Origin of the sequence: Bradyrhizobium sp. I1.14.4, from assembly GCF_050435825.1 — a bacterium.
In the GTDB taxonomy this organism is placed as follows: domain Bacteria; phylum Pseudomonadota; class Alphaproteobacteria; order Rhizobiales; family Xanthobacteraceae; genus Bradyrhizobium.
The window spans coordinates 1-57671 of the sequence record NZ_JBNDLA010000007.1; the positions used below are offsets into that span (position 1 = coordinate 1).

At 64.3% G+C, this 57671-nt stretch carries 50 protein-coding genes (1 of these 50 running past the window's edge); 12 read left to right on the top strand and 38 right to left on the bottom strand.

Annotation, left to right across the window (positions count from 1 at the left end):
- Positions 1-245 precede the first annotated feature (245 nt).
- From ABIB78_RS16190 to ABIB78_RS16245, 12 genes are all read right to left on the bottom strand, one after another.
- Entirely contained in the window at positions 246-1079 is an 834-nt protein-coding gene (locus ABIB78_RS16190) for an inositol monophosphatase family protein (protein WP_429026171.1), read from the bottom strand.
- 58 nt (positions 1080-1137) lie between these two features.
- Complete coding sequence (mmsB, locus tag ABIB78_RS16195) at positions 1138-2328, bottom strand: multiple monosaccharide ABC transporter permease (RefSeq protein WP_429026173.1); 1191 nt, start codon at positions 2326-2328, stop codon at positions 1138-1140.
- Complete coding sequence (gene mmsA, locus ABIB78_RS16200; protein WP_429026176.1) at positions 2325-3899, bottom strand: multiple monosaccharide ABC transporter ATP-binding protein; 1575 nt, start codon at positions 3897-3899, stop codon at positions 2325-2327. The genes mmsB and mmsA overlap by 4 nt, the downstream gene beginning before the upstream one ends.
- A gap of 66 nt (positions 3900-3965) precedes the next feature.
- Complete coding sequence (gene chvE, locus ABIB78_RS16205; RefSeq protein ID WP_429026178.1) at positions 3966-5033, bottom strand: multiple monosaccharide ABC transporter substrate-binding protein; 1068 nt, start codon at positions 5031-5033, stop codon at positions 3966-3968.
- Between the two features lie 606 nt (positions 5034-5639).
- Positions 5640-6356, bottom strand: a complete 717-nt coding sequence (locus ABIB78_RS16210; protein WP_429026180.1) for an HAD family hydrolase — start codon at positions 6354-6356, stop codon at positions 5640-5642.
- The gene (gene cbbX, locus ABIB78_RS16215) at positions 6353-7282 is read right to left on the bottom strand and encodes a CbbX protein (protein WP_429026183.1); all 930 of its coding nucleotides are present in this window, start codon (positions 7280-7282) and stop codon (positions 6353-6355) included. The genes ABIB78_RS16210 and cbbX overlap by 4 nt, the downstream gene beginning before the upstream one ends.
- A gap of 108 nt (positions 7283-7390) precedes the next feature.
- A complete protein-coding gene (locus tag ABIB78_RS16220) occupies positions 7391-7816 on the bottom strand; it encodes a ribulose bisphosphate carboxylase small subunit (protein ID WP_429026184.1) in 426 nt (141 codons plus the stop codon).
- A 12-nt stretch (positions 7817-7828) separates the two neighbouring features.
- Positions 7829-9292 carry a form I ribulose bisphosphate carboxylase large subunit gene (locus ABIB78_RS16225; RefSeq protein ID WP_429026187.1) on the bottom strand — a complete coding sequence of 488 codons (1464 nt, stop codon included), beginning with the start codon at positions 9290-9292 and terminating at the stop codon, positions 7829-7831.
- A gap of 30 nt (positions 9293-9322) precedes the next feature.
- The gene (fba, locus tag ABIB78_RS16230; RefSeq protein ID WP_429026188.1) at positions 9323-10405 is read right to left on the bottom strand and encodes a class II fructose-bisphosphate aldolase; all 1083 of its coding nucleotides are present in this window, start codon (positions 10403-10405) and stop codon (positions 9323-9325) included.
- Between the two features lie 15 nt (positions 10406-10420).
- A complete protein-coding gene (tkt, locus tag ABIB78_RS16235; RefSeq protein ID WP_429026190.1) occupies positions 10421-12442 on the bottom strand; it encodes a transketolase in 2022 nt (673 codons plus the stop codon).
- Positions 12439-13314, bottom strand: a complete 876-nt coding sequence (locus ABIB78_RS16240) for a phosphoribulokinase (protein ID WP_429026192.1) — start codon at positions 13312-13314, stop codon at positions 12439-12441. Before ABIB78_RS16240 ends, tkt begins: the two co-directional genes overlap by 4 nt.
- 10 nt (positions 13315-13324) lie before the next feature.
- A complete protein-coding gene (locus ABIB78_RS16245; protein WP_429026772.1) occupies positions 13325-14356 on the bottom strand; it encodes a class 1 fructose-bisphosphatase in 1032 nt (343 codons plus the stop codon).
- Between the two features lie 155 nt (positions 14357-14511).
- Between ABIB78_RS16245 and ABIB78_RS16250 the strand changes: the two genes are divergently transcribed.
- Both ABIB78_RS16250 and ABIB78_RS16255 read left to right on the top strand, forming a co-directional pair.
- The gene (locus ABIB78_RS16250) at positions 14512-15438 is read left to right on the top strand and encodes a LysR family transcriptional regulator (RefSeq protein ID WP_429026194.1); all 927 of its coding nucleotides are present in this window, start codon (positions 14512-14514) and stop codon (positions 15436-15438) included.
- A gap of 145 nt (positions 15439-15583) precedes the next feature.
- A complete protein-coding gene (locus ABIB78_RS16255) occupies positions 15584-17278 on the top strand; it encodes an ATP-binding protein (RefSeq protein WP_429026197.1) in 1695 nt (564 codons plus the stop codon).
- Positions 17279-17288: 10 nt separating this feature from the next.
- On the opposite strand, the gene ABIB78_RS16260 is transcribed toward ABIB78_RS16255, so the two are convergent.
- Both ABIB78_RS16260 and ABIB78_RS16265 read right to left on the bottom strand, forming a co-directional pair.
- Complete coding sequence (locus ABIB78_RS16260) at positions 17289-17714, bottom strand: hypothetical protein (RefSeq protein ID WP_429026200.1); 426 nt, start codon at positions 17712-17714, stop codon at positions 17289-17291.
- Positions 17714-18418: a TetR/AcrR family transcriptional regulator gene (locus ABIB78_RS16265; protein ID WP_429026202.1), complete on the bottom strand. Its 705-nt coding sequence runs from the start codon at positions 18416-18418 to the stop codon at positions 17714-17716. The genes ABIB78_RS16260 and ABIB78_RS16265 overlap by 1 nt, the downstream gene beginning before the upstream one ends.
- A 162-nt stretch (positions 18419-18580) precedes the next feature.
- On the opposite strand from ABIB78_RS16265, the gene ABIB78_RS16270 reads away from it, so the two are divergent.
- Both ABIB78_RS16270 and ABIB78_RS16275 read left to right on the top strand, forming a co-directional pair.
- Entirely contained in the window at positions 18581-19765 is a 1185-nt protein-coding gene (locus ABIB78_RS16270) for an HlyD family secretion protein (protein WP_429026205.1), read from the top strand.
- Positions 19766-19773: 8 nt separating this feature from the next.
- Entirely contained in the window at positions 19774-21387 is a 1614-nt protein-coding gene (locus ABIB78_RS16275; RefSeq protein WP_429026207.1) for a DHA2 family efflux MFS transporter permease subunit, read from the top strand.
- 45 nt (positions 21388-21432) lie between these two features.
- Here ABIB78_RS16275 and ABIB78_RS16280 read toward each other — a convergent pair whose 3' ends face one another.
- The 3 genes from ABIB78_RS16280 to ABIB78_RS16290 all read right to left on the bottom strand — a co-directional run bounded on the left by ABIB78_RS16280 (position 21433) and on the right by ABIB78_RS16290 (position 24556).
- Complete coding sequence (locus ABIB78_RS16280; protein ID WP_429026209.1) at positions 21433-23076, bottom strand: AMP-binding protein; 1644 nt, start codon at positions 23074-23076, stop codon at positions 21433-21435.
- Between the two features lie 165 nt (positions 23077-23241).
- Complete coding sequence (locus ABIB78_RS16285; protein ID WP_429026212.1) at positions 23242-24057, bottom strand: alpha/beta hydrolase; 816 nt, start codon at positions 24055-24057, stop codon at positions 23242-23244.
- 4 nt (positions 24058-24061) lie between these two features.
- Positions 24062-24556, bottom strand: a complete 495-nt coding sequence (locus ABIB78_RS16290) for a MarR family winged helix-turn-helix transcriptional regulator (protein ID WP_429026214.1) — start codon at positions 24554-24556, stop codon at positions 24062-24064.
- A 321-nt stretch (positions 24557-24877) separates the two neighbouring features.
- Here ABIB78_RS16290 and ABIB78_RS16295 point away from each other — a divergent pair, with 321 nt between their 5' ends.
- Both ABIB78_RS16295 and ABIB78_RS16300 read left to right on the top strand, forming a co-directional pair.
- Positions 24878-26044 (top strand): ABC transporter substrate-binding protein, encoded by a 1167-nt coding sequence (locus ABIB78_RS16295; RefSeq protein WP_429026216.1) that lies wholly within the window; start codon positions 24878-24880, stop codon positions 26042-26044.
- Between the two features lie 20 nt (positions 26045-26064).
- On the top strand, positions 26065-26517 hold the full coding sequence (locus tag ABIB78_RS16300) for a cupin domain-containing protein (RefSeq protein WP_342722921.1): 453 nt from the start codon (positions 26065-26067) through the stop codon (positions 26515-26517).
- A 17-nt stretch (positions 26518-26534) separates the two neighbouring features.
- Here the strand turns inward: ABIB78_RS16300 and ABIB78_RS16305 are convergent, their stop codons facing one another.
- The 10 genes from ABIB78_RS16305 to ABIB78_RS16350 all read right to left on the bottom strand — a co-directional run bounded on the left by ABIB78_RS16305 (position 26535) and on the right by ABIB78_RS16350 (position 39774).
- Positions 26535-27776 (bottom strand): flavin-dependent oxidoreductase, encoded by a 1242-nt coding sequence (locus ABIB78_RS16305; protein WP_429026219.1) that lies wholly within the window; start codon positions 27774-27776, stop codon positions 26535-26537.
- A gap of 147 nt (positions 27777-27923) precedes the next feature.
- On the bottom strand, positions 27924-28319 hold the full coding sequence (locus tag ABIB78_RS16310; RefSeq protein ID WP_429026223.1) for a RidA family protein: 396 nt from the start codon (positions 28317-28319) through the stop codon (positions 27924-27926).
- A 1-nt stretch (position 28320) separates the two neighbouring features.
- The gene (locus tag ABIB78_RS16315; RefSeq protein WP_429026225.1) at positions 28321-29160 is read right to left on the bottom strand and encodes an enoyl-CoA hydratase family protein; all 840 of its coding nucleotides are present in this window, start codon (positions 29158-29160) and stop codon (positions 28321-28323) included.
- A gap of 11 nt (positions 29161-29171) precedes the next feature.
- Entirely contained in the window at positions 29172-29951 is a 780-nt protein-coding gene (locus ABIB78_RS16320; RefSeq protein ID WP_429026226.1) for an SDR family NAD(P)-dependent oxidoreductase, read from the bottom strand.
- Positions 29948-32263 (bottom strand): bifunctional salicylyl-CoA 5-hydroxylase/oxidoreductase, encoded by a 2316-nt coding sequence (locus ABIB78_RS16325; RefSeq protein WP_429026774.1) that lies wholly within the window; start codon positions 32261-32263, stop codon positions 29948-29950. The genes ABIB78_RS16320 and ABIB78_RS16325 overlap by 4 nt, the downstream gene beginning before the upstream one ends.
- A 444-nt stretch (positions 32264-32707) precedes the next feature.
- Positions 32708-34243, bottom strand: a complete 1536-nt coding sequence (locus ABIB78_RS16330; RefSeq protein ID WP_429026776.1) for a sugar ABC transporter ATP-binding protein — start codon at positions 34241-34243, stop codon at positions 32708-32710.
- 11 nt (positions 34244-34254) lie between these two features.
- Positions 34255-35391 carry an SMP-30/gluconolactonase/LRE family protein gene (locus ABIB78_RS16335; protein ID WP_429026229.1) on the bottom strand — a complete coding sequence of 379 codons (1137 nt, stop codon included), beginning with the start codon at positions 35389-35391 and terminating at the stop codon, positions 34255-34257.
- The gene (locus ABIB78_RS16340) at positions 35391-37529 is read right to left on the bottom strand and encodes an ABC transporter permease (protein WP_429026232.1); all 2139 of its coding nucleotides are present in this window, start codon (positions 37527-37529) and stop codon (positions 35391-35393) included. Before ABIB78_RS16340 ends, ABIB78_RS16335 begins: the two co-directional genes overlap by 1 nt.
- 160 nt (positions 37530-37689) lie before the next feature.
- Entirely contained in the window at positions 37690-38715 is a 1026-nt protein-coding gene (locus tag ABIB78_RS16345) for a sugar ABC transporter substrate-binding protein (protein WP_429026234.1), read from the bottom strand.
- A 96-nt stretch (positions 38716-38811) separates the two neighbouring features.
- Positions 38812-39774, bottom strand: coding sequence for an ABC transporter permease (locus ABIB78_RS16350; protein WP_429026236.1), 963 nt, complete (start codon positions 39772-39774; stop codon positions 38812-38814).
- A 142-nt stretch (positions 39775-39916) separates the two neighbouring features.
- On the opposite strand from ABIB78_RS16350, the gene ABIB78_RS16355 reads away from it, so the two are divergent.
- Entirely contained in the window at positions 39917-40924 is a 1008-nt protein-coding gene (locus ABIB78_RS16355) for a LysR family transcriptional regulator (RefSeq protein WP_429026237.1), read from the top strand.
- A 17-nt stretch (positions 40925-40941) separates the two neighbouring features.
- On the opposite strand, the gene ABIB78_RS16360 is transcribed toward ABIB78_RS16355, so the two are convergent.
- Together ABIB78_RS16360 and ABIB78_RS16365 are read right to left on the bottom strand one after the other, a co-directional pair.
- Entirely contained in the window at positions 40942-41793 is an 852-nt protein-coding gene (locus ABIB78_RS16360) for an SDR family NAD(P)-dependent oxidoreductase (RefSeq protein ID WP_429026240.1), read from the bottom strand.
- A gap of 4 nt (positions 41794-41797) precedes the next feature.
- Positions 41798-42355 (bottom strand): carboxymuconolactone decarboxylase family protein, encoded by a 558-nt coding sequence (locus ABIB78_RS16365; RefSeq protein ID WP_429026242.1) that lies wholly within the window; start codon positions 42353-42355, stop codon positions 41798-41800.
- Positions 42356-42567: 212 nt separating this feature from the next.
- On the opposite strand from ABIB78_RS16365, the gene ilvD reads away from it, so the two are divergent.
- Positions 42568-44412 carry a dihydroxy-acid dehydratase gene (gene ilvD, locus ABIB78_RS16370; protein WP_429026244.1) on the top strand — a complete coding sequence of 615 codons (1845 nt, stop codon included), beginning with the start codon at positions 42568-42570 and terminating at the stop codon, positions 44410-44412.
- Between the two features lie 19 nt (positions 44413-44431).
- Here the strand turns inward: ilvD and ABIB78_RS16375 are convergent, their stop codons facing one another.
- The 4 genes from ABIB78_RS16375 to ABIB78_RS16390 all read right to left on the bottom strand — a co-directional run bounded on the left by ABIB78_RS16375 (position 44432) and on the right by ABIB78_RS16390 (position 48284).
- Positions 44432-44647 (bottom strand): hypothetical protein, encoded by a 216-nt coding sequence (locus ABIB78_RS16375; RefSeq protein ID WP_429026246.1) that lies wholly within the window; start codon positions 44645-44647, stop codon positions 44432-44434.
- A gap of 705 nt (positions 44648-45352) precedes the next feature.
- Positions 45353-46402: a hydroxyacid dehydrogenase gene (locus ABIB78_RS16380; protein ID WP_429026247.1), complete on the bottom strand. Its 1050-nt coding sequence runs from the start codon at positions 46400-46402 to the stop codon at positions 45353-45355.
- Positions 46403-46417: 15 nt separating this feature from the next.
- Positions 46418-47314 carry an amidohydrolase family protein gene (locus ABIB78_RS16385; RefSeq protein WP_429026249.1) on the bottom strand — a complete coding sequence of 299 codons (897 nt, stop codon included), beginning with the start codon at positions 47312-47314 and terminating at the stop codon, positions 46418-46420.
- Positions 47315-47318: 4 nt separating this feature from the next.
- Positions 47319-48284 (bottom strand): Bug family tripartite tricarboxylate transporter substrate binding protein, encoded by a 966-nt coding sequence (locus ABIB78_RS16390; protein ID WP_429026250.1) that lies wholly within the window; start codon positions 48282-48284, stop codon positions 47319-47321.
- Between the two features lie 186 nt (positions 48285-48470).
- Here ABIB78_RS16390 and ABIB78_RS16395 point away from each other — a divergent pair, with 186 nt between their 5' ends.
- Both ABIB78_RS16395 and ABIB78_RS16400 read left to right on the top strand, forming a co-directional pair.
- Entirely contained in the window at positions 48471-49022 is a 552-nt protein-coding gene (locus ABIB78_RS16395; protein ID WP_429026252.1) for a thiamine pyrophosphate-binding protein, read from the top strand.
- Between the two features lie 8 nt (positions 49023-49030).
- Complete coding sequence (locus ABIB78_RS16400; protein ID WP_429026254.1) at positions 49031-49633, top strand: thiamine pyrophosphate-dependent enzyme; 603 nt, start codon at positions 49031-49033, stop codon at positions 49631-49633.
- A gap of 30 nt (positions 49634-49663) precedes the next feature.
- Here the strand turns inward: ABIB78_RS16400 and ABIB78_RS16405 are convergent, their stop codons facing one another.
- The 5 genes from ABIB78_RS16405 to ABIB78_RS16425 form a co-directional block, all read right to left on the bottom strand.
- The gene (locus ABIB78_RS16405; protein WP_429026257.1) at positions 49664-50725 is read right to left on the bottom strand and encodes a ketopantoate reductase family protein; all 1062 of its coding nucleotides are present in this window, start codon (positions 50723-50725) and stop codon (positions 49664-49666) included.
- Between the two features lie 200 nt (positions 50726-50925).
- The gene (locus ABIB78_RS16410) at positions 50926-51315 is read right to left on the bottom strand and encodes a DUF1236 domain-containing protein (RefSeq protein ID WP_429026260.1); all 390 of its coding nucleotides are present in this window, start codon (positions 51313-51315) and stop codon (positions 50926-50928) included.
- Positions 51316-51532: 217 nt separating this feature from the next.
- Positions 51533-52315: an NYN domain-containing protein gene (locus ABIB78_RS16415; RefSeq protein ID WP_429026261.1), complete on the bottom strand. Its 783-nt coding sequence runs from the start codon at positions 52313-52315 to the stop codon at positions 51533-51535.
- Between the two features lie 154 nt (positions 52316-52469).
- Entirely contained in the window at positions 52470-52877 is a 408-nt protein-coding gene (locus ABIB78_RS16420; RefSeq protein ID WP_429026262.1) for a hypothetical protein, read from the bottom strand.
- Positions 52878-53079: 202 nt separating this feature from the next.
- A complete protein-coding gene (locus tag ABIB78_RS16425; RefSeq protein WP_429026264.1) occupies positions 53080-55209 on the bottom strand; it encodes an acetate--CoA ligase family protein in 2130 nt (709 codons plus the stop codon).
- 217 nt (positions 55210-55426) lie between these two features.
- Between ABIB78_RS16425 and ABIB78_RS16430 the strand changes: the two genes are divergently transcribed.
- The gene (locus ABIB78_RS16430) at positions 55427-56122 is read left to right on the top strand and encodes a GntR family transcriptional regulator (protein WP_163160266.1); all 696 of its coding nucleotides are present in this window, start codon (positions 55427-55429) and stop codon (positions 56120-56122) included.
- Between the two features lie 73 nt (positions 56123-56195).
- A protein-coding gene (gene oxc / locus ABIB78_RS16435) for an oxalyl-CoA decarboxylase (protein ID WP_429026265.1) crosses the window boundary here: on the top strand, positions 56196-57671 show its 5' portion. The gene runs 270 nt beyond the window's last position; only the first 1476 of its 1746 coding nucleotides appear in the window; the start codon lies at positions 56196-56198; its stop codon lies off the right edge, out of view.

The following is a 57671-nucleotide window of genomic DNA, read 5'->3' on the forward strand; positions in this document are numbered from 1 at the left end:
AATCTCTCTCACGGACGGCTCCCTTGTCTGAGATTTGCAACAACCTCATTCTGGCACAACTGATGCCGTAGGGGGCCGTCCACCCCATCAACCACAAATGTCCAATGTTGTGCAGCGCTGGAACGACGAGCCCCAATCACAACAGCCGCCGCGGAGTATGGGTCCCTGCTTTCGCAGGGACGACATCGAGCGTGTTGCTTGACAGTTGAGCTCGAAACTCTATTCCGAACGCACATCACCCCACCCTACCCGGCCGGTGTCAGGATCGCCTGCTGTGCCGCGTGCCAGCTCTCTTCGTCCGGCGCGCAGAGCAGGCCGCCGGTCAGATTGACCGGCCTGTAGGATGAGCCGTCGAAATGCGCGCTGTAGCCGCCGGCCTCGCGATGCAGCAGCCAGCCAGCGGCATGATCCCACGGCATCAGCTTGTTGTAGAACAGCAGATGGCAATGTCCGGACGCCGCCATGCGATATTCATGCGCGGCGCATCGGAGCCAGGCGCTGGCACCGAGCTTGGACAGATTGCCGGCAACAATTGCGCGCAGCGGCTCAGGCAGGAAATTGACGCCGACGACCGCGTCCATCTGCTCGACCGGCACGGCCGGCGCCACTCTCAAGTCATGCCGCCTGCCGTCGGGCATCTCGAGCCACGCGCCCTCGCCGCGCAGCGCGAATGCGGTGTCGTTGCCAACGGGATCATGGATCGCGCCGAACACGATTTCGCCGCGCATCGTGGCGGCCACCATGGTGCCGAACAGCGGCAGGCTCGAGGTGAAGTTCCGCGTGCCGTCGATCGGGTCGATGATGAAGGCGAGCTCCGCGATTCCGACTTGATCGAGCGCGGCCGGATCACGCGCCGTGCCTTCCTCGCCGATCACGGCGGCATTCGGGAACGCGCGGCGCAACGCCGTCGATATCGCCTGTTCGGCGAGTTCATCGGCTTCGGTGACGACATCGAACGCCGACGTCTTGGTACGGACCTCGATCTCCCGCACGCGGCGGAAGCGCGGCATGATCTCGCTGCGGCCGACTTCGGCGAGGATGTTTCCGATGTTCAGCGCATCGGCATGAGAGAGTTTCACGCGGGTATTCTCCTGCCTTGCATCGGCATTCTATCGCCGAATTGTGACCGCGCGGCGGTCACCGGCGCTGGTTGTAAACATCGATGCAGACGGCGCCAAGCAGGACGAGGCCCTTGATCACTTGCTGATAATCAATGCCGATACCAAGGATCGACATGCCATTGTTCATCACGCCCATGATCATGGCACCGACCACCGCGCCGCCGACCCGGCCGACGCCGCCATAGGCGGACGCGCCGCCGATGAAGCAGGCGGCGATCACGTCGAGTTCGAAGCCGAGGCCGGCCTTCGGCGTCGCGGTGTTGAGCCGCGCGGCGAACACCAGACCGGCGAGCGCCGCGAGCACGCCCATATTGACGAAGGTGAGAAATGTGAGCCGCTCGGTCTTGACGCCCGACAGCTTCGCCGCCTTGGCGTTGCCGCCCACCGCATAGATCTGCCGGCCGATCACCGTCCGCCTCGTGACAAATCCGTAGAGCGCGATCAGAACCGTCATGATCACCAGTACGTTCGGCAGGCCGCGATGCGAGGCGATCAGATAGGTGAAGTAGAGCACCGCACTCGCCAGCGCGATGCTCTTGACGATGAAGAACGCGTAGGGCTCGACCTCGATGCCGTGCGCCTGCTCGCGCGACCGGCTCTTGGCGCTCGCCAGCACCAGCACGAACGCCAGCGCGACGCCGATCAGGAGCGACGTCGGGTACAAGGTTCCGGCGCTGGGGAACAACTCGGGGATGAAGCCCGACGACAGCTTCTGGAAGGTCGGTGGAAACGGCCCGACCGACCGGCCCTGCAGGACCGCGAGCGCGAGGCCCTTGAACACCAGCATGCCCGCCAGCGTCACGATGAAGGACGGAATCTTGAAATACGCGACCCAGTAGCCCTGCGCCGCGCCGATCGCGGCACCGATCAGGAGACAGGCAATGAAGGCGATCGGGTAGTCGACATGGTAGCTCACCATCAGCACCGCCGCGACCGCGCCGACAAACCCCGCGACCGAGCCGACCGAAAGGTCGATATGCCCGGTGACGATCACGAGCAACATGCCGAGCGCCATGATCACGATGTAGCTGTTCTGCAGCACGAGATTGGTGAGATTGACCGGCTGCAACAGCGTACCGTCGGTCACGATCTCGAAGAACAGCATGATCGCGAGCAGCGACAGCAGCATGCCGTAATTGCGGAGATTGTTCTTGATGAAGCCGGAATGCCTGGGGGACTCGGGAAGTGATATCGTCTTGTCGGTCATGGCGCCCCTCCTCCGGCCCGTGCTGCACCGTCATCGGCGCCGGACATCCTGACATTGCGCATGATGGCGCGCATGATCTTCTCCTGGGTCGCATCGTCCTTCGTGAACTCGCCGACGAAGGCGCCGTCATTCATCACGCAGATCCGATCGCAGATGCCGAGCAGCTCAGGCATCTCCGACGAGATCACCACGACAGCCTTGCCGGCCTCGGCGAGCTCGTTGATGATACAGTAGATCTCGTACTTTGCCCCGACGTCGATGCCGCGGGTTGGCTCGTCCAGCAGCAGCACCTGCGGATCGGTCATCAGCCATTTCGACAGCACCACCTTCTGCTGGTTGCCGCCCGAGAGCTGCCCGGCCTCCTGATAGACGTCAGAACAGCGGATCCGCATCCGGTTGCGGTAATCGCTCGCGGCCTTCAGCTCGACGACATCGTCGATCACGCCACGATCCGACACCTGGCGAAGGCTCGCCAGCGTGACGTTCTTGCGGACGTCGTCGGCAAGAATCAACCCGAGCTGCTTGCGGTCCTCGGTGACATAGGCAAGGCCGGCATGGATCGCAGCCGGCACGCTGGCAAGGTTCGCCTCTCGTCCGTCCAGGCTGATCTTGCCGGAAATATTGTAGCCCCAGGCTCTGCCGAACAGGCTCATGGCGAACTCGGTGCGGCCGGCGCCCATCAGGCCGGCGATGCCGACCACCTCACCACGGTGCACCCTAAAATCGACGTTCTTGATCACCTGCCGGGCGGTGTGCAGCGGATGATGCACCGACCAATTCTCCACCGTCATCACCGGATCGCCGATCTCGATCTTTCGCTCGGGGAAGCGATGCGCGAGATCGCGGTTGACCATGCTGCGGATGATCCGGTCCTCGTCGATCTGCTCCATCCTGCAATCGAGGCCGTCGACGGTGCGGCCGTCGCGCAGCACCGTGATCCGGTCGGCGACCCGTGCGACTTCGTTCAGCTTGTGCGAGATCAGGATCGAGGCGATGCCCTGCTCGCGGAATGCCAGCAACCGGTCCAGCAGCGCGGCACTGTCGGCCTCGTTGAGGCTCGCGGTCGGCTCGTCCAGGATCAGGAGGCGCACCTTCTTCGACAACGCCTTTGCGATCTCGACCAGCTGCTGCTTGCCGACGCCGAGATCGGTGACCAGGGTATCCGGCGATTCCCGCAGGCCGACCTGTGCCAGCAGTTCCGCCGTCCGCCGGTACGCCGCATTGCGGTCGACCACCCCGAACCGCGACGGCGCGCGCGACAAAAAGATGTTCTCGGCGATCGACATCAGCGGGATCAGCGCCAACTCCTGGTGGATGATGATGATCCCCAGCGCCTCGGAGTCGTTGATATCGCGGAACCGGCGCTCCTCGCCGTCGAACAAGATCGACCCTTCATAGCTGCCGGCGGGATAGACGCCGCTCAGCACCTTCATCAGGGTCGACTTGCCGGCACCGTTCTCGCCGACCAGCGCATGGATCTGCCCGGCCTCCGCGGTGAAGTTGACGTCGCGCAACGCCTGCACGCCGGCAAAGCTCTTGCTGACGTCACGCATCTCAAGCATCGCCGTCATCAGATCACGTCCCACGGGGCCGATCGCGCTCGGCACTATCAGCCACGGCCCACCCGCCTGTCCGCCTCAGTCGAATTGCGAGCGCTTGTAGTAGCCGCTGTCAATCAGGACTTTCTCCCAATTGGTCTTGTCCACCACGACCGGCTTGAGCAGATAGGACGGAACCACCTTGACCCCGTTGTTGTAGGTCTTGGTGTCGTTGACACTGACCTCCTTCTTGCTCAGCACGGCATCGACCATGTCGGCGGTGACCTTGGCGAGATCGCGGGTGTCCTTGAAGATGGTCGAGTATTGCTCGCCGCGCAGCATCGCCTTGATCGAGGGCACCTCGGCGTCCTGGCCGCTGACGAACGGCATCGGCTGGTCCTTGCTGCCGTAGCCGACGCCCTTCAGGGAAGAGATGATGCCGATCGACAGGCCGTCATAGGGCGACAGCACCGCATCGACGCGCTTCTTGCCGTAGAAGGCGCTGAGCAGATTGTCCATCCGTGCCTGCGCGGTCGCACCGTCCCAGCGCAGGGTTGCGACCTTGCCCATGCCCATCTGGCCGCTGCCGACCACGAGCTTGCCGCTGTCGATATACGGTTTCAACACCGACATCGCGCCATCGTAGAAGAAATATGCATTGTTATCGTCGGGCGAACCGCCGAACAACTCGATGTTGAAGGGCCCCTTGCCCTCCTTCAGCCCAAGCGCCTGCTCGATCGATTGAGCCTGCAACACGCCGACCTTGAAATTGTCGAAGGTTGCGTAATAGTCGACATTGGGGGTGTCGCGGATCAGCCGGTCATAGGCGATCACCGTGATGCCCTGGGCCTTGGCCTGCTTCAGCGCGTCGGACAGCGTAGTGCCGTCGATCGCCGCGATGACCAGCACCTTGGCACCCTTGGTGACCATGTTCTCGACCTGGGAGAGCTGGTTCGGGATGTCGTCGTCGGCATATTGCAGATCGGTGCCGTAGCCGCGCTCCTTCAACACCTTGACCATGTTGTTGCCGTCGTCGATCCAGCGTGCCGAGGACTTGGTCGGCATCGCGATGCCGATGGTCGACTTGCTCTGGGCGAGCGCATCCGATGCGGCCCCCGTGAGACATGCCAACGCCAGCGCGAACAACGAGACCTTCAATTTGAACATGCGTCACTCCCTTGGCTTTTTTGAGTTGGGGTACCGTTGCCTTGGACAGCGTCAATCGACGCCTGTCATTCGTTGGCTGGCCGCAGATTTACGGCGATTTCGGATCGGCGCCGGGGCCGTCACGAACCGAAAATCGCGGAATGTCGATTGAACCCGTCAATAGCGCCATGCTCACTCCACGCGATCAGCGATCCTGCAATGCCGGGGTCGTCACCCGCGAGTCATGTCTCGGGACGAACGAGGCGTAGGAATGACGTGGAGGGACCATGAGGCGCTGTCTCCTGGAATTGTTGGCAAGCACCGGCGCCCCCAGAACCTCTGGTGGTTTGCTACTGCTTCTGGCAACTTTTGGTGGATGGTGCCCTCACTGTGCTATGGATGCAAGCACGATTTATTCAATCGTCCGAAGAAATTAATCGGAAACAGGAGGATCATGAGGCGCTATCTCCCGGAATTGTTGGCACGTTCCACCGCCTGCCGGAATTTCTGGTGGTTTGGCGCTGTTTCTGGCCGAAGATGCCCCTACTGTGCCATGGATGCAAGCGCCATTTATTTAACTTCCAGAAGAAATTAATCGGAACAGCCGCCCGGCGGCGGCAGCGGCCTTTAGTCGTCGATCTCGGAGAGATCGTCGACGACCAGAAGCGCCTCGGCGAAGTCATCATCGCCGAAATACGCGCTGCGGGTGATGACCACGGGAACTCCCGCACACGACGCCGCGACGAGACCGTTGCCGGAATCCTCGACCGCGATGCAGTCCGCCGGTGGGAGCCCGAGCCGCTTGAGAACCTCGACATAGACGTCGGGCGCGGGTTTCTTGCGCGGGACATCGTCGCCAGCCACGATCGTCTCGAACAGATCGGCCCAGTCCAGGCCGAGCGAGACCGCAAGCAACGCACCGATGTTGCCATGCGACGTCGTCGTCGCGATCGCCAGCCGCTGGCCGCGGCGACGGGCACTGTCGAGAAACGCGCGCACTCCCGGCCGCAACGGGCAGCCGCCCGCCGCGATCAACGCGGCGTAGCGCGCGGTCTTGATCCGATGCAATTCGGCAATGTCAGCAAAACTCAGCAATGGAACCGCATTGCGTTGGTCAAAGGCACGAATGCGCTCCTTGCCTCCGGCAACCCGGAGCAGCCGCCCATAGGTGACCTGATCCCAGAACCAATCGAGACCGGCTTCGGCAAACGCCTCATTGAAGGCGCGGCGATGCACTTCCTCGGTCTCGGCGAGCGTGCCGTCGACATCGAAGATCAGGGCACGCGCGCTCGCAATGACGTCGCGCATCCCGGCGCTCCTGATGAGGGCGAGCGCCTGGTTCATCGTCCCTCATCCGCCACGCCGATCCCTTTGGTGAACACGCGGCTGGCAAGCACGTCGCCCGCCTCGATCGACATCACGTCGTCGGCCGTGAGCGTGCGGTCGAGCTTCGCCACGATCCGGTTGGCCTGGCGCAGCCGGATGCGATCGAGCGCGTTGCGGATCGAGCGTGCATTCGAGAACAGCGGCTGTTCCTTGCGCGCGGCGATGTAACGGATGAAGGCCTCGCATGCTTCAGGGGAGAACCGATAATTCTGCTGCTGCAACATCAGCTCGGCGATCCAGAGCAGTTCGCCGTCCGAATAGTCCGGGAAGTCGATGTGATGCGCGATGCGGGACCGGAAACCGGGATTGCTCTGGAAGAATTTCTCCATGCGGTCGCCGTAGCCGGCCAGGATCACCACCAGATCCTCGCGCTGCTGTTCCATGACCTGCAGCAGGATCTCGATCGCCTCCTGCCCGTAGTCGCGCTCGTTTTCGGGACGATAGAGGTAATAGGCCTCATCGATGAACAGCACGCCACCCATCGCCTTCTTCAATATTTCTTTCGTCTTCGGCGCGGTGTGGCCGATATATTGCCCGACCAGATCGTCGCGCGTGACGCTGATGACGTGGCCGCGGCGCACGAAGCCGAGCTTGTGCAGGATGCCGGCCATCCGCAGCGCAACCGTGGTCTTGCCGGTGCCGGGATTGCCGGTGAACGACATGTGCAGGGTCGGAAATGTCGTCGCCAGCGCCATCTTCTGCCTGATGCGTTCGACCAGCAGGAGCGATGCGATCTCACGGATGCGCGTCTTCACCGGCTTGAGGCCGATCAATTCGGAATCGAGCTGGTCGAGCACATCGCCGATGCCGAGGTCGGCGAATTCATGCCGGAGATCGACGGTTTCGGGCGGCACCTCGCGGATTTGGTCTTGCGGTTGCGTCATTATCCTCTCGCTTCGAAAAGCTCCGTCGCCGCGCGGCGGCGACGGAGAAGTGCATCCGGACCAGGACGGTCGAGGGAGCAATCCGCCTGGCTTGCAAGCCGGACGCGGTCACTGATCTGCGTAGCGTTCGCCCTCGGGGCGCGTCGCCGCATAGGCATGGGTCGAGTAACGCTGGTTGCGTCCGGCGGCTTCCTGGCGGTCGAGCCGGAAGCCGGGCTCTTCGCGCGGCCGGTTGACGATGAAGGAGATACGAACGGATTCCCAGCCGGGGCTGGAATCGAAACCGGAGATCCGGATATAGCGGTTACCATAGACCCGCCGGCAATCGGCGAGCTCCTTCATGATGCCGGCCGCGTCGCGCAGGTCGAACATCGGCAGGCCCCACATATCCCAGTAGGTGTTGCGGGGGTGCGGATCGTCGGTGAACTCGATGTTCACCGCCCAGCCCTTGTCGAGGCAGTATTGCACCTGCGCGGCGATCTGCTCATCGGTGAGATCGGGCAGGAACGAGAAGCAGCCTTGGGTAACGCGCATGAGAAACTCCTGTCAGACCGCCATGCTCGGCGTGGGAACGAAATCGGGGGCGTCCGTCGATTCGTAGTTGAAGGTGACGTCCTTCCAGACGTCGAGCGCCTCGCGCAGCGGCGTGCAGGTCTGCGCCGCCTTGGCCAGGATCTCCGGGCCCTCATGGACGTAGTCGCGCCCCTCGTTGCGGGCGAGGATCATGGCTTCCAGCGCGACGCGGTTGGCGGTGGCGCCGGCCTGGATACCGCGGGGATGGCCGATCGTGCCCCCGCCGAACTGCAGCACGACGTCCTCGCCGAGAAGATCGAGCAACTGGTGCATCTGGCCGGCATGAATGCCGCCGGAGGCCACCGGCATCAGCTTGTTGAGGCTTGCCCAGTTCTGGTCGAAGAACACACCGTGTTCGAGCTGCATCGGATTGAAGTCCTCGCGGCAGATGTCGTAGTAGCCCCGCGTCGTGTTCGGGTCGCCCTCGAGCTTGCCGACCACCGTGCCGGCATGGATGTGATCGACGCCGGCCAGCCGCATCCATTTCGCGATCACGCGAAACGAAACGCCATGACTGCGCTGCCTGGTGTAGGTCGAGTGGCCCGCCCGATGCAGATGCAGGATCATGTTGTTCCTGCGTGCCCACTTCGCCATCGACTGGATCGCGGTGTAGCCGATCACGAGGTCGATCATGACGATGTTGGAGCCGAGCTCATGGGCAAATTCGGCACGCTCGTACATATCCTCCATGGTCGCCGCGGTGACATTAAGGTAAGTGCCCTTGATCTCTCCGGTCGCGGCCTGCGCGCGGTTGACCGCTTCCATGCAGTACAGGAAGCGCTCACGCCAGTGCATGAAGGGCTGCGAGTTGATGTTCTCGTCGTCCTTGGTGAAGTCGAGCCCGCCTTTCAAGGCTTCATAAACAACACGGCCGTAGTTGCGGCCGGACAGGCCGAGCTTCGGCTTCACGGTGGCGCCGAGCAAGGGACGGCCGAACTTGTCGAGCCGCTCGCGCTCCACCACGATGCCGGTCGCCGGCCCCTGGAACGTCTTCACATAGGCGATCGGAAGCCGCATGTCCTCGAGCCGCAATGCCTTCAGCGGCTTGAAGCCGAACACGTTGCCGATGATCGAGGCGGTCAGGTTCGAGATCGAGCCCGCCTCGAACAGGTCGAGATCATAGGCGATATAGGCGAAATAGCTGCCGGGCGAGTTCGGCACCGGATCGACGCGATAGCATTTCGCCCGGTATTTCTCCGCGGCCGTCAGCCGATCGGTCCACACCACGGTCCAGGTCGCTGTCGAGGATTCGCCCGCCACCGCCGCGCAGGCTTCGGTCGGATCGACGCCGTCCTGCGGTGTGACCCGGAACAGTGCGATGACATCGGTATCCTTGGGCTCGTAGTTCGGCTCCCAATAGCCCATCCGCTTGTATTCCATCACGCCGGACTTGTAGCGATCCTTGCCGCGCACGGTGATCGACGGCTGAATATTCATCAAAATCTCCTGTTGTTCGCCGCCATTTGCTCAGGCGGCCTGGGTCATCTTTCCAATCTGCGGATCAAATGCGCCGGCGCGATAGCGTCTGGCCATCTCCGGCAGCGCAACCACCTTGATCCTGGCGGCATTGCCGGCTGTGCCGAACTGCTCGAAGCGGTCACGGCAAAGTTCGCGCAGCGCATCCATCGCAGGCTTCAGGAATTTGCGCGGATCGAACTCGCTCCTCGACTGCACGGCGACCTTGCGGAAGGCCGCCGCCATCGCCAGGCGGCAATCGGTGTCGATATTGACCTTGCGCACGCCGTGCTTGATGCCACGGACGATCTCCTCGACCGGCACGCCCCAGGTCTGCGGCATCTCGCCGCCGAACTGGTTGAACATGTCCTGAAGCGGCTGCGGCACCGAGGAGGAGCCGTGCATCACCAGATGCGTGCTCGGCAGGCGCGTGTGGATTTCCTCGACCACGCGCATCGCCAGGATTTCGCCGTCAGGCCGCCGCGTGAACTTGTAGGCGCCGTGCGAGGTGCCCATCGCGATCGCGAGCGCATCGACCTTGGTGGCGCGGACGAAATCGACCGCCTGGTCCGGATCGGTGAGCAGCTGATCATGGCTCAGCTTGCCCTCGACGCCGTGACCGTCCTCCTGCTCGCCGCCGCCATGCTCGAGCGAGCCGAGCACGCCGAGTTCGCCCTCGACCGACGCGCCGACCCAGTGTGCCATCTCGACGACCCGGCGGGTGATATCGACATTGTAGTCGTAGTCGGCCGCGGTCTTGGCGTCGGCCTTGAGCGAGCCGTCCATCATCACCGAGGTGAAGCCGTAGCGGATTGCGGTCGCGCAGGTCGCCTCTTCGTTGCCGTGATCGAGATGCAGGCAGAGCGGGATCTGCGGATACATCTCCTCCAGCGCATCGATCATCTTCGCCAGCATGATGTCGTTGGCGTAGGACCGCGCGCCGCGCGAAGCCTGGATGATGACCGGCGCGTCGCAAGCCGCCGCCGCCTCCATGATGGCGAGGCCCTGCTCCATGTTGTTGATGTTGAAGGCCGGCACGCCGTAGCCGCGTTCGGCGGCATGGTCCAGCAACTGCCTCAGTGTTATCCGCGCCATGATGGCATCCTCCTTTCAATTCGCTCGTTGCATGAGCTGTTTTGCCGTCGCGGCGATCGCCGCAGGCGTGATGCCGAATTCGCGGTAGAGCACATCGGCCGGCGCCGACGCGCCGAAGCCGGTCATGCCGACGAACGCGCCGTTGTCGCCGAGCCAGCGTGCCCAGTCGCCCTCGACAGCGGCTTCCACGCCGACGCGCGGGGCGCTACCCAGCACCTGGGTGCGATAGTCGCGCGGCTGCTGGCGGAACAGGTCGAAGCACGGAGCCGAGACGACCGCGGCCTGTACCCCTTCTGCCGCCAGCAGCTTTGCGGCTTCGAGCGCGATCGCCACCTCCGAACCCGTTGCAATCAGGGTGACGTCACGCCCGAAGGACGGCTCGACGAGAACGTAGGCGCCGAGCGCGACCTGGTTGTCCTTGCTGCCGTCGCGGACCGTCGGCAGCGCCTGCCGCGACAGGCAGAGGATCGACGGCGAGGTCTCTGCCTTCAGCGCGCAGTCCCAGGCTTCCGCCGTCTCGACCGCATCGGCCGGGCGGAACACCAGCACGTTCGGGATCGCCCGCAGCGCCGCCAGATGCTCGACCGGCTGATGCGTCGGTCCATCCTCGCCAAGCCCGATCGAATCGTGGGTCATCACATGGATGACGCGGATGCCCATCAGCGCCGCAAGGCGGATCGCCGGCCGGCTGTAATCGGCGAAGCTGAGGAAGGTGCCGCCATAGGGAATGAACCCGCCATGCAGTGCGATGCCGTTCATCGCAGCCGCCATGCCATGCTCCCGGATGCCGTAGTGGATATAGCTGCCGTCGAGCGTTTCCGGCCGCACCGAAACCTGCGACTTCGCCAGCGTGAGATTGGAGTGCGTGAGGTCGGCCGAGCCACCCAGGAGATTGGGCAACGCTTCGGCGATCACGTCGATGACCTGCTGCGAGGCCTGCCGCGTGGCGATTTTCGGCCGCTCGGTTGCGAACCGCCCGACGAGCATCGCCATCGCTTTGGTGTAGGCGCAGGGCAGTTTCCGGTTCAGCGCGTCGTGGAACGGAGACCGCTCGCCCTTGTCGGCCTTGCAGGCGCCGCGCGAGCGCTCGATCCAGGCCCGCCGCGCGTCGCGGCCGCGGCCGCCGAGTTCGCGCCACTCGGCCAGCACGGCATCGGGGACTTCGAATGCCGGATACGGCCAGCGCAGTGCGGCCCGGGTCTTCGCCACCTCATCGGTGCCGAGCGGCGCGCCATGCACCTTCTCGCTGCCTTGCCGGTTCGGCGCACCGAATCCGATCACCGTCCGGCAGGCGACCAGCGACGGACGATCGCTCGATCTTGCCTGCCTGATCGCCGCAGTGATGGCCTGCGGATCGTGACCGTCGATGCGGCAGACGTTCCAACCGCTCGCCCCGAACCGCGCCGTCTGGTCGTCCGAACAGGACAACGAGGTCGCACCATCGATCGAGATGTGGTTGTCGTCGAACAGCACGATCAGCCGGTTCAGCCGCAAATGTCCGGCGAGCGAGATCGCCTCATGGCTGATGCCTTCCATCAGGCAGCCATCGCCGGCAATCACGTAGGTGTAGTGGTCGACAAGATCGTCGCCGAAGCGTGCGTTCATCAATCGTTCGGCGAGCGCCATGCCGACCGCGGTCGCGATCCCCTGCCCGAGCGGCCCGGTTGTCGTCTCGACACCGGGAGTATGCCCGTATTCAGGATGTCCGGGGGTTTGGGATCCCCACTGCCTGAACGTCTTGAGTTGATCGAGCGTCATGCTCTCGTAGCCCGTCAGATAGAGCAGCGCATAGAGCAGCATCGAGCCGTGACCTGCCGACAGCACGAAGCGGTCGCGGTCGGGCCAGGCCGGATCGGCCGGGTCGAACTTCAGGAAGTCCGTGAACAGCACGGTGGCAACATCGGCCATGCCCATCGGCATGCCGGGATGACCGGATTTCGACTGCTCCACCGCGTCGATGGCGAGGAAGCGGACGGCGTTGGCCATCTCGTCGTGGCTGATTTCGGGTCGGCTGGCAACGGACGCAAGTGCGGTCATATCGTTCGCCTCTTTCGTTCGATCAGTTGCAGGATCAGCGGGGTCAGGATGAGTTGCATCGCGAGGTCGAGCTTGGCGCCATGAATCACGATCGAATTGGCGCGCGACATGAAGCTGTTCGGGATCATCGAGAGCAGGTAGGGAAAATCGATGCCGCGCGGGTTCTTCAGCCGGATCACGACCATCGATTCATCCGGCGTCGGGATCCAGCGCGCGATGAACGGGTTCGACGTATCGACTGTCGGCACGCGCTGGAAGTTGATGTCGGTCTCGCTGAATTGCGGGCAGATGTAGTTCACGTAGTCCGGCATGCGGCGCAGGATGGTGTCGGTCACCGCCTCGGTGGAGTAGCCGCGATGGCTGCGATCGCGATGCAGTTTCTGGATCCATTCGAGGTTGATGACCGGCACGACGCCGATCTTCAGGTCGGCGTGCTGCGCGACATTCACCGTGTCGGTGACGACGGCGCCGTGCAGGCCCTCGTAGAACAGCAGGTCGGAATTCTCCGGCAGCGGCTCCCACGCGGTGAAGGTGCCGGGCTCGGCGCCGTAGAGCCGGGCCTCCTCCTCATCATGCACGTAGTGTCGCGTCGTTCCGGTGCCGGTCTCGGCATAATCCCGGAACAACTTCTCCAGCTCGTCGAACAAATTGGTCTCGGGGCTGAAATGGCTGAAATTCTTGTTGCCGCCTTCGGCCTTCTCCAGCATCCGGCTGCGCATCTCGGCGCGGTCGTAGCGGTGGAATGCATCGCCCTCGATGTAGGCTGCGACCACGTTCTCGCGGCGGAAGATGTTCTCGAACGTCTTCTTCACCGAGGTGGTGCCGGCGCCGGACGAGCCGGTGATCGAGATGATGGGATGTCGACGAGACATGCGCTTCCCCTCAAAGGAACAGGCCGCGCCGCGCGAACAGCGGGGCATCGCTGCTCTCGAACAACGGCTCGACGGTCAGGTGGATCGCATCGACGTCGCGCACGGCGCGCGCCGATCCCATGATCAGCGGCACGCGCTGATGCGGCGTGCGTGCAGATAGTTCGAGTATCCGCGACCGGCCGTTCGACGCGGCGCCGCCCGCCCATTCCATGATCAGTGCGATGGGATGCGCCTCATACAACAGGCGCAACCGGCCCTCGCGGTAGCCCTGGCGCGCGTCTGCCGGATACAGGAACACGCCGCCGCGCATCAGGATGCGGTAGGCTTCCGCCACCAGCGAACCGATCCAGCGCATATTGAAGTCCTGCCCGCGCTCGCCGTTCACGCCAGCAAGGCAGTCGTCGATGTAGTTGCGCACCGGGCCGCTCCAGTGCCGTCGGTTCGAGGCATTGATGGCGAATTCCGACGCTTCCGGCGGCACCCGCAGGTCACGCGCAGTCAGGACGAACTCGCCGGTTCGCGGGTCCAGCGTGAAACAGTCGACACACTGGTCGAGCGCCAGCACCAGCACGGTCTGCGGACCGTAGATAAAGCAGCCTGCGGCACGCTGCGCCGTGCCTGGCTCGAAGAAGGTCGAGATGATGTCGTTTCCCTTCGGCCGGATCGAGAAGATCGTGCCGATCGAGATATTGTTTTCGAGATTGGCGGATCCGTCGAGCGGATCGATCGCGACACAGAGCGGCGCGTCCGGATCGAGCGTCTCCGGCAGCTCGACCTCTTCTGACAACACCGCGGCGACCGGCGCGGCGTGCAGCGCGTCTCGCATCAGGCGGTCGGCGACGATGTCGATGGTCTTCTGGCGATCGCCGTCCGGATTGACCCCGCCGCTCTCGCCGCCGATGCCGGCGAGCGGTCCGGCGGCAATGATGCGCGAGAGCTCGATCGCGGCGCCGGCAAGCGCTTCGATCACCGCAACGGTCGCGGCACGCAACGGGTTATGCTGCGTCGGCCACTCCAGATGGGCATGCAATGCAGGACGAATCTCCACCGGCCTCTCCCTATGATCGCGCCCTCTGTCCCGAGGCTTCGAGAGGCGACCTCAGGGGAGTCGCCTTCGCCGTATCAACGCGCGAATTGCCCAATTAGGGAAATTTTATTATCTTTGGTCTTGGCAAAGTATTTCTTATGGAGCTTGTCATGGCCGGGAACTTCTCGCGGGACCTCACCATCCGCCAGCTGCGCGCGCTGTCCACCGTGCACGAGGCGGGCTCGATCACGTCGGCGGCCAATCGGTTGAACCTGACGCAGCCGGCGGTGACGCTGCAGCTCCGCAACCTGCAGGCGCTGGCGGGATTGCCGTTGATCCAGCGTACCGGCGACGGCATGGCGGTGACGGATGCCGGCGCGCATGTGCTGACGCTGGTCGAGCGGATCGAGGCGGCGCTGAAGGACTGCGAACAATCGCTCGACATGATCGCGGGCCGCAGCGGCGGACGTGTCGCGATGGGTGCGGTCTCGACCGCGAAATACTTCGTGCCGTTTGCGATCGCGGCGTTCTCGCGCCGCTTTCCCAAGATCGAAGTCACGCTCAGGATCGGCAACCGCGAGGAGATCCGCGACGCGCTGCGCGGCTACGATCTCGATATCGCGGTGATGGGCCGGCCGCCGGCCGATGTCGAGGTCGAGATGAAGCCGCTCGGCCGGCATCCGCACTTCATCATCGCTGCGCCCGATCATCGGCTGGCGCGCCGGCGTCACGTCTCCCCGCCGGAGCTCGCCAACGAAACCTTCATTACCCGCGAGCAAGGATCGGGCACGCGGATGCTGATGCAGCAATATTTCGAGCGGGTCGGACTGGAGCCGAAGCTCGGGATGGCCATGGACAGCAACGAGACCATCAAGCAGGCGGTGATGGCCGGGCTCGGCATCGCCTTCATATCCCAGCATACGGTGTTTCATGAGCTGGAAGACGGCCGGCTGGTGGTGCTCAAGGTAAAGGGCCTGCCGATCGTCAGGCAGTGGCACGCGATCAGGCGAACCGACAAGATCCTGTTGCCGCCCGCGCAGGCCATGCTGGATTTCCTCGGCAAGGAGGGCTGGCGCTATCTGCCGAACTCGCGCTAGCCGCAGATCGCGCGACGGGAAAAATCGAGCCGGTACCGTATGTTAAGCATTGCAGTTCCGACAAGCGCGTGGCACATCTTGATCGCGGTCACCTGCGGACCGCATCCCTGCGAGGGAGGATGAACTGCAGAACCCGTCCCCGCCGATGCCTGACTTCAAGGCGTTATTCGAGGCGGCGCCCGGCCTCTATCTGGTGCTGACTCAGCCCGACTTCCGCATCGTGGCAGTGAGCGACGCCTATCTGCGTGCCACCAAGACCGAGCGCGCCGCGATCCTTGGGCGCGGGCTGTTCGACGTGTTTCCCGATAATCCGGACGATCCGGCCGCCGACGGGGTGCGGAACCTGCGCGCCTCGCTCGAGCGCGTGGTCCAGTTCCGCCGCCCCGACACCATGTCAGTGCAGAAATACGATATCCGCAAGCCGGAGTCTGAGGGCGGCGGATTCGAGGAACGTTACTGGAGCCCGCGCAATACGCCGGTGCTCGGGCCGAGCGGACAGTTCACCTACATCATCCATCGAGTCGAAGACGTCACCAGCTTCATTCAGCTGAAGCAGCGCGGCGCCGAGCAGGACAAGCTGACAGACCGGCTGCGCGAGCGCACCGAGCAGATGGAAGCTGAAATCTTCATGCGCGCCCGCGAGGTCGAGGCTGCCCGCGAGCAGCTCGAAGCCGAGCAGAAGCTGCGCCAGGTGCAGAAGATGGAAGCGGTCGGGCACCTCACCGGCGGCATTGCCCACGACTTCAACAATATCCTGACCGTTATCACCGGCCTGATCGACATCCTCGCCGAGGCTGTCGAGCACGATGCCGCGTTGTCGTCCGTCACCAAGATGATCAGCGACGCAGCCTTTCGCGGTGCCGAGGTGACCAAGCATCTGCTGGCCTTCTCGCGGCAGCAGCCGCTGCAACCGCGTGAAGCGAATCTCAACACGCTGGTGCAGGACACCGCGCGGCTGCTGCGCCCGTCGCTCGGCGAGCAGTTCGAAATCGAGACCGCGCTCGAGTCTGACGCCTGGCCGGCCTTCATCGATCCCAGCCACATGTCGACCGCGCTGCTCAATCTCGCCGTCAATGCCCGCGATGCGATGCCCGATGGCGGCAAGCTGATGCTGGAGACCAGCAACGTCATCCTCGACGAGGTTTATGCCGCCGCCAATCCCGATGTGCGGGCGGGTGAATATGTGATGGTCGCGGTCAGCGACACCGGCGGCGGAATCCCGGCGGCAATCCGCGACAAGGTGTTCGAGCCGTTCTTCACCACCAAGGACACCGGCAAGGGCACCGGCCTCGGGCTGAGCATGGTCTACGGCTTCATCAAGCAGTCCGACGGGCACCTCAAGATCTATTCCGAAGAGGGCCACGGCACGTCGATCAAGCTCTATCTGCCGCGCAGCAGCGGCGACATGGTCGACGTCGAGCCGCCTGCTCCGGCCGACACGCGCGGCGGCAATGAATCCATTCTGGTCGTCGAGGACGATCCGCTGGTCCGCAATTACGTCAGCGCCCAGCTCGAGCAGCTTGGCTACCATACGATGGTCACCGCCAACGGCCCCGAGGCATTGGCTGCGGTCGACAAGGGGTTCGTCTGTGATGTGCTGTTCACCGACGTCATCATGTCCGGCGGCATGAACGGCCGGCAGGTCGCCGATGCCGTGATCGCCAGGCTGCCCTCGGTGCGCGTGCTCTTTACGTCGGGCTACACCGAGGATGCGATCATCCATCACGGCCGTCTCGACCCCGATGTGACGCTGCTGCCGAAGCCCTACCGCAAAGCCGATCTTGCGCGGATGATCCGGCAGGTGCTGACCCAGCCGGCCGCGTCGGCGCCAGCCAAGTAAGCCCGGCTGCTTAGGGTCCGAAGCTCGAGCGGCTCTGGATCTTCCAGGCACCGTCGAGCAGGCTGAGCACATAAAGGGAATCGTAGACCCCGATGATCGATCCGTCCTCGCGGTAGCGCGTGTAGCGGAGGGCGTAGTGCGCCTTCGCCGGCGAGGACTGGACGAGCTTGGTCTCATTCCAGGCGCTGTGATGCCAGCCGTCCTGTTTGCGCAGCCGCTCGAACAGGTCCATCGGATTGTTGCCGGGTTGCTGATAGACGGTGACCATGCCGCCGGCGATCCGTACATGCGGAAAGTGCATCAGCGTGTCCATGACCGAGGCGTCATAGCGATTGAGCGCCGCCATCCAGCGCGTCAGCACATCCCGGCATTTGGCCTCATCGTCGCGCGAAATCTGCGCCTCGACGGTATAGGTCGCGGCCCGCTCCGCCGGCATCATGCGCCTCCACTCTGCCTATCGATCTGGTCGGTCGGCGCGGCGCATCCGGACAGGAAGAGTGCCGCGCAGGCCTTGGCGCGAGCTTCCATCTCGCTGTGCAGTGGAGCGGGCTTGTGCCCGAACATGACGTCGCGCTGCGGTTTGAAAACAAGCATGCCGAGCAGCATGCCTGCAGCGACCTCGGCATCATCGAGCACGATCCGCGCACGCCGCTGCTGCACGCCGAGCCAGTCCGCCAACGCGGCGATGGTTCGCTGCATGGCCTTTTCATAGAACGTCTCGGCAATGTCGGGGAATTTGTCGCTTTCGGCAAGGATGATCCGTTGCAGCGCGATGACCTCGGCATCGAGAATAAGCTCGGCGCAGGTCAGCAGCGCGGCCTCCAGCGCGGCCGCGACATTGCGACCATCACATGCGCCGAGATTCACGATGGACACGAACCGGTCCACCCGATCCGTCACCATGCCTTCGAACAGCGCCAACTTGGTCGGGATCAAACGATAGAGTGTCTTGGTGGAGACGCCGGCGCGGCAGGCGACGTCGGCGATGTTGGCCGCAGCAAACCCACGCTCCGAGAACTCGCGCCGTGCCGCCTCATAGATCAGCGCACGCGTCTCGTCGTCGGAACGAAGCTGCGGCCGCCCGCGGCCGCGCCGTTCCGGCGCATCCTGTTCTGCCTGACCTTTGCCTTTCCCGCTCATCGTTAGATCCGAGCCATGCTTTTAGATGATGCCTGTCATTCTATTGACAGTCCCAATATGGGCTCTATTTTGGAAAACATCAAGTTTCCTAATTAATCCAACGGGCCTAACCAGAAATTTGCAATATTTTCCAAAGGGATAGAATGGATCAGGAGCGCCGCCATGAGCCAGCATGAGACATCATTCAAGGCCGAGAGCCAGGTTCCGGCCGAAACCGCCAAGCAATTGATCGCTGACCCGGAAGCGGCCAAGCCGCCTGCAGCCAAGGGCAAGCTTCGCCGCCTGCTGCTGGCCGGCGCAGCGCTCGCCCTCCTCGCGGGCGGAGCCTGGTACGGCTGGGACTACTGGACCGTCGGCCGCTTTCAGGTCTCGACCGACGACGCCTATGTCAAGGCCGACAACACGGCGATCGCGCCAAAGGTCTCCGGCTATCTCAGCGCGGTGCTGGTAGGCGACAATGAACATGTGCGCGCCGGCCAGATGCTGGCACGGATCGATGATCGCGACTTCAGGGTCGCGCTGGATCAGGCCAAGGCCGATGTCGCCGCTGCCGAAGCCGCGATCGCGAGCAAGCGTGCGCAGCTCGATGTACAGCAGTCCGTGATCGAAGCGGCACGCGCGACGCTCGCCGTGGACACCGCAACGCAGACCTTTGCCGAACAGGAGAACAAGCGTTACACCGACCTCGCCGGCACCGGCTTCGGCAGCGTGCAGAATGCGCAGCAGGCGCAGTCCCGCTACGCCAGCGCGCAGGCCGCCATCGCCCGCGATACCGCGAACCTCGCCTCCGCGCTGCGTCAGGTGGAGCTGCTCAAGGCCGACATTGCCCAAGCGGTCGCGGCGCAGGCACGGGCGACTGCGCTCCAGCATCAGGCCGAGTTGAATCTCGGCTACACCACCATCACCGCCCCGATCGACGGCGTGGTCGGCAACCGCACCCTGCGCACCGGCCAGTTCGTCCAGGCTGGCACGCAGCTGATGTCGCTGGTGCCAGCCACCGGCGCCTATGTGATCGCGAACTACAAGGAGACGCAGCTCACCAATGTGCGCAAGGGTCAGCTGGTCGAGATCGCCGTCGACATGTTCCCGGGGCACGTCGTGCGCGGCCATGTCGACAGCCTCGCGCCGGCCAGCGGCCAGGAATTCGCGCTGCTGCCGCCGGACAACGCCACCGGCAACTTCACCAAGGTGGTGCAGCGCATCCCCGTGAAGATCGCGCTCGAGGCGACGCCCGTTGAACTGCGGCCCGGGATGTCGGTGATCCCGACCATCGCAACCTCGTCGCAACCAGCCGAGGCGCCGCGCTCCAGTGCCTCTCCCAAGCTCGCTGTCGCCTCGTACAAATAGGTGATGCCATGTCCGACCTTGCGCTCTCCTCCCCAGCCGCTGCACCCCGCGCGGCAGCGGTAGCGGTCGATCCCAACCGCGCCAGCATGGCGGTCTGGATTTCCATCGTCGCCGCGATGATCGGCGCCTTCATGGCGATCCTCAACATCCAGATCACCAACGCCTCGCTGCTCAACATCGAGGGCGGCATCGGAACCGGCGTCGACAACGGCTCCTGGATCTCGACATCCTATCTGATCGGCGAGATCGTGGTGATCCCGCTGACCGACTATCTCAGCCGGGTGTTCTCGTTCCGCAAGATCATCCTTGGCTTCGCCACGCTGTTCGCGATCTTCTCGGTGGCCTGCGCCTTCACCCACGACCTATCGTCTATGATCGCGATGCGCGGCCTGCAGGGCTTCTTCGGCGGCGTGCTGATCCCGATGGCCTTCACGCTGGTGTTCACCAAGCTGCCGAAGCCCCAGCAGCCGGTCGGCCTCGCGATGTTCGCGCTCGCCGTGACGTTTGCTCCGGCGATCGGCCCGACCATCGGCGGTTACCTCACCGAGAATTACGGCTGGCAGACCATCTTCTTCGTCAACGTGATTCCGACCGCGGTCATGGTCATCACGCTCTATTTCACGCTGGAACGCCAGCCGATGCAGCTGCATCTGCTGCGCGAGGGCGACTGGCTCGGCATCGCCACGATGGCGATCGGCCTCTCCTCGCTGCAGGCCGTGCTCGAGGAAGGCAACAAGGACGACTGGTTCGGCTCGCCCTTCATCGTCAGGCTCGCGGTGATCGCAGCCGTCAGTCTGACCCTGTTCGTGTGGATCGAGCTCGTCGTGGAGAAGCCGCTGATCCGACTGCGCCTCTTGACCCAGCGGAGCTTCGGTTTCGGCACCATCTCGGCGGTGTTCGTCGGCTTCGCGCTGTTCGGCTCGGTCTACCTGCTGCCGGCCTATCTCGGCCAGGTGCAGCGTTACAATGCCGAGCAGATCGGTCAGGTGCTCGCATGGACCGGCCTGCCGCAACTGATCCTGATCCCGCTGGTGCCGAAGCTGATGCAGCGCTTCGACCCGCGCTTCATCGCCTTCACCGGCATGATCCTGTTCGCGATCTCGTCCTTCATGAACATCTCGATGTCGCTCGATTACTCCGGCGACCAGTTCTTCGTCCCGAACATCGTCCGCGCGATCGGCCAGGCGATCATGCTGGCGCCGTTGTCGGCCGTCAGCCTCGGCAGCGTCGCGCCGCAGGATGCCGCGGCCGCCTCCGGCATCTCCAACATGATGCGCAACCTCGGCGGCGCGATCGGCACGGCGCTGCTCGCCACCATCGTCACCAAGCGCGAGCAGTTCCACTCCAACATCATCGGCCAGTCGGTCGACCTCGGCCGTGAGGAAGTACGCACGCGGATCGCCGAAGTCACCAACTACTTCCTGAGCCACGGTATCTCCGATCCGGCGACCGCGCACAACCAGGCGATCGTGACGCTCGGCAACATCGTGAAGCGCCAGGCCCTGGTGCTCGGCTTCAGCGACACCTTTGCCGTGATCGGCATCGTACTGGTGTTTGCCGCGATCGCGATCCTCTTGACCGGCAAGCCGAAGAATACGGCCGGCGGCGGCGCGGCGCATTGATCCCGCATTGAATCTTCGGACGGCGGCCACAGGCCGTCGTCCCCGCTAGCTTGCTTCGCGCAGCTTGAAGCGCTGGATCTTTCCGGTCTGGGTCTTCGGCAGCGCCTCGACGAAAGCGATCGCGCGGGGATATTTATACGGCGCGATCGTCGCCTTGACGTGATCCTGCAACAGCTTGACCTCGACCTCGTCGTTACGCGCGCCCTGCTTCAGCACGATGAAGGCAGAGACGATCTGCCCGCGCTCCTCGTCGGGTGCGCCGACTACGGCACACTCCGCGACGTCGGGATGCCCGAGCAGCGCCGCCTCGACCTCGGGACCGGCGATGTTGTAGCCCGCCGAAATGATCATGTCGTCGGCGCGCGCCACGAATGACAGCCGGCCGTTTTCGTCGCTGACAAAGGCATCGCCGGTGATGTTCCAGCCATCGCGGACATACTTGCTCTGCCTGGAGTCCGCGAGATAGCGGCAGCCGGTCGGGCCGCGAACCGCCAACTTGCCGACTTGGCCCGGCGGCAGCTCGTTCATGTCCTCATCGACGATCTTGGCCTCGTAACCGGCAACTGGCGTGCCCGTGGTGCCGCCGACGGCGCTGCCGGTACGGTTGGTGATGAAGATGTGCAGCAGCTCGGTGCTGCCGATGCCGTCGAGGATCGGCTTGCCGGTCTTCTTGGTCCAGCTCTCGAACACCGGCGCCGGCAGTGTCTCACCGGCCGAGACGGCGAGACGCAGCGACGACAGATCGGCGCCATTGTCCATCGCGGCCATCATGGCCCGATAGGCGGTCGGCGCGGTGAAGCAGATCGTCGCGTTGTAGGTCTCGATGATCCGGATCATCTCGCTCGGCGCCGCATTCTCCAGCAGCGTCGCAGTAGCGCCGAAGCGCAGCGGGAAGATCGCAAGCCCGCCGAGACCAAACGTAAACGCAAGCGGCGGCGAGCCGACGAACACATCGTCCGGCGTCACCTTGAGGACCTCCCGGGCATAGCCGTCCGCGACGATGAGGAGATCACGGTGGAAATGCATCGTCGCCTTGGGTTCGCCCGTGGTGCCCGATGTGAATCCGAGCAGCGCGACGTCGTCGCGGCCGGTCTTCACCGCATCGAACTTGACCGGCTTGTTCAGCGCGATCCGGTCGAGCTCGGCATCGTGGTTTTGCGTGCCGTCGAAATTGACGACCAGCTTGAGGAATTTGCTGGTCTTGGCGCAGGCCACCAGTTCGTCCGCGATGCGGCTGTCGGTGAGTGCGATCGAAATCTCGGCCTTGTCGACGATTTTCGTCAGCTCGCCGGCGCGCAGCATCGGCATGGTGTTGACGACAACAGCACCGGCCTTGGTCGCCGCAAGCCAGGCCGCGACCAGCGCCGGGTTGTTGCCCGAGCGGATCAGGACGCGATTGCCCGGCTTGACACCATAGTTCTCCACCAGCGCATGCGCCAGGCGGTTCGACCAGTCGGTCAACTCCTTGTAGGTGCGCTGGCGGCCGTTGCCGATCAGCGCGACGCGATCGCCCATCCCCTGCTCGACGATGCGGTCGGTCAGCTCGACCGCAGCGTTGAGATAGTCGGGATACTGGAATTCGGGCCGGTCAAGCAGCAGCCGCGGCCATTGCTGAATCGGCGGCAGGTTGCGCCGTGCGAAATCGTCCACGTGCCCGGACGGGCCGAGCGCGGGAAATTCACCTGACATTCGATTGCCCCTCGCTTTCCATCCAGAAAGGCCAAGATGTTGTCGGCCAAGACCAAATATCGAGAAGACCAATATCGAGGACGCCCGGCGGCGTTCCAATCGCCAATCATTTTATACTTAAAACAATTCGGCGCAAGGGTGGAAATGGCAGCGCTGCTCAGAACCTCAGATCTGCGTGAGCTGCTTCAACCGGGCGACCATCGCCGACTCCGGGTCGGCGAGCGGCGCGATAGCGGTGAAATGATTGGCATCAGGCACAACGCCGAACCGCGTTGCCACGCCCGCTCTGCCCCAGACATCGACGATGGTCCGGCTCTGCCGGTGATATTCGGCGCTCTCGGTGCCCCCGACGACGGCATCGAGCGTTGCGCCGGCGGGCGCTTGCCAGAACAGCGGGCTAACCGCCCTTGCTGCGTCGTGGTCAAGACCAAGCGCCTTGTTGATGGAGGTGCCGACCAGCGGCTCGAGCTCGAACAGGCCCGAGATCGCGTAAGCAGCCCTGACCAGGTTCTTCGGCATCGACGCATCATAGGACGTCCAATCGGTCGCGAGCATGCATGCGGCAAGATGTCCGCCGGCGGAGTGTCCCGACACGACCAGCGGCCGTCCGAGCTTCGCCAGCTCACGGCAAGCCGCGCGCATCTCGCGGATGATGTCGCCGACCGTGACACTGGGGCAGAGATCGTAGCTCGGCACCGCGACGCTGATGCTGTGGCCATTGAGACCCCGCGCACAGTGGCTTGAGGACGAACCATCGAGCGCCTGCCAATAGCCGCCGTGGATAAAGACGACGAGTGGCCCGTCACCATCGCCCTCGAACAGGTCGATTATGTTGCGGCTGCCGGCACCATAGGTCAGTCGCCGCGGCGGATGCTGCTCGCGATAGGCTGCCGAGTCCGTCGCCCAGCCGGCCATCAGCGCCGGGTTTTCCGGCACCCGCGCCCGGTTGCTGTATTCGGCCTCGTAATCGATCACGCTCACGGCGCTACGCTGTCCTCGACTTGGTGGAGCGTTGCGCCGAACCCTTGGCCTTGGCGAGCAGCCGCATCAGTTCGCGGATATCCTTCGGCGAAAGGTCGCCGAAAATATCGGCGATCCATTTCTCATGCTCGGCCGCCATCTTGCGGAATTCGGCGCGGCCGAGCTTGGTCAGCCGGATGAACTGCACGCGGCGGTCCGTCTCCGAGGTGCGGCGGTCGAGATGGCCGGACTCGACCAGGCGCTCGACCAGCCCGGTAACATTACCGTTGGACACCATCATCCGCTTCGAGAGGTCCGACAGCGTCATGCCGTCGGACACCTTGTCGAGCTGGGCCATCAGGTCGAAGCGCGGCAGCGTGACGTCGAACTTCTCGCGCAGCCGGCTGCGTACTTCGCCTTCGATCAGTGTGGTGCAGGTCAGCAGGCGCAGCCACAGCCGCAGCTCGGTGCCGTGATCGTCGGGCAGTTCGACGGCTTTGGTTTCGGAATCGAGGATCATGCGCCGATCTTGCCTCCGCGGCGGGTTCCGGTCGGACCAATTACTTTGAGCTTCAAGCAATTCGCGGTGCCCTGCAAGGACAATTGCGAATCGTGCGTGATACGCCGGCGCAATCCTGTAATTTCTTTAAACTTCAAGCAATTGGCGCGCCGCTTGCATGTGCAGCGCCTGCATGATGCACGACGGTCGCCTGACGCAATGCCACATCGCTTGCAGCGGTCGCGCGCGTCAGACTAAGCTGAGGCCAAATAAATTGAGGCGAATTGAACTGAGGCCAATTGAACTGCGGCAGAGGCATCAAGCCAGTGGTTGGGGAGTGACATGAAGCAACTGACGAAGCTCGTGGGATTGGCCGCGCTGCTGGGTATCGCGGCGACCCCGGCGGCCGCGCAGGAGAAGATCAAGATCGGCGTTATCGTGACGACCTCCGGTCCGGCCGCAGCGCTTGGCCAGCAGGTCCGCGACGGCTTTGCGCTCGCGATCAAGGACCTCGGCGGCAAGATGGCCGGCCGCGATGTCGAGATCGTCAACGCCGACGACGAGCTCAAGCCCGACGGAGCCGTGGTCAAGGTGCGCGGTCTGCTCGAGCGCGACAAGGTCGACTTCGTGGTCGGGCCGATCTTCTCCAACATCCTGCAGGCGATCCACCGTCCGGTCACCGACAACAAGACCTTCCTGATCAGCCCGAATGCCGGCCCGTCCAGCTATGCCGGCAAGGAGTGCAACCCGTTCTTCTATGTGACGTCCTACCAGAACGACCAGGTGCACGAGATCCTCGGCAAGGTGGCGCAGGACCGCGGCTACAAGCGCGTCTATATGCTGGTGCCGAACTATCAGGCCGGCCGCGACTCCGTCGCCGGCTTCAAGCTCGACTACAAGGGCGAGATCGTCGAGGAATCCTACACGCCGCTGAACACGCTGGATTTTCAGCCCGAGCTCTCCAAGATCGCCTCGCTGAAGCCGGATGCGCTGTTCACCTTCATGCCCGGCGGCATGGGCGTCAATCTCGTGAAGCAGTACAAGCAGGCCGGCGCCACCGTGCCGGTACTCTCCGCCTTCACCGTCGACGAATCCACCCTGCCCGCGCAGCAGGACGCCGCGGTCGGCATGTTCGGCGGGGCGAACTGGGCGCCCAACCTCGACAATCCCCAGAGCAAGACGTTCGTCGCGGCCTATGAGGCGGCCTACAATGGCGTGCCCGGCACCTACGCCATGCAGGCCTATGACGCAGCGCTCTTGATCGACAGTGCGGTCAAGGCCGTGAAGGGCAATCTCTCCAACAAGGACGCGGTCGCGGCCGCGCTGAGGAAGGCCGACTTCACCTCGCTGCGCGGTAACTTCAAGTTCAGCAACAACGGCTATCCGATCCAGGATTTCTACCTCACCAAGGTCGCGAAGCGGCCGGACGGCAAATTCCAGACCGAGATCGTCGACAAGGTGTTCTCGAACTATGGCGACCGCTACGCCAAGGACTGCGCCACCAAGTAAGATACAGGAGGATACAAGTCATGAAAGACGAGATCGCCGGCATCACCCGCGCCAATGAGGGCATCCAGGGCATTTCCTGGAGCATCCTCGGCCAGACCTATGTGCCGAAGAGCCGCACCGAGCATTCGTTCTCCTGGCACGCCACCTTCCCGCCGGGCACTTTCGTTCCGCCGCATATCCATCCCGACCAGGACGAGTACCTTTACATTCTCGAGGGCAAGCTCGACTTCATGCTCGACGGCGCCGATGAAGCAGCCACGCCAGGCGATCTGGTGCGCCTGCCGGCGGGCAAGCCGCACGGCATCTTCAACAAGTCGCAGCAGCCGGCCAAAACGCTGTTCTGGGTGTCGCCGACGAGGAGGCTCTACGACCTGTTCTGGGCGATCCACAACATGAAGGAGCAGAACCCGGATGACGTGGTGCGGCTCGCCGCCGAGCACAACATCCACTTCCTGCCGCCGCCTCCGGCGTAACCCACTCGCCTCTGGCGCTATTGCCGCGCCACCACACGCGCGGCAAAGCCGGCCTTCGCGGCATAGCCGCGCACGATCGCTTCGCGCGCCTCGTAATTGAGAATGGTGTCGACGTCGGTAAAGCCCTGCGGCGCGAGCTGCTCGACGGCATCGATCACGCCCTCCGGCCCGCCGCGGCGGTTGGAGGCGACGATATCGGCGGTCATCGGCAGCCGCTGCCGCTCATAGGCGGCCAGCGCCTGGCGTGGATGCTCCGCCCGCGCCAGCATATCCGCCAGGCATCGTGCATCGAGGATGGCCTGCGATGCGCCATTCGAGCCGACCGGATACATCGGATGCGCGGCGTCACCGAGCAGCGTGACGCGGCCGCTCGACCAGTACGGCAGGGGATCGCGGTCGCAGCACGGGTACTCCCAGAACTCCGGCGTCGCGTTGATCAAGCCGGCGAAGTCGACCTGCGGGATCGTGAAGCTCGTGACGTAGGGCATCATCTCTTCGCGACGGCCGAGATTGGACCAGCCTTCGCGGCGGGGCGGCGGGGAGGTGCCGTCGCCGATCCGCACCAGCACCGCCCAATTGGTGAGACGGCTCGCCGGGCTTGAACCCGGCGCGATCGGATAGATCACGGCCTTGGCGTTCAACCCGCCGGCGATGATCATCGAGCGTCCGGTCAGGAAGGCCGGCCAATCGGTCGCGCCGCGCCACAGCATCAGTCCGTTCCAGCACGGCCCGCCCTCATCCGGAAACAGCATCTCGCGTACCTTGGAGTGGATGCCGTCGGCGCCGATCAGGATGTCGCCGTGCGCGGTGTGCACATGGGCTCCGCTGCGATCGAAGAAATAGGCCGAGACGCCGCCCTCGTCCTGCGTGAAGGAGCCGAGCCGGCAGCCGGTGCGGATCGCATCCGCGCCGAGCCGGTCGATCACGGCCTGATGGATCACGCTTTGCAGGCGGCCGCGATGAACAGAGAATTGCGGCACGTCGTGGCCGGCATCGAGCCCGCGCTTCTCGTGCCAGACCTGCTGGCCATGCCGCGTCAGGTAAAACAGCTCATGGGTGCGGATCGCGACCTCGTCGAGCTTGTCGAGCAAGCCAAGCCCCGCGAGCTCGCGGATCGCATGCGGCAATGTGTTGATGCCGACGCCGAGCTCGCGGATGGTCTCGGACTGTTCGTACAGTTCGCAACTGATGCCGCGCGAGCGCAGCATCAACGCAGTGGTGAGGCCTCCGATTCCGCCTCCGACGATAATCGCCTTCATCGTCCTCACCTCCACTCACAACAGGACGTCTTACGCTTGCGCTAGGGTCGCACGCCCCCTCGCCCGGCCGCAAGCCGCTTTGTCGCCGCCACTTCCTACGCTGCGGCCAACTGTACCCAAGGGTTAACGTTTCGGCTGCCAGAACAGTTAATCCGGCACCACCGCTAACGCCTGGATTTCCACCTTGGCGCGATCCTCGATGAGGCCGGCAACCTGGATCGCCGTCATCGCCGGAAAGCGCCTGCCGATGATGTCGCGATAAACAGTGCCGATCTCCTTCAGCCGCGCGGAATATTCCTTGCGGTCGACGAGGTACCAGGTCATCGACACGATGTGCTCGGGCCCGGCGCCGCCGGCGGCGGCGACCGCGACGATGTTACGCAGGGTCTGGCCGATCTGCGCCACGAGGTCATCGCTCTCGAACACGCACTGCCCGTTCCAGCCGATCTGGCCCGCGATGAATATCTGTTTGCCGCGCGCCGCCATGCCGTTGGCGTAGCCGATCGGCTTGGCCCATCCTTCCGGTTGCAGGATCTCTATCATCTCAATTGCCCTCGAAGGCCGGTTTCTGCTTGGCGGCAAAGGCCTCGAAGGCACGGCGGAAATCGCCCGTCACCATGCAGATCGCTTGCGCCTGTGCTTCCGACTCGATCATCTCGTCGACGCCCATCGCCCATTCCTGGTTGAACATGGTTTTCGTCACGCCATGCGCGAACCACGGTCCATCCGCGAGCGAGCGCGCCAGCTCATGCGCGGCGGCGGCAAGCCCCGCCGGCGGCACAAGACGGTTGTGAAAGCCCCATGCAAAACCTTCGTCGGCGCTCATCGCGCGACCCGTGTAAAGCAGATCGGCGGCGTGGCCCTGCCCGATCACGCGCGGCAGCAGCCCGCACGCGCCCATATCGGCGCCGGCAAGGCCGACGCGGGTGAACAGGAATGCTGTCTTGGCTTGCGGCGTCGCCAGCCGCAGATCGGACGCCAGCGCCAACATCGCACCGGCCCCGGCGCAGATGCCGTCGATCGCGGCGACGATGATCTGCGGGCATTTGCGCATCGCGCGCACCACCTCGCCGGTCATCCGGGTGAAGGCGAGCAGGTCCGGCATCGCCATCCGCGTCAAGGGCTCGATGATCTCGAACACGTCGCCACCGGAGCAGAAATTGCCGTCGGCACCGGTCAGCACGATGGCGCGGACGTCGGAGGCATATTTGAGATTGCTGAAGAGATCGCGCAGCTCCTCGTAGGACTCGAAGGTCAGCGGGTTCTTCTTGTCCGGCCGGTTCAGCGTGATCGTCGCGACGCGGCCGCTCGCGTCGGTCGACCAGCGGAAGTGCCTTGCAGGATAGTCCCTGAACGGCCGGAGCTTTGCTTTCATCTCGGACATGATGTGATCCTTCACCCGGTAAAGACTTCGCCGCCGGCAATCGCCACGGCTTGTCCGTTGATCGACGATGCGGCTTCGGACGCAAGCCAGAGGATGGCGTCGGCGACCTCCTCCGGAGTGACCAGCCGCTGCATCGGATTGACTTTTGCAAGTGCGGCGCGTGCTTCCTGCTCACTGCGGCCGGTCTTGGCGACGATGTTCGCGGCGGCATCCGCCACCAGCGGAGTATCGGTGTAGCCGGGGCAGACCGCGTTCACGGTGACGCCGCGCCGCGCATATTCCAGCGCCAGCGAACGCGTCAGACCAATGACTCCGTGCTTGGCCGCGACATAGGCCGAGACATAGGCATAGCCGGTAAGGCCGGCGGTCGAGGCGACATTGATCACCCGTCCGCGGCCGCGCTGCGCCATCCCGGGCAACACTGCCTGCGTCACCAGGAACACGCTGGAGAGGTTGCTCGCCAGCATGTCGGCCCATAGCGCGCCGCCGGTCTTGTCGAATGGCGCGCTCGCGGCCTTGCCGGCATTGTTGACGAGGATGTCGATCGGACCTGCTTCGGCCTCGATCTGCGCGACACCTTCGGTCACCGCAGCTTCATCGGTCACGTCGATCGAAACAGCGACGCCCGCGCGCTCGCCGAGCAACGCCGCCGTCGCCTTCAGCACGTCGATCCGGCGCCCGGCGACGCTGACGCGTACGCCGGCTCTTGCGAGTGCGATCGCCGTCGCGGCGCCAATGCCGGAACCGGCGCCGGTGACCAGCGCATGCGCATTAGGCCAGAAGCGTGTCATGCCTTCACTCCCGCGGCTGCGCGTTCGAGATTGGCCTCGTATTGCGACTTGCCCGACACATACTGCTTTGGCCAGGCGACCTGCTTGACGCCGATCTTCGCGGCTTCATGCAGTGTCCAGGCCGGATCGGCGAGATGCGGCCGCGCGATGGCGCAGAGATCGGCGCGGCCGGCGGCGATGATCGAGTTGGCGTGGTCCGCCTCCGAGATCGCCCCGACCGCAATGGTGGCGATGCCGACCTCGTTGCGGATCTTGTCGGCGAACGGCGTCTGGTAGAGCCGGCCATAGACCGGATGATCGTCGGCCCAGACCTGGCCCGAGGAGCAGTCGATCAGGTCGGCACCAGCGTCCTTGAACAGTTTTGCGAAGGCCAGCGCATCCTCGGGCATGTTGCCGCCCTCGGCCCAGTCGTGACAGGACAGGCGGACCGACATCGGCTTGTCCTCCGGCCACACCGCGCGGACGGCGCGGAACAGCTCCAGCGGATAACGCGCGCGGTTCTCGATCGATCCGCCATAGTCGTCGGTGCGGCGGTTGGTCAACGGCGAGAGGAAGCTCGACAGCAGATAGCCGTGGGCGCAGTGCAGCTCCAGAATATCGAAGCTGGCGCGAGCGGCGCGCCTTGCGGCGGCCACGAACTGGTCGCGCACCTCGTCCATCTCGGCGCGGCTCATCGGCTCCGGAATCTGGCCGTCGGGCAGATAAGGCACTGATGAGGCCGACACCAGCGGCCAATTGCCGTCGGGAAGTTGCTCGTCCATGCCCTCCCAGGCGACGCGCGTCGAACCCTTGCGGCCGGCATGGCCGAGCTGGATGCCGATCCTGGCCTGCGAATTGCGATGCACGAAGTCGACGATGCGCTTGTAGGCCGCAGCCTGCTCGTCGTTCCAGAGGCCGCAGCAGCCCGGCGTGATCCGCGCCTCCGGCGAGACGCAGGTCATCTCGGTGAACAGCAGCCCGGCGCCGCCGAGCGCACGTGATCCGAAATGCACGAGGTGGAAATCGTTCGGCACGCCTTCCTCCGCCGAATACATCGCCATTGGCGAGACGATGATGCGGTTATGAAGCGACAGACCGCGAATCTGGAACGGCGTCAGCATCGGTGGCGTGACCCGGTCGTTGGTGGCGGGCACGCCGCTGCGCTCCGCGAACCAGCGCTCATAGCCTTCGAGCCATGTTTTGTCGCGCAGCCGCAGATTCTCGTGGCTGATGCGCTGCGAGCGGGTCAGCAGCGAATACATGAACTGTTCCGGCTCAAGCGTATCGGCATAGCGCGAGCCGACCACCTCGAACCATTCCATCGCGTTGCGCGCGGCATTCTGGATCCGCGCCACGTCGACCCGGCGCAATTCCTCGTAAGCCGCCAGCACCGTGGGAATGCTGTCCTTGGTCGCACCGTGCGTCTTGAACTGGTTGGTGAGTTCGATCGCGTCCTCCAGCGCAAGCTTGGTTCCGGAGCCGATCGCGAAATGCGCGGTGTGGGCGGCATCGCCCATCAGCACGACATGGCTGTTGCCGTTGAACGCGGTCCATTTGCCGCAGATCAGCCGCGGAAACGACAGCCAGGCCGAGCCGCGCAGATGCCGCGCGTTGGAGACCAGATGATGCCCCTCGAGGATCTCGGCGAACACCTTCTCGCAGAAGGCGATGGATTCGGCCTGATCCATCTTGTCGAGGCCATGGGCGAGATATGCCTCCTCGGTGGTCTCGACGATGAAGGTCGCGGCGCCCTCCTCGAACTTATAGATATGCGACTGGAACCAGCCGTGCTCGGTCTTGCGGAAATCGAAGGTGAAGGCGTCGAACGGGCGCTTCGTCCCAAGCCAGATATAGCGGTTCGGCCGCATCAGCATGTCCGGCTGGAAGGTCTCGGCATATTTGACGCGAATCTTCGAGTTCACGCCGTCGCAGGCCACGATCAGGTCGGCATCGGGGAACTCGAGATCGGAATTCACCTCGCGCTCGAAGATCAATTCGACGCCGAGCTCCTCGGCCCGCGCCTGCAGGATATTGAGCAGCCGCTTGCGGCCGATGCCGACGAAGCCGTGGCCGGTGGTGCGCATACGGCGGCCCTTGATCAGGACCTCGATGTCGTCCCAATGGTTGAAGGCCTGCTCGATCGTGTCAGCCGTGACCGGGTCCCATTTGCGCATGTTGTCCATGGTGGCGTCGGAGAACACCACGCCGAAGCCGAAGGTGTCGTAGGGCCGGTTGCGCTCGACCACGGAGATCTGGTGCGCGGGATCCAGCATCTTCATCAGGATGCCGAAATAAAGCCCGGCCGGTCCGCCTCCAATGCAAACGATACGCATGGCGATCTCGCCTTTCGGTTTGAGCATGATCTCCTCGAAAAACCGGATGCCGCTTTTTCGGATCATGCTCTGGCTTCGGCGGCCGGCACAGCGCTCTCCAGCGAACCGATGAGGGATATTATTTTATACTTAAAATAATTGTCAAGAGAGGGTTCGCCGCGTTTCCCAGTCGTCCTCGCCCGGCTTGACCGGGCGATCCAGGGCGGATGTGATTGAGCCGATCGGCCGCGGCATACTGGATCGCCCGCCGGAGCCTGTCATCGGGCGCGCGTTCGCGCGACCCGGTGGCGGGCGATGACAGAGTGGGTACGGCTTGTTTCTGTTACCCAGCATTGTGGGGCGGATGAGCCGAAGGCGTAATCCGCCGTTCGCGGCCGCACGGCAAAATGGCGGATTACGCTGCGCTAATCCGCCCTACGGCAGTGCGACACGACTGCGCGTCTCTCAATGCACCGCGGCGTACAGGATCTTGTCCTGCGTCGCATCGGCAGCGTCGAACTCCGCGACGATGCGGCCGGTGCGGGCGACCAGGATGCGGTCGGACACGGCGAGGATCTCCGGCAAGTACGACGAGATCACCACCACCGCCTTGCCTTCGTCGGCGAGACGGCGGATTTCGCCGTGGATATGCGGGATGGTGCCGACATCGACGCCGCGCGTCGGCTCGTCGAAGATGATGATCGAGGGCTCCTGCACCAGGGTCTTGGCCAGCACCACCTTCTGCTGGTTGCCGCCCGACAGCTCGACGATCCGCGCCTTGCGTTGCAGTGCGCTGATCTTGAGCCGCTCGACCCAGTAGGTCGCAAGCTTGCTGCGCCTGGCGCGCGACAGCAGCAAGCTCCAGCCCTTCCTTGTGGCGAGACTGCCGATATAGACGTTGTCGTCGACCACCATGGTCTCGAAGAAACCGTTGGCCTTGCGGTCCTCGGTGATGTAGGCGATGCCGTCGTTGATCGCCTGCCGCGGCACGCGATAGCGGATCGGCTTGCCGCGCAGCCGGATGGTGCCGCCGTTGACGAGGTTGCGCTTCAGCGCGCCGTAGATGATCTTGGCGATCTCGGTGCGGCCGGAGCCGATCAGGCCGGCAATGCCGACCACCTCGCCGGCATAGACCGAGAACGACATGTTCTTCACCGCCATGCCCATGGTGACGTTCTCGACCGTCAGCACCTTCTCGCGCCGCTGATGGGTCTTCTCTCTTCCGCCGTAGACCGCCTGCGCCACCTCGCGCCCGACCATGTGCTGCACCAGCGCGTCGCGGGTGAGCTGTTTGGCGGGCGCCGTGATAACCAGCTTGCCGTCGCGCAGCACGGTGATGCGGTCGGCGATCTGCAGCGATTCCTCCAGCGCATGCGAGATGTAGATGATCGCGACGCCGCGGGCGCGCAGGTCGCGCACCAGATGGAAGAAGTGGACGATCTCCTCCGGCGTCAGCGACGCGGTCGGCTCGTCGAAGATGATAATGCGCGCCTTGTTGTAGATCGCGCGCGCGATCTCCACCATCTGCTTCTTGGCGGTGCCGAGCAGCGCCACCGGCGTTGCCGGATCGACGTGGAAATTCAGCGATTGCAACAGCTGCTGGGCCTGGATGTTCAGGGTGCGGAAGCGCGTCAGCAGCTTTTCGTTGCCGAGCTCGATGTTCTGCGCCGCCGTCATGGTCGGCACCAGGCTGGTTTCCTGATAGACCATGCAGATGCCGGCATCGAGCGCGTCGCGCGGCTGCTCGAAATTGGCGGGCTTGCCGTCGAGCAAGTAGTCGCCGGAGGTGAGATTGATCGCGCCCGCGATCGCCTTGCACAGCGTCGACTTGCCGGCGCCGTTCTCGCCGACCAACGCATGCACCTCGCCGGGATAGAGGTCGAAATTGACGCCCTCGATGGCGTGGACGCCGCCATAGATTTTCGAGCCGTTGGCGATCTGCAGCACCGGCTCGCGGGTTGCGGACGTCTCGGCCGTTTTGGCGGTGGGTTCCGCCTGCATCACGCCGTCATTCATCGCAGTTCTCCCGTGTAGCGCAGCAGCCGTCCGGCGCCGCGCGCCGCGATCACGACACCGGAGGGCGTCGCGCAGGCGGCGGTGATGCCGTGGAAGCGGCCGCCGGCGCGGCTGTGCAGGCTGTCGCTGGCCTCGCCGTCGGCATCGAGATGCACGAGCAGGCCATAGGAGCGCGGCGGCGCCCAGGGTTTCTGGATGCCGAGCGCCTTGACGCTGCCAATCTGCATCGGCTCCAGGCAATCGCTGCCGCCAACCAGCGCCGGCGCCACCCAGTAATCGGGCGGCATCGTCGCCATCATCTCCTCGCGGAAGTCGTCTTCCTTGAGCACGAACTCGATCAGATGCGTGCGGCGAGCAAAGACGCCGAGCAGCAGGCCGCCATGGCCGTCCGGATGCAGCCGCGCCGGATAACCCGCCATGTTGGCGGCGACGATCTCGCGCGGGCCAAGCCCACTTCCATCAAGCGCGTTACCGGCAAGCGCGAACCGGCTGACGCGATGCGCCCAGCTCTCGGTGAGCCACAGGCTCTTGCCGTCGGCGGAGACCATCACGCCGTAGGGATATGGCAGATCGCGCAGCAGCACCTGCGGATCGTCGAGGCCGGCACCGCAGCCGATCAGGCGGCCGCCGGCACGCTTCTCCATCAAATCGTGCCGCCACTCGCCTCGGCGGCGGCCGACGCTGCCTTCGACGGCATAGATGCCGCCGTCGGGCGCCGCCGTGACCGACAACAGCCCTGTGAGCGCGCTGCCGCCGGCGGCCTCCAGCCAGCGCGGATCGGGCCTTGCGGGATCGATCGCCGCAAGCCCCCTGCCCGCGACGCAGACCAGGAGGCGGCCGTCCGGATGCAGCGCGAGCCCGCCGGCGTCGTCCTCGAACTCGGCGACAACGGTGCGGATCGAGAAATCACTGCCGCTGAGTTTCAGCACCTGGCGACCGGCGGAGACATAGATCGCGCCGTCGCCGGCGGCGATCACGTCGTCGACGCCGGGCAGCGGCTCACCGATCGGCACAGCAGTGTCGAGCCGGTCGTTCGGGCTGAGTGCGCCGTCGAGCGGCGGGATCGATTTCTCGACGCCATCGCGATCGACGACGCTTCTGATATCGCGCAACAGATGGTCGAACAGTCCCATTAGTTGATCACCCTGCTCTTGGCGCCCCAATAAGCATCGTATCCGGTCCAGCTCTCGTCGACGCCGTCGAGCTTGATGCGGCCGATCCGGTTGTTCTCGAGCCCGCCGAGATAGAGATAGCCCTCGTGCTCGCGCATCGACGTCAGCACCGAATGCGAGGTCCCGGTCGGGTCCCACCAGGACTCCAGCGCTTCGCCCCTCTCGTTGAACTTCAGCACGCAGCCGTGGTTCAGCCCCGGCGCCAGCCACTCGTCGGTCGGCACCTGTTTCACCATGCGCAGCCGGAAGCCGGGCTTGCGCACGGAGAGATCGAAGGTCGGCGTACGGACGCCGACCAGGGCGAGCCAATAATTGCCGTCGGAGGCGCGGTTGATGTTGTCGGGGTTGCCCGGCAACTGGTCGATCAGGACTTCGGTACGGCCCTTGTTCGGCCCCGCGATCCAGTAACGGAAGATCTTGCAAAGCGAGGTGCTTGCGATCAGCACCGATTGGCCGTCATGCGAGACACAGACGCCGTTCGGAAAATAGAAATGGTTGATGACGGTGCGGGTCGTTTTGGTCTCGGGATCATAGCAGACCAGGCGTCCATTCGGCCGCGCCTCGAGGATATCGAGGGTGTTGGTCGTCATCTCGTAGCGCGTGGTGCAATCGCTGAAATAGATCTTGCCGTCGGGCGCGATGTCGAGATCGTCGGCCATGCGCAGACGGGAATCATCATTCAGCTTGTACCAGGTGCGGTTGGTTTCATCGGTGACCTTGAACACCTTGCCATCAGGCGCGATGCCGTAGACGCCCATGCCGGCCACCGCGACAATCAAATTCTCGTCGTGGTCGAACTGCATGCCGAGCGGCCGGCCGCCGATATGGGCGAACACCTCACGGGTCTCGAAGTTCGGTCCCGAGAAGCGGATCACGTTGCCGTCGCGGGTCGAGCCATAGACCCGGCCCCGGCGGTCGAGAATGACATCCTCGGGCCCTTCGACCTGGTCGACGCCGATCGCCTGCGCGTTGATCAGCCGATCGTTCTGGGCAAAGGGCGAACCGGAGCCGCGCTGCACCGACGGCGCCGGCGCCAGAGCCACATATGCGGGATTGACATAGATCTTCTGGATCGCCTTGCCGCGGTTCTTCGACCATTTGACATCGATGCCGACGGCGGCGAGCAGGATCATGCCGGTCACGGCCGAGGTGACGTAGCCCGGGATGCCCATCCGCACGAGGCCGTTGATCAAAAGGAAGATGATCAGCGCGCCGATCATCGCCCGCCACACCGTGCCCTTGCCGCCGGCCAGCGACACGCCGCCGAGCACCACGGCGGTGAGCGCCTGGAACTCCCAGCCGACGCCGGTGGTGGAGTCGGTCGAGGCTTGCCGTGCGGCATAAAAGATGCCGCTCGCCGCGCACAGCGTGCCGGACAGCACATAGGTCATGAACAGCATCAAGCGGACGCGGATGCCGGCGTGGCGCGCCGCCTTGCGGCTGGCGCCGATCGCGGTGAGATGCCAGCCATAGCGCGAGCGCGACAGGAAGACGTGGCAGATCAACAGCACCACGAACAGGGTTGCCGCATTGATGGGAATGCCGAGCACGCTGCCGCCGCCGATGAAATCCCAGGCATCGCTCTCGACCGAGTTGGTCGCGAACACCTGGGCGTAGCTGGTGTTGAGCAGATTGACCGAGGCGCGCAGGATGATCAGCGTCACCAGCGTGGTCAGGAACGGCCGCGTCTTCAGGAAGCCGATCAGGAAGCCGTTGATGCTTCCGAGCAGCGCGCCGACCAAAAGCGTCGCCGGCACGGCAAGGCCGACCGGCCATTCGCGCACCAGCAGGAAATACAGCGCCGCGAAATTGCACAACGCGAAGATCGCGCCGACCGAAAGGTCGATGCCGCCGGTGACCAGGCAGAAGCCCATGGCAAGCGCGACGAAGCCGAATTCGGCGAACAGTCGCAGCAGCGACACCGAGTTCTGCACCGAGGCGTAGTCGGGAATGGTGAGCGCAAAATACGCCCACAGCCCGATCATCACGGTGAAGGGAACGACCGGCTCGAACCACTGTTTCAGCAACAGCTCAGACAGCAAGAGCCGCGGTGAAAACCGCCGCACCGATGCGGCAAAAGAATCAACTGCCATCGACATCGCCAAAGCACTCCCTCGATCATGATGCGAGAAATCCCATCGTGATCTCGTTCCTCTTTTTGAGCATGATCTTTCGGAAAACCGGCTTCCACTTTTCCGGATCATGCTCGTGATACAGCCGGCGCGGGAATGCCCCCCGCGCCGGCTGCCCCGCGCCTTGTTAGTTCTTCTTGGGGAGCGCGAAACAGGTGCCGCCGAGCGAGGCGTTGCTCTTATCGATCCAGATCGGCCGCGTGTAATAGGAGAGATTGCGGCTGCCGGGCTTGTCGCCGGACATCAGGAGCGTTTCGGCCGCGAACATCAGGTCGTGGCCCTGCTCGGTCGCCTTGTAGCTCAGGAATTTGCTGAAATTACCGGAAGTGACCTGGTCGCAATCAAGCTGCGAGCCCTCGCCCGAGGCGAACACCTTGACGTCGTCGATCTTGCCGGCATTGCGGATCGCCTGCGCTGCGCCGGACTCCATGATGCCCCAGAAGCCGATCGACGCGCAGAGATCGGGATGCTGCTGGATCACCGTCGCGGTGACGTTGAGCGCGGTGTTGGCGTCCCAGTTCGCCGCCTGGTTCGAGACCACCTTGATGTTCGGGTCCTTGTTCAGGACCTCCATGATGGCACCGACCTGGTCGACGCTGGCGGCCGCGGTCAGTTCACCCTGCACGATCTGGACCTTGCCGGACTTGCCGGAACCGGTACCGCAGGCCTTGACGGTTTCGTTGGCGAGCATCCTGCCGATCTCGCGCCAGTCGACGCCGACGAAGGCGTCGGACTTGTAGTTCGAGGCCATGTTGACCTGGATCACATGCGTGCCCTGGCTCTCGGCGCGCTTGAGATCCTTCATCAGCAGCGTCACGCTCGGGTTCTGCACGATCAGGACGTCGGGCTTCTGGTCGACCAGCGCGGTGAGCGCCTGCTGCATCGCCGAGGGATTGTTGTTGGGATCGCGCACGACGTATTTCATGCCGCGCCACTCGGCCTCTTCCTGCACCACCCGGCCCCATTCGTCGGACAACGGCACGCCGAGCGCAATCGGCAGATAGGCGATGGTCTTGCCTTGCAGTGCCTTGTCGTAGCCGGCGCGCAGCTCGCGCCCGGCCTTGGTGCCTTCCTCCTGCGCCGATGCCGTAAACGGCATCGCGGCAAGCGCCACCCCGGCCAGCAGGATCGTCCAGAACTTGCTCGTCTTCATCGTCTCCTCCACAAGAAATTCTTTTGATTGATTTGGAATTGTTTTGATTGATTTGGCCAAAGATCCAGGCGCCTGGGCCCGCTCAATCGCCCTGTTTCAGTCGCCTTGCCGCGCGGTCTCCTCGTCACGAGGGTGCAGCCAGTTGTCAAGCACGATGGCGGCCAGCAGCACCACGCCCTTGATGATGTTCTGTACCTCGCTGTTGACGTCCATGATGGTGAAGGCGTTGAGCAGCGTGCCGATCAGGATGCAGCCGACCACGACGCTGAACACGCTGCCGCGGCCGCCGATCAGGCTGATGCCGCCGATCACGACGACCAGCACGACGTCGAAGATCATGGTGCCTTGCGTAATCGCCATCTGCATGCTGCCTGTGGTGCCGACCCAGACCATGCCTGCAATCCAGGCGAGCAGCGCAACCAGCACGTGCTCGAGCACGATCAGCGGCCGCAGCGCGACGCCGGTCAGCCGCGCGGCCTCCGGGTTATCGCCTTGCGCATAGATGAAGCGGCCGATCGAGGTGCGCGACAGGAACAGGTGCATCGCGATCGCGCAGACCGCGAACACCAGGATCGGAACCGGGATCCCGAACAGCCGTCCGGCGCCGAGATACATCAGACCCGGCGCATCCTTCGGCGCGTAGACCACCCAGGCCGGCGCGATCCAGAAGGCGAGACCATAAATGACGAAGCCGGCGGCCAGCGTCACGAACAGCGCCGGCGCCTCGACGAAGGCGACCATCACGCCGTTGACGACGCCGATCAGCACCGCAATCGCCAGCGCCAGCAGCACTGCCGTGAAAACAGGCATGCCGTTTTGCATGTAGATCAGCGCGATCGCCCAGGAACCCGCCATGATCGCGACCTCGGAGAGGTCGATGCCGCGGCTGATCACGATCAGACCCATGCCGAGGCCGAGCACGCCGAGGATGGAAATACTGCGCAACAGATTCAAGAGATTGGAGACGGTGGCAAAACCGTTCAGCGTCAGGCCGAACACGACCAGAAGCGCGATCGTGATCAGGAGCACGATCTGCTCCTGGCTCGGCTTTGCGAACATTGAGCCCGAGCGAGATGATGCCGTAGGGACAGCAACGCCGCGCGATGGCGATTGCACGCTCATCGTTTCCTCCAGGTATTATTTTGCTTGAGACTTTAAGAGTGGCGACTAGTATTCGTCAAATGCATTCGGCGGATACGGATTGATTATTTCCATGCATGTGCGCGACATCGATCTGAACCTGTTCGTCGTGTTCGACGCGATTTATACCGAGGGCGGCGTCAGCCGCGCCTGCTTCCGCCTCAATTTGACCCAGCCTGCGGTCAGCCATGCGCTGAGCCGGCTGCGCGCAATGTTCAATGACCCGCTGTTCGTGCGCCGCCATCACGTGATGACGCCGACCCCGCTGGCACGCCAGATCATCACCACCGTGCGCCAGGCGCTCAACGGCCTGGAGACGACGCTGACCCATACCAACCGTTTCGATCCGGCCAAGACGCCGAAGAGGTTCGTGATCGGCCTGCGCAACAACCTCGAGGCGCCGATGCTGAGCGCGCTGGTCAACCGGATCAGTGCGGTCGCGCCGCTGGTCGAGATCGCCACGGTGCGCAGCGAGCGCAACAATCTGGAGCGCGAGCTTGCCGCCGGCACGCTTGACGTCGCGATCGATACACTGCTGCCGCTCTCGACGGAGGTGCGGCGCGAGCAGATCCTGACCGAGCATATCGCAGTATTCGCCCGGCGCGGCCATCCCGAGCTCGGCACGCGGCTCGACAAGAAGGCTTACCTGCGGCTGGAGCATGTCTGCGTGACGTCACGGCGCAGCGGTCTGTCGTTCGAGGACTTCCAGTTCCAGCGCCTCGGCCTGACGCGCACCGTTCGGCTGACCTGCCAGAATTTCGCGACCGCCTGCCACGTCGTGAGCCGGAGCAACATGCTGCTGACGGCGTCGGAAAGCGCCGCCTCCGTGCTGGAGGACCCGGGGCTGTTGCAGTGCTTCCCCTGCCCATTCCCGATCAGTCCGCACGTCAATTATCTCTATTGGCATGCCACCGCCGAGGGCGACACCACCAATCAATGGCTGCGCGAGCAGCTGCGCGCCGCCGCGGCGTTGCTGGCAGGCAGCCGCTTCAGCAAGAAGAACCGGCGTGCGGCCAAGGCACGCCCCAAGGTCGGCATCCCGGTGCCGACCGGTATCGCCGCGGAATAACGCCGGCGCGCGCGTCGCTAAAGCCCGCTCAGGCCACTATCCACCGCGAGCGTCTGCGCTGTGACGTAGACGCTTTCATCCGACATGAAGAACAGCACGGCATAGGCGATCTCCCACGCCGTGGCCTGGCGGCCGAACGGGACCTGCCCCTTGCCGCGCGACGGCCGTCCCGCGCCGGCCTCGCGGCCGTTCGGGGTATCGACCAGCCCGGGATAGACCAGGTTGGCGCGGATGCCGCGCCGCGCGCCGGTATGCGCGATGTTGCGCATCAGGCCGCCGAGCGCCGCCTTGGAGGAATCATAGACGGCCATCTGCGATCCCGCCTTCAGCGCCGCGATCGAGGAGATGAAGACGATCGAGCCGCCGTCCGCGAATTTCGGCAAGGCGGCGCGGCAACACAGCATCGGACCGCGAACATTGACGTCGTAGATCCTGTTCCACTCCTCGGCGCTGACATTGTCGAGCCCGGTCTTGCCGAAGGCGCCGATGTTCAGAACCATGCCGTCGAGCCCGCCCATGGCGTGCTGTGCCTCGTCGATCATCCTGATGACATCGGCCTCATTGGTGACGTCGGCGGCGATCGCGAAAGCGCAGCCGCCATCCGCCGCGATGCGTGCGACCGTATCCTCGGCCGAGGCGCGGTTGAGGTCAGCGACCGCGACATGCGCGCCTTCGCGCGCGAACAGCAGGCTCATGGCGCGGCCGTTGCCGATCGGATCGGTCGCCGCGTCGAACACGCGCTGGCCGCCGCCGACCACCAGGATGCGGCGGCCGTTGAGGCGTCCCCGGCCCGGCGCGGTGCCTGACGATTCCGCGCTCAGGGGACGGACATAGCGCTCCGGCTTGCTGTCTTGCGAAGTCTCCGACATCTCATCAACCCCGGTTCTTGCCGCCCTCGTAGACGGCCATGCCGGCGGCTGGATCGAGATCGGTCTCGGTCGCCTCCGTGAGCCGCGCCATCATCATGTAGAAGCCGAGCGCCACGATCGCCTCGACGATCTCCTGATCGCTGAAATGCTTGCGCATGCCGGCGAAGGCGGCATCGCCGACGCGTACCTTCTCGACCACCTCGCGGCCGAAGCCGAGCAGCGCGCGTTCGGCCGCGTTGAGCGCGGCATCATCGTAACTGCCGCGCTCGACCGCATCGATCTGCGCCTGCGTGACCCCGACGCCGAGCGCGATCGGCAAATGCTGCCGCCACTCATAGGCGCCGCCCTCGAGTTGCGCGGCTTGCAGGATCAGGAGCTCGCGATTGACCGCGGAGAGCTTCTGCTTGTGCAGGATCGAATTGGCGAGCCGCATCAGAGGAATCACATTGGCCTCGGCATGGGCTATCATGCGGAAGATGTTGAGCTTGACCGGCATGCGGTCGAACACCGTGCGAATGTCGCCGCTGGTCGTATCCGGATCAATCAGGGGCAGCCTTGCCACGTGTCTCTCCCTTTGTTTCTTGTTCGTCGTCGTAACGTCCGGCTTCCCGGTGCGTCCACCTAATGCAGCCCGCCGACCGAGATCAGCCGACCGCGCCGGATTGGCCGAATTGCGGGGTTCAGCCATGCGGTTCCGCGCTTGAATCGGCTGCTGCGGGCAGGCATAAGGATCGCCATCTCCCTCAAAAAGCGCCCATAGCCCAAGGATTTACGATGCCCGCCTATCGCTCCCGCACCACCACCCACGGCCGCAACATGGCGGGTGCTCGCGGCCTCTGGCGCGCCACCGGCATGAAGAACGAGGATTTCGGCAAGCCGATCATCGCGGTGGTCAATTCCTTCACCCAGTTCGTGCCCGGCCACGTCCATCTGCAGAATCTCGGCCAGCTCGTGGCGCGGGAAATCGAGAAGGCCGGTGGGGTGGCAAAAGAGTTCAACACCATCGCGGTCGACGACGGCATCGCGATGGGCCATGACGGCATGCTGTACAGCCTGCCCTCGCGCGAACTGATCGCCGACAGCGTCGAATACATGGTCAATGCGCATTGCGCCGACGCGATGGTCTGCATCTCCAACTGCGACAAGATCACGCCCGGCATGTTGATGGCGACGCTGCGGCTCAACATCCCGACCGTGTTCGTCTCGGGCGGCCCGATGGAGTCGGGCAAGATCCAGCTCAAGGGCAAGAAGCGCGCGGTCGACCTGATCGATGCGATGGTCGCGGCCGCCGATTCCAACGTGTCGGACGAAGAGGTCGAGGTGATCGAGCGCTCGGCCTGCCCAACCTGCGGCTCCTGCTCCGGCATGTTCACGGCGAATTCGATGAACTGCCTGACCGAGGCGCTTGGCCTGGCGCTGCCCGGCAACGGCTCGGTGCTGGCGACCCATGCCGACCGCAAGAGCCTGTTCGTCGAGGCCGGCCATCTGATCGTCGATCTCGCCCGCCGCTATTACGAGCAGGATGACGCCAAGGTGCTGCCGCGCAATATCGCGAACTTCAAGTCGTTCGAGAACGCGATGACACTGGATATCGCGATGGGCGGCTCGACCAACACCGTGCTGCATCTGCTCGCCGCCGCGCGCGAGGGCGAGGTGCCGTTCACGATGACCGACATCGATCGTCTGTCGCGCAAGGTGCCGGTGCTGTGCAAGGTCGCGCCCTCGGTGCAGGACGTCCACATGGAGGACGTGCATCACGCCGGCGGCATCATGGCAATCCTCGGCGAGCTCGACCGCGCCAGGCTGCTCACCACCGACGGACCGACCGTGCATGCCGCGACTCTGGATGACGCGCTGAACCGCTGGGACGTGGTGCGGACATCAAGCGACAAGGTGCGCAACTTCTACCGCGCCGCGCCGGGCGGCGTGCCGACCCAGGAGGCCTTCAGCCAGGATCGCCGCTTCGACGACGTCGATGTCGATCGCACCAAGGGCGTCATCCGCGACGCCGAACACGCCTATTCCAAGGACGGCGGCCTCGCCGTGCTGTTCGGCAACCTCGCCGAGGACGGCTGCATCGTGAAGACATCGGGCGTCGACGAGAGCATTCTGAAATTCTCCGGCCCGGCCCGCATCTTCGAGAGCCAGGACGCGTCGGTCGAAGCCATCCTTGGCAACAAGGTCAAGGCCGGCGATGTCGTGCTGATCCGCTATGAAGGCCCGCGCGGCGGCCCGGGCATGCAGGAGATGCTCTACCCGACCAGCTATCTGAAGTCGAAGGGGCTCGGAAAGGCCTGCGCGCTGATCACCGACGGCCGCTTCTCCGGCGGATCGTCGGGCCTGTCGATCGGCCACGTCTCGCCGGAAGCCGCCGAAGGCGGCCTGATCGGTCTGGTCGAGGAAGGCGACATCATCGAGTTCGACATCCCGAACCGCAAGGTCAATCTCGCGGTCGACGATGCCGAACTCAAGCGCCGTCGCGCAGCGATGGAAGCCAAGGGCAATGCGGCATGGAAGCCGGCGGCGCCGCGCAAGCGCGCCGTCTCGACCGCGCTCAAGGCCTATGCGGCGTTCGCGAGCAGCGCGGCGAAGGGTGCCGTTCGTATCCTGCCCGAGTGATTGGCCGGAGCGCCCAAGGTCAGGTCACACGCTGGTCGGCCGCTTCGATCCGGATGCGGTCGGCATGGAGCGACCAGTCGCATAGTGCCTGTTGCTCGCAGAATTTGAGCTTGGCCATCTCGGTGGCCTGGCCTTCGCTCAGGGCGTCGATCTCGAGCGCACCCTGACAGACCTCGCGCTCGCGGCCGTTGCCGCCGAGCACGTCCTTCATGAAATGAATGACGAAGCGTGACATGGAACCCTCCCTGCTGGACCGGCAGACCGGGGGTACCACGCTAGCACTAACACGAAATGGGAGTGAGTTAATTCGGAAGAGTCGCCTGCGGCTGTTCGCAGCGGGGAAAACTACGCGCCGGCCTGAGGCAGGCTGGCGGCGGCGATCGCGACGATCTGCGCAATGCGGCGGCCAATCCTGGCGGGCGCGTTGCGGAGCAATGACCGGACCTGTCGCATGAACTTCTTCCTTCCGTGCCGGAGTGTGCGGGCACAGACGGAAGATGGCGATATCGGGCTAAGTCGTCGATATCTCAGGGAAAATAACAACGGACGCGTTGCAGAGTGGTAGCTCGGCAGTAGGTTTATTGCCTCAATCGAGGCTCCGGCGAAGGAGATTTTCTCCGGTGTTTTGCGCGAGCAACAATACTCGCACGACTGGCTATTTGCGTTAAGGCCGCACCGGCGAATAGTTCCCTCCGCCCTTGGGGGTATCTCTCCCACAAGGCCGGCCGCTTGCACTATTTCTGAATATTGGAAATGTACCCCTGAGTTGCCCGACGCGTCAAGTTGCCTGGTCGAACCGCCGGCAGCCGCCAGCTTCTTTGCATGGGGTTGTTTTCGATATTTTTTGGCCGTGCGCAGCCGCGGCCCCGCGAGGCGGAGGCCTGACCAGCGTGCTCACCTCACCTGGCTGACTTCACCGTTGACGGCAATGACCGTCGACCTACCCCGGCATGTACCCGAACGCCTTCTCGAACCGCCTGGCGTAGACCGGCCAGACCTCGGGATTGATGATGCGCGGCGGACGCTTGCCGTCGAGTGCGTCGAGGATCTGCTCGGCCGCGATCCGGCCCATGTTGACGCGCGCCTCGCGGGTGACGCCGGCGGTGTGCGGGCTCGCCAGCACGTTGTCGAACTGTAAGAGCGGATGATCCGGCGGCGGCGGTTCCTTGGCCCAGACGTCGAGACCGGCGCCGGCGATGCGCTTGTCACGCAGCGCGTCCTCCAGCGCCTTCTCGTCATGGATGAAGCCGCGCGCGGTGGTGACGAAATAGGCGTGCGGCTGCATCAGCGCGAATTCGCGCGTGCCGATCATGCCGCGATTGTCCTTCGACAACGGACAGGAGATCGAAACGAAATCCGCCCGGCGCAGGAGATCGTCGAGCTCGACCTTCTCCCCGCCCCGTTTGGCCATCTCATCTGCCGTGAGATACGGATCATAGGCAATCACCTTCATGTGCAGCAGGCCCTTGCACAGCTCGGCGATGCGGCGGCCGACATTGCCGAGGCCGACGATGCCGACGGTCTTCTCCTTCAGCTCGTTGCCGATCAGGTCGTTGCGGTTGACGTTGGCCTCGCGCCGCAGCCTGCGGTCGGACTGGATGATCCGCTTCGACAGCGTCAGCATCATGCCGAGCGCGTGCTCGGCGACCGAGTTGGCGTTGCCGCCGGACTGGTTGACCACCAAAACGCCCGCGGCGGTGCAGGCATCGACATCGACGGGATCGAACCCCGCTCCGTTCGAGGACACGATCAGGAGGTTCGGCGCGCGCTTCAGCAGTTCGGCATGGGCATGGAAGTGCGGCGCCAGCTCGTCGCGAGCGGCGCCGATCTGATAGGCATGCGCGTCAGCGAGAACAGGCGCGAACGCCGCCTCCGGCGTCTCGTTCTCGAGACGGTCGAGCCGGACATCCGGCCGCTTCTTCAGGATATCGACGTAGATCTCATGGGCCAGGTATTTGACGTAGAACACGCGCTTGTTGTTGACGGTCATGTCTTCGGGCAGCTTTCAGTTTGGGAAGCCATAGAGTCTTGCGGGATTGTCGACGAGGATGCGGTCACGGGTCGCGGCATCCGGCGTCCACTCCTGGAACAGCGTCAGCAGATGGCCGGCGTCGGGCATCTCGCCCTCGACCCGCGGATGCGGCCAGTCGCCGCCCCACACCAGCCGCTCGGAGTTAGCCGCGACCAGCGCCTCGTGAAACGGCCGCGCATCCGGGTAATCGGGCGCCTGAAGGCTCAGGCGATGCGCGCCGGATAGTTTCGCCCAGCACCAGCCCTCGCCGACCGCCCGCAAGAGGCTCTGAAAGCCGGCGGTGTCGACGCCGGCGCGGGCATCGGTGCGGCCCATATGATCGACCACGACCGGCAGGCCCAGCGCCTTCAACGTCGGGATCGTGTCGGGCAAATCCTTCACGTCGATCCAGAGCTGCAGATGCCAGCCGAGTTCGGCCATCACACCCGCGTGCGTCTCGGCGACGCCAAGCGGAATGCCGCCGCGATAGTGCAACTGTCCGCCGCGAAAGAAATGGTTGAAGCGCAAGCCGCGGACGCCGAGCACATGCCATTGCCGCAGCGTGCCCGCCGCCACCTCGGCATCGGCCACCGCGACGCCGCGCAGCCGCGCGGGCTCGCGCTGCAGCGCGTCCAGCATCGCCGAATTGTCGCGGCCGTGCGCGCTGCCCTGCACCAGCACGCCGCGGGTGAACCCAAGCGCATCGAGCATGCCGAGATATTTTTGCAGCGGGGCGTCCGGCGGCGTGTAGCTGCGATCGGCGGCATAGGGAAAGCGGTCCGCCGGACCGAACACGTGGGCATGGGTGTCGCAGGCCTTTGGCGGCAATTTGTGCCTCGGCGGCGTCACCGGACGCGGCGGCAGGCAGGCGGGAATCTCTGACGCGGCCATCGCCTCACTCCGCCTTCATGCCGGCGGCCTTGATGATCGGCCCCCATTTGTCGTAGTCGGCCTTGATCTTGGCGGCGAATTTGTCCGGCGCTGAGCCGATCGGGATCGCGCCGAGCTTGCCGAGACGCTCCTTCACGGCATCGGTGTTCACCGCGGCGACGAAATCATGCGAAATCTTCGCAACGAGATCGGCGGGCATGTTGCCGGGTCCGAGCAGTCCCCACCACACCTCGGTGTCATAGCCCGGCACGGTCTCCGACATGCTCGGCACGTCAGGCAGGAACGGCGCGCGTGACGCCGTCGTCACCGCCAGCGCGCGAACCGTGTCGGCCTGCAACTGCCCGACCGATTCCGGCCCGTTGTTAAACGACATCGGAATCTGTCCGCCAAGCAGATCGTTGATCGCGGGCGCGCCACCCTTGTACGGGATCGCGTTGAGATCGATCCTGGCAAGGCTGATGAGCAGCTCGCCGGCAAGATGGGTCGAGGTGCCGTTGCCGGCATGGGCGAACGACAGGCTGCCCGGCTTCGCCTTCGCCGCGGTGATGACGTCGCCAACCGACTTGAACGGTGAGTCCGCGCGCACCAGCAGCACGTTCGGCGACGATGCCAAGAGCGAGATCGGCGAAAAGTCCTTGAACGTATCGTAGGGCAGCTTCGGATAAAGGAACGGATTGGTGGCGTGGCCGCTCGCGACCATGATCAGGTTGTAGCCATCGGGCACGGAGGTCGCGATCGCCTGCGAGGCGATCACCCCTCCGGCGCCGGGCCGGTTCTCGACCACGATCGATTGCGTCCAGCTCTTCGACACCGCTTCGGCGAGCGTGCGCGTCAGCACGTCGACGCCGCCGCCGGGCGGATATGGAACGAGAATGTGAACGGCCTTTGCCGGGAACGGCTGCGCGGACGCAAGGCCGGCCACAAAAATGGCCGCTGCCGCAATGGCGGTCCGCCAGACCCATCCGGCCATCGACGCCTCCCGTCCCTTGATCGTTCCGTCCCTTTGTCGTTACCGCCTGTATCGCACGCCGGTTCGGCGCTGCGATGGCCGAATTCCGCAGATCGCGTTGCGGCCGCGGCATGTTGACAATCACATGGTCAGCGTCAAGTTGCGTGCCGCAAGTGACCACAGCGTCATGCAATCAGGGAGAGCAGGATGGCGGCCGCGGAACAAGCCTCGCCCCAGAAGTCGGCGACCACCTGGCACGGCATCGTGCTGCAGACGCTGAAACGGAACGAGGTCAAGCTGGTGCCCTATGTGCCCGACCGGGTGCTGACCACGCTGATCAAGAACCTGCACGCCGATCCCTATTTCACGACGTTTCCGACCGCGCGCGAGGAAGAGGCCGTCGGCATCGTCTCCGGCGCCTGGATGGCGGGCACGCGCGGCGCCGTGCTGATGCAGACCTCGGGCTTTGCCACGCTTGCCAACGTGCTGGCCTCGCTGGCGGTGCCCTACCAGATCCCGCTGATCATGTTCGTCTCCGAACGCGGCACGCTCGGCGAGTTCAATTACGGCCAGGCGCTGGTCTGCCGCACCATGCGCCCGGTGCTGGATTCGCTTGCGATGGAACATCACACCATCACCCGGCTCGACGAGCTCGAATTCATCGCCGACCGCTCGATCAAGCAGGCCGTCGCCACCCAGGCGCCGGTGGCGCTGATCCTCTCGCCGCTGTTGACCGGCGGCAAGACATTCGACAAGTGAGATCAGCCATGACCAACACGCACGCGCGCAACACCAAGGTGATGAACCGGTTCGATCTCACCCAGCGCCTCGTCGCCAGGCTGAAAGACGAGGCCGTGATCGGCGGCATCGGCAACACCAATTTCGACCTCTGGGCCGCCGGCCACCGCCCGCAAAACTTTTACATGCTGGGCAGCATGGGACTTGCGTTTCCGATCGCGCTCGGCGTCGCGCTGGCGCAGCCGAACCGGCGCGTGTTCGCGCTCGAGGGCGACGGCTCGCTGCTGATGCAGCTCGGCTGCCTCTCCACGATCGCAACGCTGGCGCCGAAGAACCTCACCATGGTGGTGATGGACAACGGCATCTATCAGATCACCGGCAGCCAGCCGACGCCGGCCGCCGGCCATACCGACATCGTCGCAATCGCGCTCGCGAGTGGACTTGCCAACAGCTCCTGGGCCGCCGACGAGGATGATTTCGAACGGCTGATCGAGCAGTCGAAACAGGCCTCCGGCCCGACCCTGATCGGCGTCCGCATCGACGACAAGCCCGGCACCGGCACCACCCGCCGCGACCCCGTGCAGATCCGCGAGCGGTTCATGCACGGGATGGGGGTACGGCAGCTGCTGTAGAGCGGATGCGGCGCGCGCAGCGTTCGCCCCTCAATTCATCCGCAATTCCATGATGTGCCGGGGATCCGGCGCCAGTTCGCCGCGTTCGACGCGCTTGACGATGTCGGTCAGCGCGGCATTGGCCGCGCAGGTGAGGCCGAGCTTCTCGCCCTCGCGCACCACAAAACCGTTGAGGAATTCGATCTCGGTGCGGCGGCCCTTCTGCATGTCCTGGCCCATCGACGGGCGCTGCGCCGATGAGGTGCGCTTGGCATCCTTGAAGCGCTGCTCGTCGCAGGCGCGCGTCGCGGCCTCGTCGCCCTCGCCGGCCCGCGCGATGGTCTCGGGCGGCAGATGCAGGATCTCCTCCAGCTGATAGCCGTGCGCCTGTCCGACGCGGATCGCCTCGCTGCCGAGCCGCGTCGAAAAGCGGCGCAGCGGTTCGCTTTGCAGCACCTCGCCGCCCGGCAGGCCGGTGCAGGCCGAAAGCCCGTTGCCCATCACGTTGGCGACGAGTTTGGACCACCGCTCACCCCAGAGGTTACCGGTGACCTTGGCACTGTCGGAATAGCCGACCAGCCGGCAGACCTCTTCCGCCCGCGCGGTGATCCGGCCATGCACCTCGCCGGCGCGAAACACGGTATGCGTCGCTCCGCCCTTGCCGGCGCCGCGGTGGATGTGGCCGGGCTCGGGCAGGTTGACCGTGATGCTGCTGGCGATGCAGCCAAGCGTCCTGCCCCAGCCGACGATGCCGGCGATGGTCTCCTCATTCATGCAGTTCTGCAGCGACACGACGTAGCCGTCCGCCGCCAGATATTGCCGGATCAGCATGGTGGCCCAGGCGGTGTCGTAGGACTTCATGCAGACGAAGGCGATATCGACCCGCTTCTCTTTTGCCAGCTGCTGCGCGTCGGTGACATCAAGCGCGCGCACCGGCACGGAGAACTCGGCAACATCCATCGCGTGCGTGACGCGCAATCCGTGCTTGCGCATGTGCTCGACATGCTCGGGCCAGGGATCGATGAAAGTGACGTCCTCCCCGGCCTGCACCATATGCGCACCGGCATAGCCGCCGACCGCACCCGCGCCGACGATCGCGATCTTCCGACCCATGTTTCCATCCCCTGCTCTTGACCGAGGCGGACGCTGGCTGCGTCCGTCGTTGCCGGTCAGTCTAGGGGATCGCGCCGTCAGGCCAACCGGTCGCTTCATGCCAAAAACGAGCCTGTGCCATGCCGGTAATCATGGGACCAAACGAATCCCCGCGAGCGATTGTGCCCGCGGGGATGTCATCATCGGAAATCCCGCCGCGATCAGTCGATGATCTTGACGATCCGGCGGGTGCGGGAATCCACGATCACCCGGTGATCGTTGACAACAGCGTAGCGATACTCGGTATAACGCGGCACCGGACGCAGCACGACGGTGTCGGGCAGCGGCTCGCCGACCACGACACGCTCGCGCACCACGACCGACGGCTCGTTGCGCGGGATCGAGGTGATCACCGCATTCGGAATCTCGAGGCCGGCGCCGACCGCCGCACCCACGGTGCCGCCGACGATCTCGCCAACCGGGCCGGCGATCTCACCACCGGCCCGCGCACCGTTTGCGGCTCCCGCTGCAGTCGTCGACTGCGCAAAGGCCGAACCGGATGCGAGCAGCGACGCAACAGCGACAAGGGAAACAGCAAAACGCTTGTTCATGATTCTCCTCCTCCGAATTGTGAGACGCCCCCATCAACATCGCAGGGAACGAGACGTTCCGGTTCCAACGCAGCAACTTGCGCGCAAATTCCAGTTCCGCCGCAACTCGTTTCAGTTCCGGCACAAATGAAATGCCGCTCCGGATAATGTCCGAAGCGGCATTCATCGTTGGTTCAGATTCAGAGATGGTTCAGAGCAGGAGCGTGCTGCGCGCCGTTCATTCCGGCGGTTTTTGATCGGCCCGTCGTCTCGGCGTTCGCCGTCTCGGCGGCGGTGCAGCCACCTGCTTGATGCGGATTCGCGTCGTCCCGCCCTTGGGCTGCTCGATCTCGAAAGCGTTTGTCCTGCGCACCAGCTCGCTCAGGGTGCGGAAGCCGTAAGTCCTTTGATCGAAATCGGACGCCAGATTGGCCAACTGCCGTCCGACCTCGCCAAGCGTCACCCAGCCGTCTTCGCTGGCCATCTGGCCGATCACCTTCTTGAGGATGGGCGTGGCGGCCTCGGGCGGCTGCAATGGCTGGGCGCGCGCCGCCGCATCCTGATTGCTCGTCGCTCCGCCGCGCAAATTCTCGGTATAGACGAACCTGCGGCAGGCCTGCCGAAAACTCTCCGGCGTCTTCTGCTCGCCGAACCCGAACACGTCGATGCCGTGCTCGCGAATGCGGGCGGCAAGACGGGTGAAATCGCTGTCTGACGACACCAGGCAGAATCCATCGAACCGGCCGCTGTGCAGCAGGTCCATGGCGTCGATCACCAGGGTGATATCGGACGCATTCTTTCCGGTCGTGTAGGCGAACTGCTGCTGGGGGATGATGGCGTGCTTCGACAGAATGTCGGCCCAGGCCCTGGATCGGGGATTGGAGAAGTCGCCGTAGATGCGGCGCACACTGGCTTCGCCGATCTTGGCGATCTCATCGAACAACCCGTCGGCGATCTTTGCGGATGCATTGTCGGCGTCGATCAGGACGGCCAGACGGGGCGAACGGAGTTCGGATGGCATGGTTGTTCTCAGCTGGGAACGATGGATCAGAGATTCCGCGGACGGCTCCGGAATCGGCGCAGCCGTCACATCGGAGCACATCGCACGTTCCTAGCATAGGTTCAGCGGCTGTCGCCCGGACTTTTGCGCGCGATGGCAGCCTCCGGCGGTGTGGTCAGATCACCTCGCCCATGTCGATCGCCCGCCTGGCGAACTCGATGGCCTTCTCGGCAGTGATCGCATCCGCCGAGGTCGTCGCCTCGTCGCGCACCGCGGGCGGAAAAGCGGTTCGGATCTTCTTGCCGTTCGACCGGCGGATGGTCGCGCGCCAGCGATCGACATCGCGTCGGTAGGCATCGATGACAAAGTCACGATAGGCGATGCCGCTCATCAGCGGCTGGCCGGATGCTGCCTCGGACGCGGCCGGCCGGCTTGCGACATCACGAACCATCTCGACAAGTGCCTCGACGGCACGGTCACGAGCGATGCCGGTCACTTCCCTGAGCAGATAGTTGACCGCGGCGCCGATCTGCGCCCTTGCGCGATCGTCGCTCGCAAAATCCGAATCGAGTTGAGCTGACATGATGGGGAAATCGCCTCCTCCGGACGCAACATCGGATGCCCTCCAGGCACCCGGCAGGTTGCCGCCACGAGACGTTTAGTCGGCCCCCGTTAAAGCCGGATTATCCGGCAAGCCCCGATTTCTTGGATGCCGTTAACCGGATTTCGATGCCGCCACGGAAGATATCCGAAGCGGCATCGAGTTGATCCAGACGCCGATCAGATCACAGCAGGCCGGCGCCGCGCGCCCATTTGTACTTGGCGCCGAGCACCTCGACCGGCAGTTCGGTCGAATAGGCGTAGGCCGGAATGCCGTTCTGATAGAGATATTCGGCGGCTTCCTCGACCTCGACGTCGCCGGCCAGCGAGGCGACGATCGGCTTGACGAAGCCCTTGGCCTCCATCTCCTTCTTCACCTCGACCATGTTGCGCGCGAACACCATCGGCGGCGTGACGATGGTGTGCCAGTAGCCGAGGATCAGCGCGTGGATGCGCTCATCCGACAGGCCGAGCTTCACGGTGTTGACATAGGTGATCGGCGGCTCGCCACCGGTGATGTCCACAGGATTTCCGGCCGCGCCGAACGGCGGGATGAACTTGCGGAACGCCGCATCCAGGTCCGGCGGCATCTGCATCAGCGACAGGCCGTTGTCGACCACGGAGTCCGACAGCAGCACGCCGGAACCGCCGGCGCCGGTGATGATCAGCACGTTCTCGCCTTTCGGCGTCGGCAGCACCGGCACGCCGCGGGCGAATTCCAGCAGTTGCCGCAGGCTGCGGGCGCGGATCACGCCGGACTGCTTGAACACGTCCTCGTAGATCTTGTCGTTGCCGGCGAGCGCGCCGGTGTGCGACGAGGCCGCTTTCGCACCCGCAGAGGTGCGGCCGGCCTTGAGCACCACCACCGGCTTCTTCTTGGAGACGCGCTTGGCGGCTTCGGCAAAGGCGCGGCCGTCCTTCAGGTCCTCGCAATGCTGCGCGATCAGATTGGTGTTGGGATCCTGCTCGAAGAAGGCAAGCAGGTCGTCCTCGTCGATATCCGACTTGTTGCCGAGGCCGACGATCGCCGACACGCCCATCTTGGCCGAGCGCGAGAAGCCGATGATCGCCATGCCGATGCCGCCCGACTGCGACGACAGCGCCGCGTGGCCCTTGACGTCATAGGCGGTGCAGAACGTGGCGCAGAGATTGGCCGGGGTGTAGTAGAAGCCGTAGATGTTCGGCCCCATCAGGCGGATATTGTACTTCTTGCCGACCTCGACGATCTCGGCCTGCAATTCGGGCGCGCCGGCTTCGGCAAAGCCCGAAGGAATCAGCACCGCACCGGGGATTTTCTTCTCGCCGCATTCGGCGAGCGCGCCGGCCACGAATTTCGCGGGGATCGCAAACACCGCCGTGTCGATCACGCCGGGCACGTCCTTGACGCTCTTGTAGGCCTTGTAGCCGAGAATCTCCTCGGCCTTCGGGTGGATCGGATAGATCTCGCCCTTGTAGCCGCCGTTGATGAGGTTCTTCATCACGGAGTTGCCGATCTTGCCGTCCTCGGCCGAGGCGCCGATCACGGCAACGCCCTTCGGCTGCATGATGCGGCTCATCGCGGCGACGATCTCTTCGGTCGGACGCGGCGCCGGGCGCGGCTTGTAGTCGAAGTCGACGACGATGCGGACATCGGCCGCGATCGCATTCTTGCTGGTGGCGAAGACAGGATTGAGGTCGAGCTCGACGATCTCGGGGAAATCGCTGACCAGCTGCGATACCTTGACGATGATTTCGGCGAGCGCCTCGCGATTGACCGGCTTGCCGCCGCGCACGCCCTTCAGCATCTCATGGGCCTGGATGCCGTCGAGCATCGACAGCGCGTCGTCCTTGGTCGCGGGCGCGAGACGGAAGGTGATGTCCTTGAGGATCTCGACCAGCACGCCGCCGAGACCGAAGGCGACCAGCTTTCCGAACGAGCCGTCGGTGATCGAGCCGACGATCACCTCGGTGCCGCCGCCCAGCATCTGCTGGACCTGGATGCCCTCGATCTTGGCATCGGCCTTGTATTTCCTGGCGTTGGCGAGAATGGTCTCGTAGCTCTTCTCGGCCTCGGCTGCGCTCTTGACGCCGACCACCACGCCGCCGGCCTCGGTCTTGTGCAGGATGTCGGGCGAGACGATCTTCATCACGACCGGGAAGCCCATGTCGGAAGCGATCCGGGCGGCGTCGGCGGCCGACTTGGCGACGCCTTCCTTCGGCACCGGAATGCCGTAGGCGTCGCAAACCACCTTGCCTTCGGGCGCGGTGAGGCTCGTGCGCTTGTCGGCCTTGACCGCATCGAGAACTTTGCGGACCGCATCCTTCGAATTTGACATTGGCTTCCTCCTGGGACAGATTTCGTGGCATTTGGTATGCCAAAACCGCAATTGTCAAGCTCGGTCGACGTCCAAAAATACCGAAAAATATGGGTGGCTTGACATTCTGGTATTTGGCATGCCAAAAATCTAAGGTAATTTCTTCTGCTAAGAAGACGTCTCCAAGAGGAGGAGACGAGTCGTGCCAGAACCGAAACAGACCAAGGCGTCGCCCAACATGGCTGACACAGATATTGCCATCGTCCGGATCGCGCCGGAAACCAGCTTCAAGAACAAGGCCTATGAAGCCTTGAAGGAAGCGATCCTGAAGATGGACATCTACGCGACGCCCGAGCCGGTGATGCTCGACGAGCGCGCATTGTCCGAGCGCCTCGGCGTCAGCCGCACGCCGATCCGCGAAGCGATCGCGATGCTCGAGCAGGACGGCTTCGTGAAGACCGTGCCGCGCCGCGGCATCATCGTGGTTCGCCGCACCAAGTCGGAGATCGTCGACATGATCCGCGCCTGGGCGGCGCTGGAAAGCATGGCGGCGCGCCTGATCACGACCACCGCGCGCAAGAAGGACATCTCGGCGCTGCGCGACTTCTTCAAGGACTTCAGCGACGATCGTCTGCCGCAGGATCACGTCGAGGAGTATTCCAAGGCCAACATCGCCTTCCATCAGGCGCTGATCTCGCTGTCGGAATCACCTGTGCTGGTCGACCTCACCAACGACCTGCTGCTGCATGTGCGCGGCTATCGCCAGCTCACGATCGGCCGCAAGGACCGCACCGCGACCTCGCTGCCCGAGCATCTCGGGATCATCGAGGCACTGGAAGCGCGCGACACCGAGCTTGCGGAGAAGCGCGCCCGCGATCACACGCTCGGGCTTGCCGCCTATGTCGAGGCGCATGGCCAAGAGTTGTTCACGTAAGTTTGAGAGTCCACACACGCTTCAGACGACGATGAGATCGTCCGAACAAAGAACGATCAGGGAGACGATGCCGATGCTGAATACCGCTACGAAGTCCGAGGCACCGGGCACCGAGCAAGAACTGACCCAAGAACTCACCGATGGCTTCCATCTCGTCATCGATGCGCTCAAGCTCAACGGCATCGACACCGTCTATGGTGTGCCGGGTATCCCGATCACGGACCTGGGCCGCATGGCCCAGGCGGCGGGCATTCGCGTGCTCTCGTTCCGCCACGAGCAGAACGCCGGCTATGCCGCCTCGATCGCCGGCTTCCTGACCAAGCGTCCCGGCGTCTGCCTCACGGTGTCGGCGCCCGGCTTCCTCAACGGCCTCACTGCACTCGCCCACGCCACCACCAACTGCTTCCCGATGATCCTGGTCTCGGGCTCCTCCGAGCGCGAGATCGTCGACCTCCAGCAGGGCGACTATGAGGAGATGGACCAGCTCGCAATCGCCAAACCGCTGTGCAAGGCAGCGTTCCGCGTGCTGCACGCCCAGGACATCGGCATCGGCCTTGCACGCGCGATCCGCGCCGCGGTGTCGGGCCGTCCCGGCGGCGTCTATCTCGACTTGCCCGCAAAGCTGTTCTCGCAGGTGATGAACGCCGATGCCGGGGCGAAGTCGCTGGTCAAGGTGATCGATGCGGCGCCCGAGCAGATCCCCTCCCCGTCTTCGGTCAAGCGCGCGCTGGAGGTTTTGAAGAACGCAAAGCGTCCGCTGATCATCCTCGGCAAGGGCGCGGCCTACGCGCAGGCCGACGAGTCGATCAAGAATTTCGTCGAGAAGAGCGGTGTGCCGTTCCTGCCGATGAGCATGGCCAAGGGCCTGCTGCCCGATCTGCATCCGCAATGCGCGGGTGCTGCGCGCTCCACCGTGCTGAAGGACGCCGATGTCGTGATGCTGATCGGCGCCCGCCTCAACTGGCTGCTCTCGCACGGCAAGGGCAAGACCTGGGGCGAGGCCCCGAAGAAGTTCATCCAGGTCGACATCGAGCCGAAGGAAATGGATTCCAACGTCGAGATCGTCGCCCCCGTGGTCGGCGATATCGGCTCCTGCGTGTCCGCGTTCCTCGACGCCATGGGCGCGAACTGGCCGGCCGCGCCGAGCGACTGGCTCGCCACAGTGAGCAAGAAGCGCGACGACAACGTCGCCAAGATGGCGCCGAAGCTGATGAGCAACGCCTCGCCGATGGATTATCACGGCGCGCTCGGCGCGCTGCGCACGATCATCGCGGAACGTCCGGATACCATCTTCGTCAACGAGGGCGCCAACACGCTCGACCTCGCCCGCGGCGTCGTCGACATGCACAAGCCGCGCAAGCGGCTCGACGTCGGCACCTGGGGCGTGATGGGCATCGGCATGGGCTATTCGATCGCGGCCGCGGTCGAGACCGGCCTGCCCGTGCTCGCGGTCGAAGGCGACAGCGCCTTTGGTTTTTCGGGAATGGAGGTCGAGACCATCTGCCGCTACAAGCTGCCGATCTGCGTCGTGATCTTCAACAATGACGGC

Coding starts and splice junctions, on each gene's coding strand:
- mmsB (WP_429026173.1), bottom strand. CDS start 2,328: ATGACCGACAAGACGATATCACTTCCCGAGTCCCCCAGGCATTCCGGC.
- mmsA (WP_429026176.1), bottom strand. CDS start 3,899: ATGACGGCGATGCTTGAGATGCGTGACGTCAGCAAGAGCTTTGCCGGC.
- chvE (WP_429026178.1), bottom strand. CDS start 5,033: ATGTTCAAATTGAAGGTCTCGTTGTTCGCGCTGGCGTTGGCATGTCTC.
- ABIB78_RS16210 (WP_429026180.1), bottom strand. CDS start 6,356: ATGAACCAGGCGCTCGCCCTCATCAGGAGCGCCGGGATGCGCGACGTC.
- cbbX (WP_429026183.1), bottom strand. CDS start 7,282: ATGACGCAACCGCAAGACCAAATCCGCGAGGTGCCGCCCGAAACCGTC.
- ABIB78_RS16220 (WP_429026184.1), bottom strand. CDS start 7,816: ATGCGCGTTACCCAAGGCTGCTTCTCGTTCCTGCCCGATCTCACCGAT.
- ABIB78_RS16225 (WP_429026187.1), bottom strand. CDS start 9,292: ATGAATATTCAGCCGTCGATCACCGTGCGCGGCAAGGATCGCTACAAG.
- fba (WP_429026188.1), bottom strand. CDS start 10,405: ATGGCGCGGATAACACTGAGGCAGTTGCTGGACCATGCCGCCGAACGC.
- tkt (WP_429026190.1), bottom strand. CDS start 12,442: ATGACCGCACTTGCGTCCGTTGCCAGCCGACCCGAAATCAGCCACGAC.
- ABIB78_RS16240 (WP_429026192.1), bottom strand. CDS start 13,314: ATGTCTCGTCGACATCCCATCATCTCGATCACCGGCTCGTCCGGCGCC.
- ABIB78_RS16250 (WP_429026194.1), top strand. CDS start 14,512: ATGGCCGGGAACTTCTCGCGGGACCTCACCATCCGCCAGCTGCGCGCG.
- ABIB78_RS16255 (WP_429026197.1), top strand. CDS start 15,584: ATGCCTGACTTCAAGGCGTTATTCGAGGCGGCGCCCGGCCTCTATCTG.
- ABIB78_RS16260 (WP_429026200.1), bottom strand. CDS start 17,714: ATGCCGGCGGAGCGGGCCGCGACCTATACCGTCGAGGCGCAGATTTCG.
- ABIB78_RS16265 (WP_429026202.1), bottom strand. CDS start 18,418: ATGAGCGGGAAAGGCAAAGGTCAGGCAGAACAGGATGCGCCGGAACGG.
- ABIB78_RS16270 (WP_429026205.1), top strand. CDS start 18,581: ATGAGCCAGCATGAGACATCATTCAAGGCCGAGAGCCAGGTTCCGGCC.
- ABIB78_RS16275 (WP_429026207.1), top strand. CDS start 19,774: ATGTCCGACCTTGCGCTCTCCTCCCCAGCCGCTGCACCCCGCGCGGCA.
- ABIB78_RS16280 (WP_429026209.1), bottom strand. CDS start 23,076: ATGTCAGGTGAATTTCCCGCGCTCGGCCCGTCCGGGCACGTGGACGAT.
- ABIB78_RS16290 (WP_429026214.1), bottom strand. CDS start 24,556: ATGATCCTCGATTCCGAAACCAAAGCCGTCGAACTGCCCGACGATCAC.
- ABIB78_RS16295 (WP_429026216.1), top strand. CDS start 24,878: ATGAAGCAACTGACGAAGCTCGTGGGATTGGCCGCGCTGCTGGGTATC.
- ABIB78_RS16300 (WP_342722921.1), top strand. CDS start 26,065: ATGAAAGACGAGATCGCCGGCATCACCCGCGCCAATGAGGGCATCCAG.
- ABIB78_RS16305 (WP_429026219.1), bottom strand. CDS start 27,776: ATGAAGGCGATTATCGTCGGAGGCGGAATCGGAGGCCTCACCACTGCG.
- ABIB78_RS16310 (WP_429026223.1), bottom strand. CDS start 28,319: ATGATAGAGATCCTGCAACCGGAAGGATGGGCCAAGCCGATCGGCTAC.
- ABIB78_RS16315 (WP_429026225.1), bottom strand. CDS start 29,160: ATGTCCGAGATGAAAGCAAAGCTCCGGCCGTTCAGGGACTATCCTGCA.
- ABIB78_RS16320 (WP_429026226.1), bottom strand. CDS start 29,951: ATGACACGCTTCTGGCCTAATGCGCATGCGCTGGTCACCGGCGCCGGT.
- ABIB78_RS16325 (WP_429026774.1), bottom strand. CDS start 32,263: ATGCGTATCGTTTGCATTGGAGGCGGACCGGCCGGGCTTTATTTCGGC.
- ABIB78_RS16330 (WP_429026776.1), bottom strand. CDS start 34,243: ATGCAGGCGGAACCCACCGCCAAAACGGCCGAGACGTCCGCAACCCGC.
- ABIB78_RS16335 (WP_429026229.1), bottom strand. CDS start 35,391: ATGGGACTGTTCGACCATCTGTTGCGCGATATCAGAAGCGTCGTCGAT.
- ABIB78_RS16340 (WP_429026232.1), bottom strand. CDS start 37,529: ATGTCGATGGCAGTTGATTCTTTTGCCGCATCGGTGCGGCGGTTTTCA.
- ABIB78_RS16345 (WP_429026234.1), bottom strand. CDS start 38,715: ATGAAGACGAGCAAGTTCTGGACGATCCTGCTGGCCGGGGTGGCGCTT.
- ABIB78_RS16350 (WP_429026236.1), bottom strand. CDS start 39,774: ATGTTCGCAAAGCCGAGCCAGGAGCAGATCGTGCTCCTGATCACGATC.
- ABIB78_RS16360 (WP_429026240.1), bottom strand. CDS start 41,793: ATGTCGGAGACTTCGCAAGACAGCAAGCCGGAGCGCTATGTCCGTCCC.
- ilvD (WP_429026244.1), top strand. CDS start 42,568: ATGCCCGCCTATCGCTCCCGCACCACCACCCACGGCCGCAACATGGCG.
- ABIB78_RS16375 (WP_429026246.1), bottom strand. CDS start 44,647: ATGTCACGCTTCGTCATTCATTTCATGAAGGACGTGCTCGGCGGCAAC.
- ABIB78_RS16380 (WP_429026247.1), bottom strand. CDS start 46,402: ATGACCGTCAACAACAAGCGCGTGTTCTACGTCAAATACCTGGCCCAT.
- ABIB78_RS16385 (WP_429026249.1), bottom strand. CDS start 47,314: ATGGCCGCGTCAGAGATTCCCGCCTGCCTGCCGCCGCGTCCGGTGACG.
- ABIB78_RS16390 (WP_429026250.1), bottom strand. CDS start 48,284: ATGGCCGGATGGGTCTGGCGGACCGCCATTGCGGCAGCGGCCATTTTT.
- ABIB78_RS16395 (WP_429026252.1), top strand. CDS start 48,471: ATGGCGGCCGCGGAACAAGCCTCGCCCCAGAAGTCGGCGACCACCTGG.
- ABIB78_RS16400 (WP_429026254.1), top strand. CDS start 49,031: ATGACCAACACGCACGCGCGCAACACCAAGGTGATGAACCGGTTCGAT.
- ABIB78_RS16405 (WP_429026257.1), bottom strand. CDS start 50,725: ATGGGTCGGAAGATCGCGATCGTCGGCGCGGGTGCGGTCGGCGGCTAT.
- ABIB78_RS16410 (WP_429026260.1), bottom strand. CDS start 51,315: ATGAACAAGCGTTTTGCTGTTTCCCTTGTCGCTGTTGCGTCGCTGCTC.
- ABIB78_RS16415 (WP_429026261.1), bottom strand. CDS start 52,315: ATGCCATCCGAACTCCGTTCGCCCCGTCTGGCCGTCCTGATCGACGCC.
- ABIB78_RS16420 (WP_429026262.1), bottom strand. CDS start 52,877: ATGTCAGCTCAACTCGATTCGGATTTTGCGAGCGACGATCGCGCAAGG.
- ABIB78_RS16425 (WP_429026264.1), bottom strand. CDS start 55,209: ATGTCAAATTCGAAGGATGCGGTCCGCAAAGTTCTCGATGCGGTCAAG.
- ABIB78_RS16430 (WP_163160266.1), top strand. CDS start 55,427: ATGGCTGACACAGATATTGCCATCGTCCGGATCGCGCCGGAAACCAGC.